The sequence below is a fragment of the Lactiplantibacillus sp. 7.2.4 genome, from assembly GCF_018991185.1.
In the GTDB taxonomy this organism is placed as follows: domain Bacteria; phylum Bacillota; class Bacilli; order Lactobacillales; family Lactobacillaceae; genus Lactiplantibacillus; species Lactiplantibacillus pentosus.
This window is the reverse complement of record NZ_JAGYGS010000016.1, coordinates 1-57,671: the sequence shown is the minus strand read 5'-3', so window position 1 is coordinate 57,671 and position 57,671 is coordinate 1. Positions and strand designations below refer to the sequence as shown.

43 protein-coding genes and 2 pseudogenes (1 of these 45 running past the window's edge) are annotated in these 57,671 nt (G+C 47.2%); 37 read left to right on the top strand and 8 right to left on the bottom strand.

Translation table 11 applies throughout. From position 1 onward, the window contains the following. On the top strand, positions 1-6 hold part of the coding region annotated (locus tag KGF70_RS07410; RefSeq protein WP_216768543.1) for a bacterial Ig-like domain-containing protein (this coding region is incomplete at its 5' end). Its footprint begins 2,887 nt before the window's first position; 6 of 2,893 annotated nt are visible. A 113-nt stretch (positions 7-119) separates the two neighbouring features. On the opposite strand, the gene KGF70_RS07405 is transcribed toward KGF70_RS07410, so the two are convergent. Beyond that, complete coding sequence (locus KGF70_RS07405) at positions 120-431, bottom strand: hypothetical protein (RefSeq protein WP_003638119.1); 312 nt, start codon at positions 429-431, stop codon at positions 120-122. A gap of 384 nt (positions 432-815) precedes the next feature. Here KGF70_RS07405 and KGF70_RS07400 point away from each other — a divergent pair, with 384 nt between their 5' ends. After that, positions 816-1,745, top strand: coding sequence for an L-lactate dehydrogenase (locus KGF70_RS07400; protein ID WP_101873867.1), 930 nt, complete (start codon positions 816-818; stop codon positions 1,743-1,745). A gap of 29 nt (positions 1,746-1,774) precedes the next feature. After that, positions 1,775-3,193, top strand: a pseudogene (locus KGF70_RS07395) (anion permease). 75 nt (positions 3,194-3,268) lie between these two features. Here KGF70_RS07395 and KGF70_RS07390 read toward each other — a convergent pair. After that, on the bottom strand, positions 3,269-4,231 hold the full coding sequence (locus KGF70_RS07390; RefSeq protein ID WP_216768544.1) for a sugar-binding transcriptional regulator: 963 nt from the start codon (positions 4,229-4,231) through the stop codon (positions 3,269-3,271). A gap of 160 nt (positions 4,232-4,391) precedes the next feature. Between KGF70_RS07390 and KGF70_RS07385 the strand changes: the two are divergent. The 10 genes and pseudogenes from KGF70_RS07385 (at position 4,392) to KGF70_RS07340 (ending at position 16,085) form a co-directional block, all read left to right on the top strand. After that, a pseudogene (locus KGF70_RS07385) lies at positions 4,392-5,554 on the top strand (NADP-dependent malic enzyme). A gap of 11 nt (positions 5,555-5,565) precedes the next feature. Further along, positions 5,566-6,621 (top strand): [citrate (pro-3S)-lyase] ligase, encoded by a 1,056-nt coding sequence (gene citC, locus KGF70_RS07380; protein ID WP_216768545.1) that lies wholly within the window; start codon positions 5,566-5,568, stop codon positions 6,619-6,621. Then, a complete protein-coding gene (gene citD / locus KGF70_RS07375; protein WP_050338939.1) occupies positions 6,611-6,901 on the top strand; it encodes a citrate lyase acyl carrier protein in 291 nt (96 codons plus the stop codon). The genes citC and citD overlap by 11 nt, the downstream gene beginning before the upstream one ends. Further along, complete coding sequence (gene citE / locus KGF70_RS07370; RefSeq protein WP_088769859.1) at positions 6,901-7,815, top strand: citrate (pro-3S)-lyase subunit beta; 915 nt, start codon at positions 6,901-6,903, stop codon at positions 7,813-7,815. Before citD ends, citE begins: the two co-directional genes overlap by 1 nt. Further along, positions 7,805-9,343 (top strand): citrate lyase subunit alpha, encoded by a 1,539-nt coding sequence (gene citF, locus KGF70_RS07365; protein WP_216768546.1) that lies wholly within the window; start codon positions 7,805-7,807, stop codon positions 9,341-9,343. Before citE ends, citF begins: the two co-directional genes overlap by 11 nt. Before the next feature lie 1,268 nt (positions 9,344-10,611). Continuing rightward, positions 10,612-10,848, top strand: coding sequence for a flagellar biosynthesis protein FlhB (locus KGF70_RS07360; RefSeq protein WP_105920523.1), 237 nt, complete (start codon positions 10,612-10,614; stop codon positions 10,846-10,848). Between the two features lie 448 nt (positions 10,849-11,296). Then, positions 11,297-12,679 (top strand): class II fumarate hydratase, encoded by a 1,383-nt coding sequence (locus KGF70_RS07355; RefSeq protein ID WP_216768547.1) that lies wholly within the window; start codon positions 11,297-11,299, stop codon positions 12,677-12,679. A gap of 202 nt (positions 12,680-12,881) precedes the next feature. Then, positions 12,882-14,270: a flavocytochrome c gene (locus KGF70_RS07350; protein ID WP_050338935.1), complete on the top strand. Its 1,389-nt coding sequence runs from the start codon at positions 12,882-12,884 to the stop codon at positions 14,268-14,270. Positions 14,271-14,670: 400 nt separating this feature from the next. Continuing rightward, positions 14,671-15,207 carry a citrate lyase holo-[acyl-carrier protein] synthase gene (citX, locus tag KGF70_RS07345; RefSeq protein ID WP_050338934.1) on the top strand — a complete coding sequence of 179 codons (537 nt, stop codon included), beginning with the start codon at positions 14,671-14,673 and terminating at the stop codon, positions 15,205-15,207. After that, positions 15,204-16,085: a LysR family transcriptional regulator gene (locus KGF70_RS07340; RefSeq protein WP_050338933.1), complete on the top strand. Its 882-nt coding sequence runs from the start codon at positions 15,204-15,206 to the stop codon at positions 16,083-16,085. Before citX ends, KGF70_RS07340 begins: the two co-directional genes overlap by 4 nt. A gap of 1,148 nt (positions 16,086-17,233) precedes the next feature. Here the strand turns inward: KGF70_RS07340 and KGF70_RS07335 are convergent. Continuing rightward, entirely contained in the window at positions 17,234-18,142 is a 909-nt protein-coding gene (locus KGF70_RS07335; RefSeq protein ID WP_056952205.1) for a LysR family transcriptional regulator, read from the bottom strand. Positions 18,143-18,454: 312 nt separating this feature from the next. On the opposite strand from KGF70_RS07335, the gene KGF70_RS07330 reads away from it, so the two are divergent. The 4 genes from KGF70_RS07330 (at position 18,455) to KGF70_RS07315 (ending at position 24,436) form a co-directional block, all read left to right on the top strand. Further along, complete coding sequence (locus KGF70_RS07330) at positions 18,455-20,098, top strand: malolactic enzyme (protein WP_216768548.1); 1,644 nt, start codon at positions 18,455-18,457, stop codon at positions 20,096-20,098. Positions 20,099-20,205: 107 nt separating this feature from the next. Next, positions 20,206-21,177, top strand: coding sequence for an AEC family transporter (locus KGF70_RS07325; RefSeq protein ID WP_101873860.1), 972 nt, complete (start codon positions 20,206-20,208; stop codon positions 21,175-21,177). A 1,123-nt stretch (positions 21,178-22,300) separates the two neighbouring features. Next, the gene (locus KGF70_RS07320) at positions 22,301-23,725 is read left to right on the top strand and encodes an amino acid permease (protein WP_088769854.1); all 1,425 of its coding nucleotides are present in this window, start codon (positions 22,301-22,303) and stop codon (positions 23,723-23,725) included. Between the two features lie 126 nt (positions 23,726-23,851). Next, positions 23,852-24,436 (top strand): ECF transporter S component, encoded by a 585-nt coding sequence (locus tag KGF70_RS07315; RefSeq protein ID WP_216768549.1) that lies wholly within the window; start codon positions 23,852-23,854, stop codon positions 24,434-24,436. Between the two features lie 80 nt (positions 24,437-24,516). Here the strand turns inward: KGF70_RS07315 and KGF70_RS07310 are convergent, their stop codons facing one another. Together KGF70_RS07310 and KGF70_RS07305 are read right to left on the bottom strand one after the other, a co-directional pair. Then, positions 24,517-24,693, bottom strand: coding sequence for a hypothetical protein (locus KGF70_RS07310; RefSeq protein WP_216768550.1), 177 nt, complete (start codon positions 24,691-24,693; stop codon positions 24,517-24,519). A 59-nt stretch (positions 24,694-24,752) separates the two neighbouring features. After that, entirely contained in the window at positions 24,753-27,668 is a 2,916-nt protein-coding gene (locus KGF70_RS07305; RefSeq protein ID WP_216768551.1) for an alpha/beta hydrolase, read from the bottom strand. A gap of 419 nt (positions 27,669-28,087) precedes the next feature. On the opposite strand from KGF70_RS07305, the gene KGF70_RS07300 reads away from it, so the two are divergent. The 4 genes from KGF70_RS07300 (at position 28,088) to cydC (ending at position 34,139) form a co-directional block, all read left to right on the top strand. Beyond that, positions 28,088-29,527: a cytochrome ubiquinol oxidase subunit I gene (locus KGF70_RS07300; protein WP_050338927.1), complete on the top strand. Its 1,440-nt coding sequence runs from the start codon at positions 28,088-28,090 to the stop codon at positions 29,525-29,527. Then, positions 29,520-30,515, top strand: coding sequence for a cytochrome d ubiquinol oxidase subunit II (gene cydB / locus KGF70_RS07295; RefSeq protein ID WP_050338926.1), 996 nt, complete (start codon positions 29,520-29,522; stop codon positions 30,513-30,515). The genes KGF70_RS07300 and cydB overlap by 8 nt, the downstream gene beginning before the upstream one ends. A 127-nt stretch (positions 30,516-30,642) precedes the next feature. Next, positions 30,643-32,379, top strand: a complete 1,737-nt coding sequence (gene cydD, locus KGF70_RS07290) for a thiol reductant ABC exporter subunit CydD (RefSeq protein ID WP_159256947.1) — start codon at positions 30,643-30,645, stop codon at positions 32,377-32,379. Beyond that, a complete protein-coding gene (cydC, locus tag KGF70_RS07285; RefSeq protein ID WP_216768552.1) occupies positions 32,379-34,139 on the top strand; it encodes a thiol reductant ABC exporter subunit CydC in 1,761 nt (586 codons plus the stop codon). The genes cydD and cydC overlap by 1 nt, the downstream gene beginning before the upstream one ends. A 202-nt stretch (positions 34,140-34,341) precedes the next feature. Here cydC and KGF70_RS07280 read toward each other — a convergent pair whose 3' ends face one another. After that, positions 34,342-35,256: a prenyltransferase gene (locus KGF70_RS07280; protein WP_050338923.1), complete on the bottom strand. Its 915-nt coding sequence runs from the start codon at positions 35,254-35,256 to the stop codon at positions 34,342-34,344. A gap of 142 nt (positions 35,257-35,398) precedes the next feature. Between KGF70_RS07280 and KGF70_RS07275 the strand changes: the two genes are divergently transcribed. Then, the gene (locus KGF70_RS07275; protein ID WP_050338922.1) at positions 35,399-36,376 is read left to right on the top strand and encodes a polyprenyl synthetase family protein; all 978 of its coding nucleotides are present in this window, start codon (positions 35,399-35,401) and stop codon (positions 36,374-36,376) included. 1,086 nt (positions 36,377-37,462) lie between these two features. Here the strand turns inward: KGF70_RS07275 and KGF70_RS07270 are convergent. After that, the gene (locus KGF70_RS07270; protein WP_216768553.1) at positions 37,463-38,437 is read right to left on the bottom strand and encodes a Gfo/Idh/MocA family protein; all 975 of its coding nucleotides are present in this window, start codon (positions 38,435-38,437) and stop codon (positions 37,463-37,465) included. Between the two features lie 140 nt (positions 38,438-38,577). Between KGF70_RS07270 and KGF70_RS07265 the strand changes: the two genes are divergently transcribed. From KGF70_RS07265 to rlmD, 12 genes are all read left to right on the top strand, one after another. Continuing rightward, positions 38,578-39,216 (top strand): glycoside hydrolase family 73 protein, encoded by a 639-nt coding sequence (locus tag KGF70_RS07265; protein WP_101873852.1) that lies wholly within the window; start codon positions 38,578-38,580, stop codon positions 39,214-39,216. An 88-nt stretch (positions 39,217-39,304) separates the two neighbouring features. Further along, positions 39,305-39,892: a xanthine phosphoribosyltransferase gene (locus KGF70_RS07260; protein ID WP_050338918.1), complete on the top strand. Its 588-nt coding sequence runs from the start codon at positions 39,305-39,307 to the stop codon at positions 39,890-39,892. A 30-nt stretch (positions 39,893-39,922) separates the two neighbouring features. Beyond that, positions 39,923-40,471 (top strand): DUF2179 domain-containing protein, encoded by a 549-nt coding sequence (locus KGF70_RS07255; RefSeq protein WP_003638149.1) that lies wholly within the window; start codon positions 39,923-39,925, stop codon positions 40,469-40,471. Positions 40,472-40,581: 110 nt separating this feature from the next. Next, entirely contained in the window at positions 40,582-41,760 is a 1,179-nt protein-coding gene (locus tag KGF70_RS07250) for an ATP-grasp domain-containing protein (RefSeq protein WP_216769221.1), read from the top strand. A gap of 739 nt (positions 41,761-42,499) precedes the next feature. Beyond that, complete coding sequence (gene pcrA / locus KGF70_RS07245; RefSeq protein WP_216769219.1) at positions 42,500-44,767, top strand: DNA helicase PcrA; 2,268 nt, start codon at positions 42,500-42,502, stop codon at positions 44,765-44,767. A gap of 16 nt (positions 44,768-44,783) precedes the next feature. Beyond that, on the top strand, positions 44,784-46,823 hold the full coding sequence (gene ligA, locus KGF70_RS07240) for an NAD-dependent DNA ligase LigA (protein ID WP_216769218.1): 2,040 nt from the start codon (positions 44,784-44,786) through the stop codon (positions 46,821-46,823). Continuing rightward, complete coding sequence (locus tag KGF70_RS07235; RefSeq protein WP_082230257.1) at positions 46,820-47,995, top strand: CamS family sex pheromone protein; 1,176 nt, start codon at positions 46,820-46,822, stop codon at positions 47,993-47,995. The genes ligA and KGF70_RS07235 overlap by 4 nt, the downstream gene beginning before the upstream one ends. A gap of 34 nt (positions 47,996-48,029) precedes the next feature. Next, positions 48,030-48,350 carry an Asp-tRNA(Asn)/Glu-tRNA(Gln) amidotransferase subunit GatC gene (gatC, locus tag KGF70_RS07230; protein WP_050338913.1) on the top strand — a complete coding sequence of 107 codons (321 nt, stop codon included), beginning with the start codon at positions 48,030-48,032 and terminating at the stop codon, positions 48,348-48,350. Next, the gene (gene gatA / locus KGF70_RS07225; protein ID WP_216769217.1) at positions 48,350-49,813 is read left to right on the top strand and encodes an Asp-tRNA(Asn)/Glu-tRNA(Gln) amidotransferase subunit GatA; all 1,464 of its coding nucleotides are present in this window, start codon (positions 48,350-48,352) and stop codon (positions 49,811-49,813) included. Before gatC ends, gatA begins: the two co-directional genes overlap by 1 nt. After that, on the top strand, positions 49,813-51,237 hold the full coding sequence (gene gatB, locus KGF70_RS07220) for an Asp-tRNA(Asn)/Glu-tRNA(Gln) amidotransferase subunit GatB (RefSeq protein ID WP_216769216.1): 1,425 nt from the start codon (positions 49,813-49,815) through the stop codon (positions 51,235-51,237). Before gatA ends, gatB begins: the two co-directional genes overlap by 1 nt. A gap of 131 nt (positions 51,238-51,368) precedes the next feature. Continuing rightward, entirely contained in the window at positions 51,369-52,391 is a 1,023-nt protein-coding gene (locus KGF70_RS07215; protein ID WP_003638157.1) for a diacylglycerol kinase, read from the top strand. A 749-nt stretch (positions 52,392-53,140) separates the two neighbouring features. Beyond that, the gene (gene rlmD / locus KGF70_RS07210; protein ID WP_105921476.1) at positions 53,141-54,517 is read left to right on the top strand and encodes a 23S rRNA (uracil(1939)-C(5))-methyltransferase RlmD; all 1,377 of its coding nucleotides are present in this window, start codon (positions 53,141-53,143) and stop codon (positions 54,515-54,517) included. Positions 54,518-54,609: 92 nt separating this feature from the next. On the opposite strand, the gene KGF70_RS07205 is transcribed toward rlmD, so the two are convergent. Next, positions 54,610-54,927: a type II toxin-antitoxin system RelB/DinJ family antitoxin gene (locus KGF70_RS07205; protein ID WP_181185387.1), complete on the bottom strand. Its 318-nt coding sequence runs from the start codon at positions 54,925-54,927 to the stop codon at positions 54,610-54,612. A gap of 463 nt (positions 54,928-55,390) precedes the next feature. Here KGF70_RS07205 and KGF70_RS07200 point away from each other — a divergent pair, with 463 nt between their 5' ends. From KGF70_RS07200 to KGF70_RS07190, 3 genes are all read left to right on the top strand, one after another. Continuing rightward, the gene (locus KGF70_RS07200; protein WP_216769215.1) at positions 55,391-55,717 is read left to right on the top strand and encodes a toxin-antitoxin system; all 327 of its coding nucleotides are present in this window, start codon (positions 55,391-55,393) and stop codon (positions 55,715-55,717) included. Positions 55,718-56,051: 334 nt separating this feature from the next. Continuing rightward, positions 56,052-56,468, top strand: coding sequence for a UPF0158 family protein (locus KGF70_RS07195; protein WP_216769214.1), 417 nt, complete (start codon positions 56,052-56,054; stop codon positions 56,466-56,468). 355 nt (positions 56,469-56,823) lie between these two features. Beyond that, positions 56,824-57,399 (top strand): TetR/AcrR family transcriptional regulator, encoded by a 576-nt coding sequence (locus KGF70_RS07190; RefSeq protein ID WP_056952189.1) that lies wholly within the window; start codon positions 56,824-56,826, stop codon positions 57,397-57,399. Positions 57,400-57,671 lie beyond the last annotated feature (272 nt).

The following is a 57,671-nucleotide window of genomic DNA, read 5'->3' as shown; positions in this document are numbered from 1 at the left end:
AATTAACAAAGGGTCTTTAAGCTTTTGAAAAGGACCGCGAGTTCTCAATCAAATGAGAATTCGCGGTCCTTTTTTGACTGACATTGTTATCAGCGCCTGATTAAACTAGTGTCGATAACTTAGTCTTCTGATTCAAATGACAATTCCGTCATCGACAGCTCCAAGTCGTCGAGCACGTCATTTTCACTCAAAAATTGTTCCCAGGCGGCTGGCGTTTGTTCGCGGGTGTGGGGGACGATCTTGTCATGAATGTTGGCGATGACCTCGTCCAACATTTTATCGGCTTGCCGGGCGATTTCAGCGTCATTATATTGTCGAGCGGGTGCGCGGTCGGCGTTTTGGCGATTGAGAAAATCGGTTGCCTTATCCATAAAAATGGTGATGACCTGGGAGTTATCAGCCAGGTATGTTTTTAGTGTTTCGTTATCCACAGTGTTGTTCCTTTCTTCGTTGAGTCGTACCTCTAATATACCACGCTGTTCTGAATTTAGCTGGCCTAAATCTCAGTAACCGGCTGAGCCAATCAGGTCCTGCTAGGAACTCGGTGGCAATCACACAAAACGTTCGGATTGTAAACGCTTACGAATATCTTTTCACAAAGCTGACACTTTGGAAATGGTTCACAAGCTAAAACATTTAAAACACCGGTATAATCCCGTTCATAGCGATAATTACGTTTAAATTTTTCAAAAAAGTAATTTATTTTTAAAAAATTAACAAAAATGTGAGCGGTTGCGTTATAATACTTGTGAGTTAAGTAACTAAGTGTTTCAGATATCTCACAACAAGAAGTTCAATGGAAGAAGGATATTGATATGGATAAGAAGCAACGCAAAATCGTTATCGTCGGTGATGGCTCAGTCGGTTCCTCATTTGCATTTTCGTTGGTCCAAAATTGTGCGCTCGATGAATTAGTGATCGTTGATTTGGTCAAGCAACATGCTGAGGGCGATGTTAAAGATTTGGAAGACGTTGCCGCGTTTACGAATGCGACGAATGTTCATACTGGTGAATACGCGGATGCCCATGATGCCGATATTGTGGTGATTACGGCCGGGGTGCCCCGCAAGCCTGGTGAAAGCCGACTTGATCTGGTCAATCGGAATACCAAAATCTTGGAATCGATTGTTAAACCAGTAGTGGCTAGCGGATTTAACGGCTGCTTCGTCATTTCAAGCAATCCCGTCGATATTTTGACTTCCATGACGCAACGGTTATCCGGTTTTCCACGTAACCGGGTAATCGGAACGGGGACTTCCCTTGATACGGCACGGCTCCGGGTCGCTTTGGCCCAGAAGTTGAACGTCTCGACGGATGCAGTTGATGCCGCTGTTTTAGGAGAACATGGCGACACGTCCATCGTGAACTTCGATGAGATCAAAATTGCTTATCAACCACTGAATACTGTCACGACCGTCGATGACCAGTTTAAGGCCGACATCGAACAAGCCGTTCGTGGCAAGGGTGGCAAGATCATTGAACAAAAGGGTGCGACCTTCTATGGGGTAGCCATTAGTTTAATGCAGATTTGCCGGGCAATTTTGAACGACGAAAGTACCGAATTGATTATCTCAGCACCATTAGCTGGGGAATACGGCATTCATGATTTATATCTGGGCTCACCAGCCATCATCAATCACAATGGGGTTGAAAAAGTGATCGAAGCCGAATTGTCTGACGACGAACGCGGCCGGATGCAGCATTTTGCCAGCAAGATGCTTGATATGATGAATGTCGCATCATAAGAATGAATTAGTGGGTAGGAGGAATTGAGATGACACTCAACAAAGTCAAATACCGGGATTTTCTAGCGCCGTTGATCGTCGGCCTGATTATCTGGTTCAGCAGTCCCATCAAGCCAGCGGACGTTTCAATGAACGCTTGGCACATTTTAGCCATTTTCGTGGCAACGATTATTGGTTGTATTACCCGGCCGTTACCAATTGCCGGTGTGGCCATCATTGGTTTGACCCTGACCGTTTTACTGGGCGTGGTGCCCATGGATACGGCGGTCGCAGGATTCGGGAGTAGTACCGTTTGGATGATCGCCATGGCCTACTTCATGTCCCGGGGCTTCATCAACACCGGTTTAGGCCGGCGGGTCGCGTTGGTGTTCGTGCGACTGTTTGGTAAACGAACCCTTGGATTGGCCTACGCGCTGATTGGGGTCGACTTGGTCACGGCACCCGCCACCCCAAGTAACACGGCCCGTGCCGGTGGGATCGTCTATCCAATTATTCAATCTCTGGCTGAAACGTTTGGTTCCGATCCGAAAGACGGGACGCAAAGTAAAATTGGGTCGTTTCTCGTGTTTGCCGAATTTCACGGCGATTTGATCACCAGTACGATGTTTATGACAGCGATGGCACCAAACTTGGTGGCTGTCACCTTAGCTAAGAGTCTTCACATTACCTTATCGTGGATGTAGTGGTTCCTAGCAGGGATCGTTCCCGGGATTATTTGTTTGTTGGTTGTGCCATATTTAATTTACAAAATGTATCCACCAGAAATCAAAGATACGCCCAATGCCAAGGAATGGGCTGACAATGAGTTAAGCAAAATGGGCAAGATGAGCTTACCTGAAAAAATCATGGGCGCTGTCTTCCTATTAGCCTTAGTTTTGTGGATGTTATCAAGCTTTATCGGTTTGGAAGCCTCATTAGTTGCCTTCATGGCCGTTTCATTGCTGTTAATTGCTGGGGTATTGTCCGTTGACGATGTCTTGCACGAAACTGGTGCTTGGAACACGTTGGTTTGGTTCTCGATTTTAATCTTCATGGCCAATGAGTTAAACAAACTCGGGTTTATTCCGTGGTTATCAGGTGCCATTGGTGGCGCGCTGAAAGGCTTCAGCTGGGGCATTGTCTTGGCAGCGTTAGTGCTGTTCTACTTCTACAGTCATTATTTGTTTGCCAGTGGGACGGCCCACGTGTCTGCCATGTAAGGCGCATTGCTTGGGGTGGCGGTTTCTGCCGGTGCTCCCGCGGCCTTTTCAGCTTTGATGCTCGGCTTTACCGGGTCAATCTTTGCTTCAACGACGCATTACGCGAATGGTCCGGCCAGTGTGCTCTTCGGTTCGGGTTATGTGACGCAAGGTAAGTGGTGGCAGTTAAACTTCGTACTCGGTCTCTTCTACTTAGTTGTTTGGGGTGGCGTTGGTGCGCTCTGGATGAAAGTAATTGGCATTTGGTAGACTGAACGACTGAAAAAACAGGTACCAAGCTGCCGCGAACCGGTCAGCGTTGGTACCTGTTTTAGTAAGCTACATTTATGATTGAAGTGGGGTGGCTTGGTCTTCTTGTAAGACGCGGTTGGCTACGGCTTCGTCAATAATGATGTCCGTGAGCAGGTGTCCCCGCAGCGCACCCAGCAAGGCCTTACTTTTAAACTTGCTTTTGATGACGCCAAAGCGCCGGGGCACCTTCAAAATGGCGGCCATCTTAGCGCCGAATAACTTGTCATGGTCGGTGTTCAAGATCCGGCCGTTGATATCGTAAGGCCGGCCGTAAAGCATGCCAGCGACGGCCTCAGGATCCGCGCCACTCAAGATGGCTTGTTGATGGGCTTTCCAAACTGGAATCGAGTCGATCGATGCCAAGGTCCCGATACCCGCGAACAACATGTCCATCCGGTCAAAATTACTGATGGCCGGGGTAATGGCGGGTTCCTGGGCAAGTGCCTGGTGAGCCCGGTCATTAAACAGATAGAGTGGTGCTGGAATCGTCACGTACTTCGCGCTGAACTTTGCAGCCGCTTTTTGTACGAGTGGGGTCGACCCATTGGCAGCGTTGGTTTTCAGGTTGTCACCCATGAACTGCGTAAACAGCAAGTCATCGCGGGTGCTAATCTGAAAGTTGTCGATGACGCTGAGAACGGTGCCGCCCCACGCCACGCCGATAATCTGACTTTGCAAGATTTGATGTTGAATCTCTTCTGCGGCGAATTGAATGACATGGCGTTCATCGTCACTGGTCGTATCGGCATCTTTAATGATGTAAATGTGATCAATCGGAAATTGTTTTTTGAATTTGGTTTCTAGTTCGCCATTGCGCTCGATGGGGGTGTTGATGCTGATTTTTACTAACCCGGTCGCCATTGCTTCGTCCAGATATTTGGAAATCAAGTAACGACTGACTTGATATTTTTTAGAAATTTCAGCAATGTTGATTTTCGATAAGTAGTAATCATGGGCAATCCCAATGAGCAGGCGGCGATGGTTCATATCGTCCATATCGATGACCTCTTCGTTTAAAGATAAGTTCATTATACCAGATAAACGGCATTTTAAAAATTTAAAAAATACAGATTAAATTTGATATTTTTTAAAAATGGTCGTACACTGAATTTAACAAAGATGAACGGTATTTTGACGAAAGAGAAGGCATGACAAAATGGTTGAACAAGATGAAATTTTAAAGCTGCACGCGGCGCATACCGGCGTGTTGGAAGTCAAATCGGATTTGGCAGTGACGGACAAGGCAGAACTCGGACAGGCTTACACTCCGGGAGTTGCGGTGATTTCGAAGCTGATTGCGGCCCATCCCGAATTAAAGGCGAAGTACACGATGAGTGGTAAATTGGTCGCCTTGATCACGGATGGTTCGGTGTCTTGGGACTCGGCAACATCGGCCCGGCTGGTGGTTTGCCGGTCGTAGAAGGTAAGGCTTTACTCTACAAAAACTTAGCTGGCATCAACGCGATCCCGTTAGCGCTCAATCAAGTCAGCGTTCCTGAAATGGTCAAGACCATCAAGAACCTGTCGCTTTCGTTTGCTGGGATTCATCTCGAAGATATTACGGCGCCCAAGTGTTTCGAGTTGGAAGCCGCGCTCAAAGCTGAGTTGAACATCCCGGTCTACCATGACGACCAAGAAGGGACGGCCATCGTGGTGTTGGCAGGACTGATCAATGCCGCCCACGTGGTTGGCAAATCCTTACAACAGCTGCGAGTCGTTGTGAATGGCGTTGGGGCCTCTGGGTTGGCCACTGCTCGTTTGCTGGCGGCAGTCGGCGTCAAACAACTGACACTGGTCGACGTATACGGCGTCGTGACTGCGGATGATTCGCGCTATAACCGCTATCAACGGGACTTAGCTAAGCAACTCGGCACACCGGCAACGTTGAAGGGCCAACCTTTGGCAAAGGTCATGGCGGACCAAGACGCGTTTATCGGTTTGTCAGATGCCAACGTCTTGTCCGCCGGCGCCGTGCACTTGATGAATCATGATCCAATCATTTTCGCGTTGGCGAACCCGGTCCCAGAAATCGACCCAGCCGTTGCTGAAAAGGCGGGTGCGGCAGTGATTGCGACCGGCTCAAGTCAGTATCCTAATCAGGTCAATAATATTTTGGCCTTCCCAGGATTATTCAAAGGATTACTCGAAAATGGAGTCAAACAAGTCGATGATGACCTGCAAGTAAAAATCGCCAAGGCGTTGGCGGCGACGGTCAAAAATCCGACCGCGCAAGCCATTGTCCCCAGCGTGTTTGATTCAGCCGTGGTGCCAAACGTGACGGCCGCGGTTGCCGCTTCAGCCGAGACTAGTCAAGCATAGGAGGGTTACAGATGACAGCGCAAGTCGTTGAGTTACAACTGAATAATTCACGCGAACGCACCCAGTGGCAACAATTCTTAAGCTCACTGGATATCACTAATTTCAGTGATCAGAAAGTGGATAAAATCGACTTGACCCTGGGCTTGATGGAAGACGACCAGTTAGTCGGGACCGGCTCATTAGCGGGAAACGTGCTGAAATACGTCGGCGTTTGTAATCGGGATAGTCAGCCGGGAGCACGGTTCAATCAAATCGTGAGTGCACTAGTCAGCCGTGCGTTTCAAGCCCAACAGTTTCATTTGATGGTCTTCACGAAAGCTAAGTATTCGCAGAGCTTTCAACACGTAGGCTTTAAAGAGCTGGCGCACTCGGATGAAGCGGCGGTGCTTGAAAACGGGACGCCGGATATTGCTGATTTTGTTCAACAGTTACCGACGATTCCGGATCAGGAAAATAAGCGCATTGGTGCGATCGTGATGAACGCCAACCCGTTTACTCAGGGCCATCGCGAATTGGTCGCTCAAGCGGCTGCGGCCTGTGACTTGGTGTACGTCTTCGTGGTCGCCACCGACGCTAGTTTATTCAAAACTGCCGAACGGCTTGAGTTAGTTCGACAGGGCACCGCAGACTTGGCGAATGTCCGGGTCGTCAGCGGGGGCGATTATCTGGTCAGTGCCGCCACATTTCCCGCTTATTTCTTAGACTCAGCGGAAAGTGCCATTAAGGCGCAAACCACCTTGGACGCACGGATCTTCCGCAATCAGTTAGCGCCACGACTGCACTTGACGACCCGCTTCGTTGGCACTGAGCCAACCTCGCGTACGACTGGCATTTACAACCAGGTGCTACAACGCGAGTTACCGCCAAAAGTGGTATTACAGGTAATTCCGCGTAAAACGGTCGGGACCGAGCCCATCTCAGCCCGCACCGTTCGCCAGGCGATTCAAACCGGCGAGTTAACTAAGTTAGATCAACTCGTACCGTCCACGACGGCACGTTTTATTAAAACTCATTTAGCAACATTACAGAAGCGTATTCAGGAAGGAATGAAAATTAATGGAAATTAAGACTACGGCTGTGGCCGGAACGTTGGAATCTTCCGATATTCAAATCATGTTGGCTGCGGGAGGCACTGGCATTCAGATTGACTTGGAATCAGATGTCATCAAGCAATTTGGGGCCCAAATCAAACAGGTCATCACGACGACGCTGCAACAACTCGGTATCGAAAATGCCAAGGTCAAGGCAGTGGATAAGGGTGCGTTAGATTGTGTCATCAAAGCACGGACGATTACCGCTGCTCAACGCGCATTGGAACAAACGACACCAGCATGGGAGGTCTTATAATGGCTGAAAAAGAAGAACGCTTACGGCGGACAATGATGTTTGTGCCGGGGAATAATCCGGCCATGGTCAAAGACGCGGGAATCTATGGCGCCGATTCAATCATGTTTGACCTGGAAGATGCCGTCTCAATGGCTGAAAAGGATGCGGCTCGGGTCTTGGTCTATGAAGCCCTTAAAACGCAAGATTACGGCAATGCTGAATTAGTCGTGCGGATCAATGGCTTGGATACGTCGTACTACGCCAATGACGTCAAAGCAATGGTCAAGGCGGGCATCGACGTGATTCGGTTGCCAAAGGTCGAATCCGCTGAAATGATCCAACAACTCGAAAAAGACGTGGCTGCAGCGGAAACTGAATTTGGCTTGCCAGTTGGCACGACTCATTTGATGGCCGCCATTGAAAGTGCCAAAGGGGTCTTGAATGCGCCAGCGATTGCCGCTGCTTCTGATCGGATGATTGGGGTCGCGTTATCCGCTGAAGATTACACCACTGACATGAAGACGCACCGTTATCCGGATGGTGCCGAACTTGAATTTGCCCGCAACATGGTCCTCCACGCCGCACGGGCCGCTGGAATTGCCGCCTTCGATACGGTCTTCACGAATATGGCCGACCCAGATGGGTTCTACCGTGAGACGCGGCACATCCATCAACTCGGATTTGATGGGAAGTCATTGGTCAACCCACGGCAGATTCCAATGGTCAACTCGGTCTATGAACCAACCAAGGATGAAGTCGTTAAGGCCCAAAAAGTGATTGCCGCCATCGAAGAAGCCCGTATCAAAGGTTCCGGAGTCATCTCGATGAATGGTCAAATGGTCGACCGGCCAGTCGTCTTGCGTGCACAGCGGGTCATGCAGTTAGCCAAGGTTTCCAACTTACTTGATGAGGAGGGCAATTACATTGAAAAATAGCGTAAACCGTGAATTACCAGATGAATTATTGTCGAAGTTAAACTACCAGGGCTTCGAATCCACTGAAATCGGCCATCCCGAAATTCAGCGGGTCGCCCCAAAAGTCCACGTTTCAACCGGTGATGATAAGGTCGTCGATTCGATCAAAGACGTGGTCAAGGCGACCGTCAAAGATGGCATGACGATTTCATTTCACCACCATTTTCGGAATGGGGATTTCGTCTTCAACCAAGTCATGCGGGCAATCATTGATGCCGGTATCCAAGACCTGACTTTGGCACCTTCCTCATTAACGGGTGTCATGAACGATATGGTGATCGAAGCCATCAAGGCGGGGACGATTACCAACATCACTAGTTCTGGGATGCGTGGCTCACTTGGCGACTTCGTTTCACACGGTGGCTTGAAGAACCCGGTCATCTTCCGTTCACACGGTAACCGGGCACGGGCCATCGAACACGGCGATATTAAGATCGACGTGACTTTCCTGGGGGTTCCAAATGCGGATCGGTTAGGTAATGCGAATGGGATGGCTGGTAAAGCAGTCTTCGGTTCATTGGGCTACGCGTTAATGGACGCGCAATACGCCGATCAAGTGGTCTTACTCACGGATAACCTAGTTGCTTATCCAAATACGCCAGCTTCAATCAAGCAAACGCAAGTTGATTACGTGGTCAAAGTCGACCAAGTCGGTGATCCAGACAAGATTGGTTCTGGTGCAACGCGCTTTACCAAGGATCCAAAGGAATTGAAGATTGCGCAGACGGTCAATGACGTCATCGTCAACTCACCATACTTCAAGGACGGCTTCTCATTCCAAACTGGTTCCGGTGGTGCCGCCCTGGCCGTAACCCGCTACTTACGCCAAGCCATGCTCGATAATCAAATCAAAGCATCGTTTGCACTCGGTGGGATTACCAAACCAACTACCGACTTGCTCGAAGAAGGGTTAGTCGACAAAGTCATGGACGTTCAAGATTTTGATAAGGGCGCCGCGGCTTCAATGCACGCCAACCCAAATCAACAAGAAATCGATGCTTCCTGGTACGCGGATACTGACAACAAGGGTGCGATGGTCGACCAATTAGATGTCGCCATTCTCAGTGCCTTGGAAGTCGACAACCATTTCAACGTCAACGTCATGTCTGGCTCTGACGGGGTCATTCGGGGTGCAATCGGTGGTCACCAAGACGCTGCGACGGCCAAGTTAACGATTATTTCTGCGCCACTCGTTCGGGGCCGGTTAGCCACGATCGTGCCGGATGTTACGACGGTCGTGACACCAGGCGATTCGATTGATGTCGTAGTCACTGAATATGGGATTGCCATCAACCCACGGCGGCAAGACTTGGTCAAGGCATTGAGCCACGTTCCAGGTGTGCCCGTTTACACGATTGAAGAACTTCAACAAATGGCCGAAAAGAAAGTCGGTCAACCACAACCACTTGAATTCACAGATCGGACTGTCGCATTGATTGAATATCGCGACGGCACGATTATTGATACGATCAAAGCGGTTAAGGACTAACCTAATACTGATTAATAATGACCTTGCTGGTAAATTGCCAGTTGGGTCATTTTTATTTAAGGTAAATCAATCTGAATTGAGCAGGGGCGTTCGATGGCAATTATGTCCAATGTGAGCCTAAAAGCGACGAAATATGTAGTACAATATAAATAGTTGCAAGTTGTGCTTGTTATCATTTAGTGTTAAAAATGATTAAATCATGCCAGTTTTTAAGTTCAAGAGCTACCAGCTGAGACCCGCTGGAAACAGTGCGAGTCAACGTAAACATGCAGCGATAGGCTCATCCTACTCCGGCTTCCAGGCATTCTGGGCAATGGCCGGAACGTGGTGGACACAGATTTAAGCCGAAGCCCACGTCTTAAATACTGGTCTTTCACGTTGCCCGCGATATGGATGAAACGTGTTCTGGTCAGACTGGGACTTCCGGTTAGCTACGCCAGAACGCCAAGCGGAAGTTCGCCGCTTAACGTTCTAGCTAGGCTAATCCTCAGTCCCAACCCGTCTGAACCTCACACTCTGGGAATCACTGGGCCTTGCCCCGAATACCTTCCAGCCGGGATGGTATTCGAAAGGCAGACATGTGCGGGCCCAACTTTTTGATGGATTGGTCATTGATTCTTAACATACGGTTATTTTGAGCATTCAAACTGTAAGGTGAGCTACTGATTTTCACTAAGTTATCCTAACTTGTATTTGAACATTATAAACCAATAGCATCACTGAGCATTGTTGTCTTTTCTAGTCGACCGAGATTACAAACCTTGAATCCAAGATGAAAGGCAATACGATCGGTAAATTTTAAAGCTAGTTACCAGTAATACTTATCAATAATCTTTAGACCGTCTTCACAGGATTTACGTGCCACAAATCAGCGTCATTGCTGATTAAGAGTTTATCTAAAGGACCTGTTTCCTAACATTCAGTGGTCAGTTGCACCCGGATAGGTGGCCGTTCATCCGCCATTCGAGCGGCTTCCCGACCGGAGGGGCTGGCTAACAATGCTCAAGGGCGAAGTTCTTCTTGTCCGGGTGGTCTTCCCGGGCTAGAAGAAGACTCGTATTTGAAATTGCGCAGTGGGCTTCTGCGTGAGTTCAAATCGATGTCCGCCCTGTTCCAGCGTTGTCAGCCAGCCCCGGAGGTCGGACTAAGACGCGCACCGGCTGACGAACAACAAACCAACTAACTGGCATGATTTAATCATCTATAATGCTGAATAATAACGAGCGCAACGCGTGTAGCGAATGATAAGGTGATGTGAGTGAATAATGATGGATCAATTTCCAAATTTTAAGCTATTTATCGATAAATACTTACCATGGCTGGCCGTGATTGGTTTTGTTGTGACGGTTGGTGCTAATGGTAATGTCTGGCTGTATTTTATGGCAGTGCTGATTGTATTCGTGGTGGTCGCAATTATTGACTTACTATTCAAATATTGGAACCACGCCAAAATTTTAGGCATCATGATTGTCCTTTTAGTGCTTGGATTATGGTTGAATCGCTAAGATTGGTGTTAGGTGGGCATATTCAGACTGTCTTTGTCAAAAACATCTCGGCTAATCGCAATTAGTAGGGGTGCTTTTTGTCTTGGTTCGCGATACCTTGTTTTTTGACATGGTTCGGTCATACAGCTAGGAGCGCTGTTGCTCAGCCGATGTGATTTCTTGTCGATTTTGGACTATGAAAAGGGCAAAAAAGTGCTGATTACGATTAAAATTAATCAGCAGAGATAAATCGTAACATGTGAAAAAATAAACATTTTTATCGTGAACGCAATTGAAGCAAGTTATGGGCCTGAAACAGCTGCTACATCAACCTCATAATTAAAACTTATAACTAAATTGGTGTTTGACTATAGTCTTCTAGAGGCGCTAAACTTAATTTATAAGTTGAATGTTATTTTTTCACACATTTAGTAAGCGCTTACCAACACATTAATTGGAGGTTATTAACATGACAGAATATCGTGTAGAATCAGATACTTTAGGCGAAGTTAAAATTCCAGCCACCGCGCTGTGGGGAGCCCAAACTGAACGGAGTCGCCATAATTTCCCAACTGGTACGAAGATGCCATTAGAAATTATCCGGGCACTCTTGCAAATCAAACGGGCCGCTGCCATTGCGAACAAGGAAGTTGAAGCAATGACCGCCGAAAAAGCTGATTTGATCGTAGCCGCCATTGATAAATTGTTGGCGTTAGACGATGAAGACTTGCGGAAGGACTTTCCGTTAGTTGTTTATCAAACTGGTTCAGGGACTCAAACCAACATGAACGTGAACGAAGTTGTGGCCCATATGGCCGGCAAACTCAACCCAGACGTTGAAATTTTGCCAAATGACGACGTTAACCATGGTCAAAGTTCGAACGACATTTTCCCAACGGCCATGAACATCACGGCTGCCGTGGCTGTCGATAAATTGATTGCAGCTGCCGAACACTTATTAGATGAATTAAAAGCTAAACAAAAGAAGTACTGGAGCGTTGTTAAGATTGGCCGGACCCATTTACAAGACGCGACGCCATTAACATTTGGCCAAGAAGTCAGTGGCTGGGCAAGTGATATCGAACATGACATTGCTTACTTGAAACAATTGAACCCAACCTTGGGCGAACTGGCCATGGGTGGTACGGCTGTCGGAACTGGGCTGAATGCGGCGCCACATTTTGCTGAAAACATTGCCGCTGCCATGAGCAAACTGTACGGCATTGAATTTACGGCAGACTCCAATAAGTTCTATGGCTTGGCCCATCATTCTGGTTTGAACGTGGTTCACGGTGCCATCAAGACGTTAGCGGCTGATTTGATGAAAATCGCCAACGACGTGCGGTTCCTCGCTAGTGGCCCACGGGCTGGATATGACGAATTGAACATTCCGGCTAACGAACCAGGTTCATCGATCATGCCTGGGAAGGTCAACCCAACTCAAGCTGAAGCCATCACCATGGCAGCGGTTCGGGTCATGGGGAATGACGTGGTCGTGGACTTAGCTTCTAGTCAAGGTAACTTTGAAATGAACGTCTACAAGACTGTGCTGATTGATGCCTTCTTGGAATCCGCCGAATTATTAGCCGGTACGATCACTGGTTTTGCAGACCGGATGATTGCTGGTTTGACGATCAACGAAGACCGGATGGCTGAATTAGTGGACCGTTCCTTGATGACTGTGACGGCGTTGTCACCACACATTGGTTACCATGACAGTGCGGTGATTGCCCAACAAGCTGAAAAAGCAGGCACGACCTTGCGTGAAGCGGCCATCAAGTCTGGTAAAGTTACAGCGGAACAATTCGACGAATGGATGGTTCCAATTGATATGACCAACATTGATAATTAAGGTAAACTAGTGATAGCGCTCCTGTAGCGAGTGGCGACTAGGCTGGAGACGGGTCATTGTTCCGCGAGTGGAATGGTGGCCCGTACCCGCTTATCGCTAGTTTACGGGGTGCGTAGATGAGTACCTTGAAAAATAAACTTAATGAAAATGGATCGATCCACATCGGTAACTCGGTGTGTGATGAATTGAGAGGAGTAATTTGATGGCTGACAAATTTACGTTTACGCCAACCGCTTTAGCGGATTTAAAAACAACCTATGACGTGGTCATTATTGGATCGGGTGGTGCTGGTTTGACCGCAGCGATTCAAGCCCACGAGCTTGGATTAAAACCGGTGATCTTAGAAAAAATGCCGAAAATCGGTGGCAACACGACGCGGGCTTCTTCGGGGATGAACGCCGCTGAAACCAACGTCCAATTGCATCACCACATCGTCGACAGTTTTGGCGACTTCTACGACGAAACGCTTAAAGGTGGCGGCAATCTGAATAACCAAGCACTGTTGAAGTTCTTCACGGAACACAGTGCATTAGCCATCGACTGGTTAGCCGACCACGGTATCGAATTAGACGACTTAACGATTACGGGTGGGATGAGTGTCATGCGGACTCACCGCCCAAGCTCGATGGCCCCAATCGGCGGCTTCTTGGTTACTGAGTTATTGAAACAAGTGGCGGCGGCTAAGTTACCATTGTTCACAGATATCAAAGTTGACCAACTGGTTCAGACGGATGGTAAAATTACCGGGGTCAAGGCAACCACCGCTAACGGTGCAGTAACCATCAATGCCGGTGCCGTCCTCTTAGCGACTGGTGGCTTCGGTGCCAACAAAGCCTTATTGGGTAAGTATCGCGATGACCTCAAAAATTATCAAACCACTAATCAACCGGGTGCGACCGGCGACGGTATCTTACTAGCCGAAGCCGTTGGGGCCAAGGTGGTTGATATGGACCAAGTTCAAGTACATCCGACTGTGCAACAAGATACGGACCATGCTTACTTGATTGGTGAAGCCGTGCGTGGTGAAGGGGCCATTTTAGTCGACCAGCAAGGTAAGCGGTTTGTCAACGAATTGGACACGCGTAAGAACGTGACCGCCGCCATCGACCAGCTCGGTGGTACCGGGGCTTATCTGATTTTTGACCGCGGCATTCGTGACCGGGTCAAGGCCGTTGAATTCTACGACCACATTGGTCTAGTCAAAACTGGTGCTGATTTGGCGGCATTAGCGACTGAAGCTGGTTTAGACGCTGATACGTTGACCCAGACGGTTGCGGACTGGAATCAAGCTGTTGCTAACCATGCGGATACTGCCTTCAAGCGGACAACTGGGATGGATCGTGACATTGCCAAAGGCCCATTCTATGCGATTCACATCGCACCGGCTGTCCATTACACCATGGGTGGCGTTGGCATCAACCCAGCGACCCAAGTTCTGGACAAACAGGACCAACCAATCAACGGCTTATTTGCAGCCGGTGAAGTCGTTGGCGGCTTGCACGGCAATAACCGGATTGGCGGTAACTCGATTGCCGAAACGGTCATCTTCGGTCGTCAAGCTGGACAACAGATGTTCAAATATTTACAGTAATTTCGTCAGCGGTCGTTGTGCGCTGAGCGGATAAATTAAGGTTGCTTTGAGAATTCAGTAATGGATTGTCAGGGCAACTTTTTTTGGTGTTGGAATTGATGACTGATCAAGCTCAAAATACAGCCCCAGATATCCTGTTAGTCATCCGGTAATCGCGCTAATCTGGACGCTAAAACCGGTTAACAAGGAAATATCGATTTGGATTCACCCAGCCACTAAGGCAAATTTACGCCAACTTGCACGGCTTCCTGCAATCCTGAGATGTCGGCTTTAGCGTCAGGATTTGAATAACAGGCAATATGACAAAATTCCCCAAATTCGGATAAAATCGGTTTCAAAATTCCGCATTTTCAGTTAAGCTGAGTGTATAAGTATTTATAATAGGAAGAAAGTGACAAGTATGGCGAGTATTTTTACGAGCGGAAAACCGCAGTCAATTACGGATATGTTGGCGGCAAGGGACCAGCGCGTGGCCTTTCAACAGGAACTGACGACTGCTCATCCGAAGTCGTCGATTGCGGCGATCAAGCTCAATATTCCGGGGCCAATCAAGAATAATGATGCGTTGCGGCGGCTGTTTTTAGCCGGTGTTCAGCGGTTTGAGGACCAGCTGGCGGATTATACGGTGGCGGCGGACTGGAATCATCCTGCGGGAAATGAACGCTTTTTGATTTTGCCACTAGATTTTGCGACGAGTAAGCGCGCGGCGGTAGCGTTTGAAGAGCAGGATTCGCTCGGACGATTGTACGATATTGATATTTTACAAACGGGTTCGCAACGTGCACTGTCGCGGACTGATTTGGGATTACCAAAACGGCGGTGCTTGTTGTGTGGGCGTGACGCCAAGGATTGCGCGCGGTCACGGCGCCATTCAGTGGCGGACTTGCAAGCAAAAATTACGGCGATGTATGACGCAGAATTCGGTGATCGCGTATGAATACACGGGATTTAGATTATTTTCGGGCACTGGTCGATTGTCAGAATTATACGATGGTTGCGCGCCAGTTCGCCGTTTCACAACCGGCAGTGACGCAGGCGATTCACCGGTTGGAGAAAGAATTTGCGGTCAAGTTGGTGATTCAAGACCGCCATCATCAACAGACGAATATCACGCGGGCGGGCCATCTACTGTATAAGAACGCCCAACAAATTCAAGCGAGTTTGCGCTTGGCCCATCAAGAAATTGATAGCGCTCAGCAAGCGGAGATTCGGTTTGGTCTACCGCCGATTATCGGGACGTTGTATTTCCCACAGATCGCTGAAAAATTGCTACAAAACGGGTTGTTACAGCAGTTGAAAATTACCGAGACGGGCTCGGACGAATTACTGCACAAACTGGTCAAAGGTGAAATCAATATTGCGTTATTGGGATCGTATCTGCCATTTGATTTGCCGACCGTACACGCGGTAAAGTTAGGGGCGCGACCTTTCAGCATCATTGTCAGTCCGCAAAACAGCTTGGCGACGCAGACAAGTATTGGTTTCAAAGATCTAGGACAAGCACAGTTTATCGGCCTGGATGGTAAATACGTTCATCCGCAAGCCTTTCAAGCCTACTGTGATTTTGCCGGGGTTCATCCGGAAGTCATTTATCGCACGCCTGATATTTCGTGGGTCAAAGCGCTGGTCAAAGCCAACCTCGGCATCAGCATGCTAGTCCGCGACGTCGTGAAACCAGATGATGGGGTGGTGTGCCTCGACATTGAGGACCAATTACCCGTCAGCTTCAACATTTCGGTCGTGACTCGCGCCGGCTACTTACCGACTGATGATGAACAACGTTTTATTGACCAACTGTTGAAAATGACCGTCTAATGGTTAGTTGTGATTGCGTCTGGCGCGACTATACGTGAGACAATCATTATGGATCAATGAAAATGACTGATTATTCGGATAACACCAAAAAACTCGCACGACCACAAATAAGTGGTGGTGCGAGTTTTTGTGCAGGTGTGCTTTAAATACACGTTGTGGTAGTTATTCTTTAACATTAAAAATGATCAAATCATGCTATTTTATGAATTCAAGTGCTACCAGCTGAGACCCACTGGAAACAGTGCGAGTTACCGTAAACTTTCTGTGGTGGCGACGTCCTACACCGGCTTCCAGGCATTCTGGGCAATGGCCGGAACGTGGTGGACACAGATTTAAGCCGATAAACCACGTCTTAAATACTGGTCTTTCACTAACCAAGCCAAAAACGCTTGCTAAGTGAAATTTCACCACTTGGCCTTGCCCAGAATGCCTTCCAGTCGGGATTGTATTCGAAAGGCAGACATGTGCGAACTCAACATTTTGTTTAATTAGTCATTGATTCATTGGTACACAGTTATTTTGACATTCAACTGTCAGTCTGATCTCTAATTATAGCTAAAGTTTCTTACTCATGCTGTCAGACAAGCGACTTCACTGCAGTTGTCAGAATTTTCTCTAGTTGCCCGAGACAACAAACTCCTGAATTATAGGCGAAAGAAATCTTGTCAACTAATTTCAAGACGAGTGGTGGTCACTGAAATTTGTGGCATTGAGATGAGTGAACAATATTCAGGTGATCTTCTCAGTGATTAAATGCCATCAGTCATCATCGATACCGATTAAGTATTTATCTGAAGGAGCCAGTCAATAAATATTCAATGATCAATTGTGCCAAGCTAGGTGGCCGTTCATCCGCCATTCGAGTGGCTTCCCGACTGTAGGGGCTGGCTGACAATGCTCAGTAGCCAAATTATTCTTAGTCGGAAGTGATTTTCTTCCGGCTTAGAATAAGACTCGTATTTGAAATTGCGCAGTGGGTTTCTGCGTGAGTTCAAATCGATGTCGGCTTACGTTCCAGCAATTGTCAGCCAGCCCCGGAAGTCGGACTAAGGCGCGCATCGACTGACGAACAGTAAGCCAACCACTGGCATGATTTAATCACAATTCATGATAAACTAATGCGCACAATGCGTTTCAAATACAACAACTTAGGATTCATTCGAATCGTCCTCATTGGGTGCCAACGTGTCGTGCATGATGGTCAATAATTGGTGCTGGACCGGCGTCAAAATGTGGGTCGTTCGGTAGACGATGCTGGTGATGAACTCTGGTGGTTCGGTATCCATCAAATCGAGGCGAACAACGTCTTTGCGGTAGTGATCGACGATTCGTGTGAAAAAGCCGACGCCGACGTTTTCGCCAATCAACTTCATCAACACGTGGGTGTCATTGGAACGAAAGACGATGTTGGGACGGAAATGATTCCGGCGCGTGAGTTTGTTGAACGCGGTGTTATGGATGAAATTACTATTAAAGAAGACAAAGTTCTCGCGGCGTAATTCATTGAAGTAGATTCGTTTGCGTTGGGCGAGTGGGTGGTCCTTAGAGACGTAAATACAGAAGGGCTGACGGTCAAATTCTTCCGCAATCAGGGTCTGATAAGCGAGTGGTTCGACTGAACCAAGTAAGGTCAAGTCCACTCGGCCGTCGCGCACGGCGTTTCGTAAGAAAATTGACCCGCCTTCCACCGTCTCCAGACTGGCAAGCAGTCCGGCTTCCGCCAATTTGGCACCGACTTTAGGAAAATAATGATTTTCAATAATCGGTGGTAATCCTAAAATAAGCCGATTTTGCGAAAGGTTATCAATCTCCTGATGAGCAATGCGCAGTTCGTGAAGCACGATTTTGGCGTGTTCCGCCAACTGTGCACCGCTCTCAGTGACGTGTAAGGTGTTCTGGATGCGATCTCGAATCACTAGGGGGGCACCGAACTCAGTTTCCAATCTTTTGATGGCAGTGGTAATGGTTGGTTGGCTCACATTGAAAGTTTTCGCAACTTTTGAAAAATTTTTTTGAGAAATTAATTCATCAAAATAAGCTAAGTCTTTTGTGTTCATTTTTTATCCTTTCTGAATCAGCGTTTATAGCGACCTTATTTAATTTATTTATATCATAACATAGTTTTGACTATAACATTTCCGGGGGTCTATAGTATGTTTTGTTAATTGATAGGAACAGTTTTCCTGCTCAGGCAAGTTTACTGACTGTTAACCAACTGTGTGGCAACCAAGCAATTTTGAGAGAGACATTCTCAAATGTTTGACGGACGACACGCTGGCTGTTATCTTATTGCATGTAAAATGATAAGAACAGTTTTTCCTGTTGATATAAGTTTATTGAAGCTCATTCAAAAATAGGAGGTCGCAGTAATGACAAAAACTGCAAGTACCATTTTAAATAACCCATTCTTAAATAAGGGGACTGCTTTTACTAAAGAAGAACGCCAAGCATTGGGCTTGACCGGGACGTTACCAAGTAAGGTTCAAACCATCGACGAACAAGCGACTCAAGCTTATGCGCAATTCAAGAGCAAGCCAAGTCGGTTGGAACAACGGATTTTCTTAATGAACCTGTTCAACGAAAACCGGACGTTGTTCTTCCACTTAATGGATGAACACGTGGTTGAATTCATGCCAATCGTTTATGATCCGGTCGTTGCTGATTCAATCGAACAATACAACGAATTATTCTTGGATCCACAAAATGCCGCCTTTGTTTCAGTTGATGCACCAGAAGATATTGAAGCTACTTTGAAGAACGCGGCTGATGGTCGCGACATTCGCTTAGTCGTTGTGACTGACGCTGAAGGAATCCTTGGTATGGGTGACTGGGGCGTTAACGGTGTTGATATCGCCATTGGTAAGTTGATGGTTTACACGGCCGCTGCTGGTATCGACCCATCTCAAGTCTTGCCTGTAAGCATTGATGCTGGGACCAACAACCAGAAATTATTGGATGATCCATTGTATCTAGGTAACCGTCACAAGCGGGTTTCTGGCGCACAATACTATGATGTGATCGACAAGTTCGTTGAAGCTGAACAAAAATTATTCCCAGATTCATTGTTACACTTTGAAGATTTCGGTCGTGACAACGCGCAAGTTATCTTGGACAAGTACAAGGATCAAATCGCAACCTTTAACGATGATATCCAAGGAACTGGGATGGTCGTTTTAGCGGGTATTTTAGGTGCTTTGAACATTTCTAAGGAAAGCATCAAGGACCAAAAGATTTTGTCATTCGGTGCGGGTACTGCCGGCATGGGGATTGCCAACCAAATCCTCGATGAATTAATGCAAGCTGGTTTGACCGAAGAAGAAGCTAAGCAACACTTCTACGCTGTTGATAAGCAAGGTTTACTTTTTGACGATACTGAAGGCTTAACCCCAGCCCAAAAGGCCTTCACTCGTAAGCGTAGCGAATTTAGTAACGCTGATGAACTAACTAACCTTGAAGCCGTTGTTAAGGCCGTTCACCCAACAGTTATGATTGGGACGTCAACTCAACCAGGGACGTTCACTGAAAGCATTGTTAAGGAAATGGCTGCACATACGGAACGGCCAATCATCTTCCCACTGTCTAACCCAACCAAGTTAGCAGAAGCCAAAGCAGAAGATTTGATCAAATGGACTGATGGTCGCGCCTTAGTTGCCACTGGGATTCCAGCTGACGATGTGGAATACAAGGGTGTTACTTACCAAATCGGTCAAGGGAACAACGCCTTGATGTACCCTGGTTTAGGATTTGGTTTGATTGCATCAACGGCCAAAGTCTTGAACAGTGAGACCTTATCAGCTGCATGCCATGCCTTGGGCGGTATCATGGATACGTCTAAGCCAGGTGCAGCGGTCTTACCACCAGTTTCAAAGATTACTGAATTTTCACAAACTTTAGCTGAAGTCGTTGCACAAAGTGTGATTGATCAGAAGTTAAACAAAGAACCAATTACGGATGCCAAACAAGCAGTTGCTGATATGAAGTGGGTTCCAGAATACAAAACCATCAGCAAATAGCGTCGGCAAATAAGAGATTGACAAGCCCATGCCGCGAGTTAGCTTGGCAGGTTAACGTCGCGAATGGCATCGGCAAATTAAGAGATTGTAAGAGGGTATAAGTGCACATGGCAGTTTTATGGAATTCGATTCAAAGCGTCCTAGTGGTCGTTTTGATCATGATATTAGGGTTTGTCTTACGGCGGACCGGTTGGTTTGATGACAAGTTTGCGGGGACGATTTCCAAGTTTATCAAAAACATCGCCCTGCCAGCGTCGATTTTCGTTTCAGTGTTGAGTCGGTTGACGCGTGGTCAGCTAGGGTCGTTTGCCGGCTACTTGGCCTACGCATTCTTAGCCGTCATCATTGGTTATGTGATTGCGTTTATCCTGGTCAAATTGATGCGGGTCAAGCCCGGTCGTAAAGGGATTTTCATTAATGCAATCGTCAACGCCAACACGATCTTCATTGGGTTACCTTTGAACATTGCGTTGTTTGGCGATAAGAGTATGACGTACTTCCTGGTTTACTATATTGTTAACACCGTTTCAACTTGGGCCTTCGGGGTATTCTTGATTTCTAACGATGATCCAACGAAGCCTAAGGAAAAGACGCACAACAAGATTGACTGGAAGAAAGTTATTCCAATGCCACTGGTTGGGTTCTTAGTCGCATTAGTTGTACTATTACTCAACATCCCAGTGATGAAGGTTGATTTCATCAGTTCGACCTTGACGTATGTTGGTAACTTGGTCACACCGCTTTCCTTGATTTACATCGGGATCGTGCTAGCGGATGCCGGGTTGAAGAGTATTCGTTTCGACCGTGATACGATCGTGGCGTTGATTGGTCGCTTCATCTTGTCACCAATCATCATGATCTTGGTCTTGATGGTTGCCGGCAACTTGGGCGCCAGCTTCCCAACCATGGCTTCACAAACGTTGATCGTTCAATCAGCAACGCCAATGTTAGCCGTATTGCCAATCTTGGCTAACGAAGCACATGGAGACGTCGAATACGCCACCAACATTGTCACAACCAGTACCGTCTTGTTCATCGTGGTTGTGCCAGTCTTGATGACCTTGATTCAATATATTTAATCCAAACTAGATTTACTGTTAAAAAGCGGCCTGTGATGGGCCGCTTTTTTTATGGCATACGCATTGTGCTGGTTAACTTGTCATGAATCATGATAAATCATGCTAGTTGGTGGATTCCTGTTCGTCAGCCGATGCACGCCTTAGTCCGACTTTCGGGGCCGGCTGACAATTGCTGGAACGCAGCCGACGTCGATTTGAACTCACGCAGAAACCCACTGCGCAATTTCAAATACGAGTCTTATTCTAAGCCGGAAGAAGACCACTTCCAGCTAAGAATAATTTGGCTACTGAGCATTGTCAGCCGGCCCCTACAGTCGGGAAGCCGCTCGAATGGCGAATGAACGGCCACCTATCTAGGTGCAATTGACCATTGAATATTTAGTGATTGGACCCTTTAGGCAAAAGTTTATTTGGTACGGATGAGGACTGATGGCATTAATTACTGAGAAGATCATCTGAATACTATTCACTCATCTCAATGCCACCAATTTCAAGGACAACTAGTCTTGATATTGGTCGATAAAGTTGCCCTCGTTTAGAATTCAAAATTTTGTTATCTTAGACGGTTAGAGAAGATTTTGACAAGCAAGTTCAGTGAAGTTGTCAGTAATCTTAAAACATGGCTAAGAAAGTTTAGTTGTTTCAAGAAGGTAGTCTGACTGTTGAATGTCGAAATCACATTTTGTTAAGAATCAACGACTAGCTCATCAAAAGATTGGGTCCGCACATGTCCGCCTTTCGAATACCATCCCAGAATGCCTGGAAGCCGGCCTAAGACGATCCTACCACTGCAAGTTTACGGTAACTCGCACTGTTCCCAGCGGGTCTCAGCTGGCAGCGCTTGAACTCATAAAACAGCACAATTTAATCATCTTTAATGCTAAATAATAATTAGCAACATATGTAGTAGTAGCTGAATTATTAAGCACAGCGTGAGATTGAAATTAGCAAATCTTATGAACAATTAATAAATTTGTTTAAAGTAACTAACCAAATAAAACGCTATCTTAAGGCGTTTTACGATAATTTGGTTGAATTTTCTAGATTAACTTGACTAATCGCACAAAAATTAATAGAATTAAGCACGTTGCATTATTAAGAATTTGATTAGGAGGAACCCCATATGAAAGAGTCACGCCGATTGTTGGTCAAAAAGCCAGTCAATCCAGCGAGTTTTAATCAGGGCGGCCTCGCAAAAACGTTAAATGCCTTTAGCCTGACGATGATGGGGGTGGGGGCAATTGTTGGTTCCGGGATTTTTATCACGCCCGGAATTATTGCGGCCAAATATGCCGGTCCCGCTGCAATGTTATCCTTTGTGATTGCGGCGGTGGTTTGTTCGTTAGCTGCACTATGTTACGCTGAATTTTCTTCGACGATTCCGTTAGCTGGGAGTGCCTACACGTACGTTTACACGGTCTTCGGTGAGTTTCTAGCTTGGATTTTGGGTTGGTCACTGATATCGGAGTATTTATTTGCCGTTTCTTCAGTCGCTGTCAGTTGGTCGTCGTATTTTCAAAATTTGATCAGTGGTTTCGGGCTCAAGCTACCGTCGTATTTGTCGGCGGCCGCGGGGACGGCTGGAACGAGTCACGCGGGCTTCAACTTGATTGCCTTTGTGGTCGTTTTAGCGGTATCGTTACTGTTGGTCGGTGGGTTGCAAGAATCGACCCGGGTCAATTCGATTATGGTGATTGTTAAAATTTTAGTGATTGTGCTCTTTATCGCAGTTGCTATTTTCTTTGTAAAACCAGCCAACTATCATCCGTTCATGCCTCATGGGGTGAGCGGGTTAGTCAAAGGGGCGTCACTTGCGTTTTATGCCTACATTGGGTTTGACGCGGTATCAACGGCATCCGAAGAGGTTAAAAATCCGAAGCGCAATATGCCAATTGGAATTGTCGGCTCGTTGGTGGTTGCGTCGATTCTCTACGTGGCAATGGCTGCCGTCCTGGTTGGGGTCGTCCACTATAGTCAATTAAACGTTGGGGATCCCGTGGCCTACGCGCTAGCTGTGATTCATCAGAATTGGGCCGCGGGCATTGTATCCCTCGGCGCAGTCGTTGGGATGACGACGGTGTTGATCGTTATGTTGTATGGTGGTACTCGGTTGCTCTTTGCCATCAGTCGGGATGGGCTCCTACCAAAAGCGTTTCGGACGGTCAGTCCACATACAAAAGTCCCCGTTAAGAGTACCTGGATTTTTGGTATCATCGCTAGCGTCTTTGCAGCGGTGATTCCGTTGGATAAGATTGCGGAGTTAGTCAACATCGGGACTTTATTTGCATTCGCTATGGTCTCGATTGGAGTCGTCTTCTTACGTCGTCATGAAACGCTACAGCAAATCAATAGTTCCTTCAAAGTGCCGTTCTATCCGGTGTTGCCGATTGTATCGTTTCTAGCTTGTATATATCTGATGATCAACTTGCAAGCCTTCACTTGGCACATGTTTGCCATTTGGCTCGTCATCGGGGTGGTCATCTACTTTAGCTACAGTTATCGTCACTCACGGATTCGTGCGGGCCTACGGAAAAAAGAATCAGAATAAAATTCGAAACTAGCTGCCAGCATTGGGGCTAGTTTTTTTGTCGCTATATCGTTTGCGATTTGGCACCTGTCATATGCTATAATTAAGCGCGTAATTGAATGGAAAAGAGAGTTGAGGTGACTGATGATGCAGAGACGTTCAAACGCCTATCATATCAGTGTGTTGGCGGTACTAATGGCGATTGTGATCATTCAAAATATCGTGCCGTTTTTTGGGTACATTCCGTTGCCGGGATTGAGCATTACGACGATCCACGTGACGGTCATTATTGCTGCGGTGGTTTTGGGACCACGAGATGGCGCAATTGTTGGGGGTATTTGGGGAATCATTGATTGGATACGCGCATTCGTCGCGCCCACCAGTGCGTTAGCGCCAATCGTGTTTACCAATCCATTAATTTCAGTGGTACCGCGAATTTTGATTGGAGTGGTCGCTGGCTGGATTTTTATTTGGTTTCAAAAACGACAGCACCGAACGCTGGGATTCATGCTAGCCGGTGTTGCGGGGGCTTTGACTAATACCATTTTGGTACTCGGTTTGATTGGCCTGCTATATAGTCATCAGGCAGCGGGATTTTATCAAATCAATTTAAGTAAGTTAATGCCTTATTTGTTAGCGGTCGTTGCTTCAAATGGGGTACCGGAAGCTATTTTAGCCGGGATTTTAACACCGCTGATTGGAACACCATTATTACGTTTTAAAAAAGCATAGATTGAGCTATCATTGCAAAATAAAATAAGCATCGCAGCAAATTACCCCGATTGAGGGTTTGCTGCGATGCTTATTTGACGTTATTTAACTGCCTGAACCTTCTTTTGACTGATAATGACTTTATTATGATACTTATCAATGATTTCAGGGTCAGCGCTGTTAAAGTTGATGAGATAAGAATTCGTGTAACTTTTGGCAATCGTACCAGTATAGGTTTGCCCCTCAAGTACGAACGAGACTGATGTTCCAATATCCATTATTATCATTCCTCACTGGTTATTGTTCATTCAGAATACCACAAAGTTGGGCCGCTGCGTTAAGCAAAACGCCGACGAATCCGTGTCCAAAGACCAGTGACAACAGCTAATAAACTGGCACCGAGCGCGGTCAACCATGATTGCGACGTTTCATCAGTTTGTGGCAAGGCTGGTGCTGATTTAGTCGTTGGTGAGCTGACCGGGGCAAGGTCTGAATCTGCCTCGGGTTTAGTCGTCGAAACGGCCGTTGGTATCATGGCAATCGTTGCGCCAGCCGTGCTCAAATCTTCGCGTAGACTGGCAGTTACCACGGAACCACTGTGGTCGTGATTAACGAGCCAGTCATTGTTCGTGACTGCAGCATCGGTGGCACTGGCTTCATCAGCATCCGTCTGGTCATTGGTCATATCAACGTCTGATGGAGTCGCATCTGCCAGCGATACGGTGCCGGTAGCGGATTCATCCGTCGTGGTGACAGGTGCTAAACGGCCATTTTTGACGGTTGCTGAAGTTGAACCATCTGCGTTAGCAAGATCATCATCCTGATCGTCGTCAGTAGTTGTGGCATCCGGATCAGTTTGCGATGAATCGTTGCCATTAGTCGTATCATCTGCTGATTCAGCCGAGCCGGTGGCAGTTGCTGAATTTCTAGCTGTGTGAGTCGTGTCGGTCGAACTGCCCGCACCGTTAGTCGTTTCAGTGGTATCAGTTAAACCATCCGTTTCATCAGTCGTATCTGTAGTACTGGTTTTGCCGTCTGTATCAACAGTCGCATCGGTCGTATGATCAGTCGCATCAGATGTTGCCGTCGAGTCAGCACTAGGGTCGACATCGACCGCTTCGTCTTCAGCTTCTGCGACTGATACCAATGGTGCGAGGAAGTCCTGCAGATGTTGTTGGTATTGAAGAATCGCGTTGTTTGCGGCCGCGTGACCACCAACTTGTCCGGGCAAAATCCAGACTTCCTGGTCGGCTGAATGATTAGCCGCGGCTAATTCGAGTGATTGCGTGTAAGGAATGAACGCGTCATCTTCGGTGTGAATCAACAGCAGGGGAATCGTCACTTTGCTGGCAGCATCGACGGCGGATAAGTCGTCAACACTGAAGCCCTGAGTTTTAATCAAACGAGCATTAATGGCAGCCACAATTTTGTCATACGATAAGAACGGCAAACTAGTAATCGCTGGTAACCCAACTGATTGAAGGGCGTTTGAGACGTAATTGATGGCCTTCGAGTACAGTGACGCCCCTAATTCTGGTAAGGTCGCGTAACCGGCATCAGCGACCACCGCCTTGACCGATTTTGATAACCCCGGAACTGATGCGGCTTCGAGGACGGTATCAGCACCTAATGATTGGCCGTAGAAGACGACTTCACTGTTGGCGCCGTTGCGTTCGTCGACCATCTTGACCCAGTTCAACCAGTCATACTTATCCTGGTATCCAAAGGTCAAATCATCGCCGTCACTCAGGAATTGACCACGTTGGCTTGGCATTAGGATGTTATAACCCATGTCATACCAGATTTTAGAGACGTAGCCGATCCAGTCGAGATGTTCAGTCCAACCCTGACCAATAATAACGGTTTTGGTGGCATCGCCGTTTTGAATGTAGTAGGCCCGAACGTTTTGAGTCGGGTCGTTATATTCTGGCAATGTCCAAGTTTCTTTGGTGACGTTGTTCCACCACGTGACTGCGGCGGGGTAGTATTCTTCTGCCGCCGCCCGGTCAGTTGCGTAAGCCACGGGGTCGAGGCCTTCCCAAGTATTGGAAATGTCGTAGCGATGTTCATTCATTTCAGTACGTAAATTCGACAGCGCTTCTGAGCCGCTTCCAGTGAAAACGATCGGGTAGATCAAGTTACCGACGATCGTGCTGGCAATCGTGGTTGGTAGTTCTTTGAGTTGGTCGACGATCGTGTTGAGCTTGGCCTTTGCCGCTGCTTGGTTAGTTAAATCTTTGATTTCATTGACGATTGCGACGATATCACTGGCGTCTAACGTGACGGTCGTGGTTTCGTCCTTATTTGAAGTCGTGACCTTTTTCCAAGTGACACTATAAGGACCAGTTTGCTCAATCGTGATCGTGCTCTTTTGATTGCCGGTTTGGTCATTGGTTTCATAAATCAAACCGTGGCCACTGTCAGTCGTTGTTAAACTAGTACTGGCAGTCGTCGCTGCAGTAGTGTCGGTTGCAGTGTCTTCGGCGGTCGCATCACTGTCAGTCGTAGCGTCTTCGCCTGTCGTGGTAGTACTAGTCGTAGCATCTTCGCCAGTCAGAGTAGTTGCAGCTGTCGTCGTACCGGTCGACGCATCGTCAGTTGTCGCATCATCAGTTGCACTTGACGTCGTGTTTGCTGCGGCATCCGTTGAAGCAGTCGTCGTATCAGCTTGATTGGCCATAGTGGTGGTTGTATCCACTGATGACGTTTCAGTTGAATTTAGCGCAGCACTAGTCTTGTCGCTAACGGCATCAGTTGTCGTTGTAGACTTCGTTGAATCCGCCGTGGCAGTGGCGTCAGTGCTGGTTTGATCTGTAACAGTATTATTAGTTGAGCCGCTGGTTACCGCAGTATCAGTCGCGCTAGTGTTATTAGCCGCGTCTGCATCAGCGTCAGTCGTCGTTGTGGCGAGACTGGTCCGGCTGGTGGCGGCTGCTGTTGTAGCAGTCGTGTCATCGCTGGTATTGGTCTCAGAACTAGCAGTGACCGGCGTACTGTTCGTATCAGTTACCGAACTCGAATCAGCCGCAGTTGCCCCGGCAGCCTGACTGAGTTGGTCACTAGTGGTGGCATTGGGTGCGGAAGCCGTGGTGGTGGCACTCACGGGTGTCGTCGTGTCGGCAAGCGCATTGGTGGTCAGCATCAGCGTACTACCAAGCCCCGCGATGGTAATGCCGGCATAGACCCAATGCTTGCCATCTTTGAACATTTTATAATGATCAATGGTGGCCGATGGTTGTGAATTCCTTTTCATATTATTTACTCCTCGTAACGTTTTAGTCTGTTGCACATAAAAAAATATAGCACGTCAGCGCGCGATTGTTCCCGTTTCCACGGTTTAAGTTGTGGAAACAGGGACTTTTTTAATAACGGCATCACTTGTTTATAGTGTGAAGTATACAGCTATATTGGTTAAAGTTGTCAAAAGCTTTGTAATGCCAATGGCCAAACTAAAGTCGCGCAAAACCGTGAATTATCACGTGATTAGCAACAGACAATGTCAACTAACTAACTAGTATTTGTACTAATAGTGGCCTTGAAAATTAGCGACTTTGACTATTTTGGGAATAAAAGTTGAGATTGATTGAAATTTCACTTATCACTTGCTATTATTAAAGGTGAATAAGGTGTTTCCGCTTTCGTAGGGAATAAATTTATAAAGGGGGGACCATTATGAATCTCGGATTAAGTATCTTATCCTTGGCGCGCTTTCAATTTGCGATGACCACGGTGTTTCATTTCTTCTTCGTGCCATTATCAATCGGCTTAGCCTTGATTGTTGCAATTATGGAAACGGTATATGTTGTCAAAAAAGACATCATGTACAAACACATGGCACAATTTTGGGGCCGAATTTTCTTACTTAGCTTTGCCGTTGGTGTCGTAACAGGGATTATACAAGAATTCCAATTTGGGATGAACTGGTCTGATTATTCACGTTTCATGGGTGACATTTTTGGTGCACCACTTGCGATTGAAGCGTTGGTGGCATTCTTTATGGAATCCACATTTATTGGTTTATGGATGTTTGGTTGGGACCGTTTCAATGCCAAAATCCACTGTGCGTTTATCTGGTTAACGTCGATTGGGACGATGATTTCCGCAATGTGGATATTAGCGGCGAATAGTTTCATGCAAAATCCGGTTGGCTTTATGATCAACACGAAGACTGGTCGGGCACAAATGACGAGCTTTGCCGCCGTCGTTAAGAACGAACAGTTATGGTATGAATTACCACACGTGTTGTTTGGCGCCTTTGTCACCGGTTCATTTGTGGTTGCAGGTATGGCGGCCTTCGCTTTGTTGAAGAAGAAGAATGTGACCTTCTTCCGCAAGTCGATTAAGGTCAGCTTGATCGTTGGTTTGGTTGCTTCTATCGGTGTGGTCGGCATGGGTGATTTACAAACACGCTACATTATTAAGGAACAACCGATGAAGTTTGCCGCAACTGAAGGGTTGTACAAGGACTCCGGTTCACCAGCTTCTTGGGCGGTGATCGAAGGTATGGATACCAAGAATCACAAGGCCAAATGGTCGGTTGAAATTCCATACGTCCTCGATATCCTCAGCTACCACAAGTTATCTGGTAACGTTAAGGGTCAAAATACGATCAACAAAGAGTTACACGCGAAGTATGATAAGAAGTTTGGTAAGGACATGAATTACTACGTGCCAACCAAGACCTTGTTCTGGAGCTTCCGGGTCATGACGGTCTCCGGTGGATTGTTCGCGCTGATTGCGATCATCGGGTTGTTCTTCGTTCGTGCGAAATCGACGTTGATCGAACGGCAACGCTGGTTCCTCTGGGTACTCGGTATTTGTACGTTCTTACCATTTGCCGCTAACACGGCTGGTTGGTTGATTACTGAACTTGGCCGTTATCCATGGGTCGTTTATGGCTTACTCACGATTGCCGATGCGGTATCGCCAAATGTCAGTGTTGCTTCGTTGTTGATTTCTAACATCGTCTACTTCTGCCTCTTCAGTGGTCTCGGAATTGTCATGATCGTCTTGTCACGGCGGGCCTTACATCAAGGACCAGATGATTTACTACAAGCTGCTGATGACGCATCATACGATCCTTATGGTAAGGAGGCGTTCAGTCATGAGTAACTTACAATTCTTATGGTTTATACTTGTCGGCGTGCTATTCAGTGGCTTCTTCTTCCTGGAAGGCTTTGACTTCGGGGTTGGGATGACCATCAAGAGCTTGGCACAGACCCGTGATGAACGGGACGTGGTGATTCACACGATTGGCCCACACTGGGATGCCAATGAAGTTTGGTTGATTACCGCTGGTGGGGCAATGTTCGCCTCGTTTCCAATGTGGTATGCTTCCTTATTCTCCGGCTTCTATCTGATTCTCTTGTTGATTTTAGTTGCCTTGATCATGCGGGGTGTCTCATTTGAATTCCGTAGCCGGATGGAAACTGAATCTGGTCGCAACTTCTGGGAATGGGCAGCCGCACTAGGTAGTTTCTTCGCTGCCTTCCTATTTGGGATGATGTTCACCGCGCTGGTCAAAGGGATGCCAATCAACGCCAATGGTGATATGACGGCGCACTTTACGGATTACGTCAACTTGTTCTCAATCGTCGGTGGGGTCGCAGTGACCTTGCTCTGCTACTTGCACGGTTTGAACTTCATTCGCCTGAAGACGACCGGGACGTTGCGTGAACGAGCATTGCAATGGGCCAAACCACTATACTGGGTGCTCTTTGCAGGTGAAGTGGTCTTTGCGATTCTACTCTTCTTCAATACAGATTTCTTCACGAAGAAGCCAATCTCAACAACGATTCTAGTGGTCGCATTGGTCTTATTGACCGTCTTAGCAACCTGGGGCGTTTATGGTAATCACGAATGGCTATCCTTCATTAGCAGTGGCTTATCACTGATTGACGTGGTCGTCTTACTGTTCAATGGCTTATTCCCACGGGTGATGGTCGCCAATAACTCGGCTTACAGCATTCTGATCAAAGACGCGTCGAACTCACCATACACGTTACATCTGATGACGGTGATTTCCTTAACGGTCTTACCGATCATGTTGATTTACTTTATTTGGAGTTACTGGGTATTTTACAAACGCTTGGCATCATAATTTAATTTGATGACAACAGTATCACGGGGTGCGGTGGTACAATGAATTTAACAGCACCAACGGGGTCGCGACCCTGGCCTAGTGCCAGGGGGCGGCCCCGTTCATTTTAAGCGGGGAGGGATCGGATGTGTTTGATCCAGCGTTATTTAAACTACCGGGAATGCGCCGAGCAGCGGGTATTTTAGGCCTGCTGGCGGTCATCGAAGGCATTTGTATTGTATTTCAGGCCTACTATTTGTCGGTCGCCATCGTTGGACTGTGGCACTTGCATGCCTTGTCCACGATTCTGCGGCCAATGCTGATATTTGCCTTGGCGTGGGTCGGTCGTCAGCTACTGGTCGTTATCAAAAATCGGGTGATGTACCCCTTGGTTGAGCGGACGAGTGGCGATATGCGTCGGCAAGTCATGCAAAAACTGTATCAATTAGGACCGGGCTACGTCGCTAAGACTGGGACCGGGAACGTGGTCACGACCGCCTTGGAAGGTATCGATAAGGTTCAAACGTACTTAATGTTAGTCGTCATCAAAGTGATCGACATGATGGTGATTCCGTGGATTATTTTAATTTATATTGCGGTATTGCGGTGGCGCGAAGCCCTCTTTCTATTTGCTATTTTTCCACTGATTATCCTCTTCATGATTATTTTGGGTTACGCCGCCCAAGCCAAGGCTGACGCGCAATACGTCGGTTACCAGCGGATGTCCAATCACTTTGTGGATACGCTACGGGGCCTACCAACGCTCAAACAATTAGGACTGTCGAAACGCTATGCGGATAACGTCTATCAAGTCAGTGAAGGCTACCGTAAGCAGACGTTAGCGGTCATCAAGATTGCGATGCTCTCGACGTTTGCACTCGACTTCTTCACGACGTTATCCATTGCGGTCGTTGCCGTCTTCCTAGGGTTCGGCCTGATTAACGGGACGATTAGCCTGTTGCCAGCACTCGTAATTTTGGTGTTGTCACCAGATTACTTCCTACCACTCCGGACGTTTGCGAATGACTATCACGCGACTCTGAATGGGAAAAACGCGTTTGCGGATGTGCAAAAGATGTTAGCGCTGCCGATTCCGACTGATCGTGAACAACTCGGAACGACGCCGATTCATTGGCAGGCAGATAGTACGTTAAGCTTACACGACGTCGATTTTAGCTATGACAATGATGATAAACTAGCGTTGAAGAAGATTGACCTCGAGGTGCACGGCTATCAACGGATTGGAATTATTGGTGCCTCGGGTTCAGGTAAATCGACCCTGATTAACTTGCTCGGTGGTTTCTTGACGCCAGTTGCGGACCAGGGTGAGCTTCAGGTCAATGGTCAAACCGTAACTCACCTGAGTCAACAGGCCTGGCAACAGAGCTTTTTCTACATTCCACAAAATCCCTATTTGTTCCATGCAACCTTAGCTGAGAATCTGGCCTTTTATCAGCCGCATGCGTCGCGTGAAGCGATTGAACAAGCGGCCGAAAAAGCCGGTTTAACGGCTTGGATCGCCACGTTGCCAGACGGACTCGACACCCAGATTGGTGAAGGATCGCGGGGTGTCAGTGGTGGACAAGCCCAACGAATCGCGCTCGCACGGGCCTTTCTGGATGATTCACGGCGAGTCTTACTATTTGATGAACCGACTGCCCATCTGGATATTGAGACGGAAGCGGCCTTGAAGGACACGATTTTGCCCGTATTAGATGACCATCTCGTCTTCTTTGCGACCCACCGGCTACACTGGATCAATCAGATGGATTACGTGTTAGTGATGGACCATGGCCAAATCGTCGAACAAGGCACGCCAGCAGAATTGGCGGCACATGACGGCGCTTATGTCCGCTTGCGTGATGAAATGGTAGGTGCGATCTAATGAAAGATTTTTTAGCAACATTTAAACACGATACGTGGGTCATGCCATACCTGCGTAAGTACAAAAAATTACTCGCGTTGACGCTGTTTCTAGGCTTGATGACCTTCTTTTGCGGCTCAGCGCTGATGTTTAACTCCGGTTATTTAATCAGTAAGGCGGCGCGGCATCCGTATAATATCCTAATGATTTACGTGCCAATCGTGCTCACGCGGGCGTTTGGGATCGGCCGTCCTGCCTTTCGCTACGCAGAACGGATCACGAGTCATAACTGGGTCTTGCGGATCGTGTCAGACTTTCGTAAGAAGTTATACCAAGCGGTCGCCAAGCACGCGGTCGCCATTCGGCAAAACTTCCAAACGGGGGATGTCCTGAGTATTTTGGCAGATGACATCGACCACATTGAGAATTTATATCTGCGGACGGTCTTTCCGACGGTGATCGCGTGGTTCATGACGCTGATTATTGTGATTGCGCTCGGCTATTTCAGCTGGTGGTTCGGATTACTGATGCTACTGATGTTAGGACTCGTTGTAGTTGTGATGCCACTCTGGTCAGTGTTATTAAACGGCGCGCGGGAATCGCAGAGTCGTCAGATTCAACAGGGCTTTTATACTCAACTGACAGATTCGGTCATGGGTCTCGGTGACTGGTTGATTGCGGGCCGGCAAGCCGATTTTTACCAACGGCAAACCAAGCCGATTGCGGCGATTGCTGCCCTTCGTAAAAAGGATCACCGGTTTCAATGGTGGCGTGACTTTTCCATTCAAATTATTTTTGGTGTGATTTGCCTCGCCTTGCTCGTCTGGAGTAGCTTTTACTGGACGACGAATGCCGCAAGTTCTAATTGGATTGCTGCGTTTGTCTTATCCGTTTTCCCATTGGTCGATGCGATGCAGTCGGTGAGTCAAGGGGTCAGCGAATGGCCGACGTATCAACGTTCGATCAAACGGGTCAATGCGCTGGATACCACGCCGGTTGACGAACAGGATCAAACCGTCTTAACGGAGCCGTTCCAAGTCTTACGGGTCGCTGATTTGGACTTCAAATATCCGGGTGGCGGTCGCGCAATTTTTGAACATCTTAACTTGACGTTGAAAGCCGGCGAAAAACTGGCACTATTAGGGCCTTCTGGAACTGGTAAGAGTACCTTACTCAAGCTGATTTTAGGTGATGTGACGCCGGATGCTGGGAGCATTCAACTCAATGATATTCCAATCGCACGCTTGCAAAAAGAACGGGCCGACTTGTTCGGCGTCTTGGACCAACAGCCGTATCTCTTTAACACCACGATCATGAACAACGTGCGGATGGGGAACTTACAAGCAACGGATGAACAGGTGAAAGCCGCGCTTAAAGCGGTTGAACTCGAACCTCTGATCACAAGCTTACCCGACGGCTACGAAACGGTCGTAGAAGAGGGTGGGGCGCGCTTCTCTGGCGGTGAGCGCCAACGGTTGGCATTAGCCCGCATCCTACTTCAAGATGCCCCAATCATTATTTTGGATGAACCTACCGTTAGTTTGGATCCAATTACGGAAGCCCACTTGTTGACGACGGTTTTCCGGGTCCTCAACGACAAGACCATTTTGTGGGTCACGCACCATTTAGCTGGTATCAACCACGTCGACCAAGTCCGGTTCTTGGAAGCTGGTAAGTTCGACATGGCCGGGACGCCGGATGAATTATATGCCACAGCCCCACGGTTCAAACGGCTCTATGATTTGGACCAAGGCCATGATAGCCGAGTGTCGGATAATTAAGTGGCTAGGTTGCAAACAGATATGGTTGAATCGTAAGCTAGCGACCGTTCAACCGGCTAATTTGTATTATTTTTAGCGCCTCAAAGTTAGCCGTTATTGAACTTAAGCAAAAAAACAATCGCGACAAGAATTCATTCTTGTCGCGATTGTTTTTTTGTGACCGGTAGTCATCATTTAAGTTACGTAAAGGTACAAGTCGAAACTAGTTGAAAATCAATCCTAAGCCCATGAATACGATAAAGGAGAGACAAATTAAGGTTGCGTTTTTGATTGAGATTGTGAAAGTTTCCCGTTTGACCTGCTTGTGCATGAAGATGCGGGTGTTTTTCCAAACTGGAATGATACTGATTAAGGTCAAGAGACTGAACTTCGGTAACACGCCCATGATGACCGCAATCACCAGGCAGGCATAGCCCGCAACGTAACTCCAGGCGAAGACTTGAAGCATGACGGGTTTGCCAAGGTAATACAGAATGGTGTGCCGTCCCAGTGCAATATCTTCATCCATATCACAAATGTTATTAGCTAACATAATATTTGAAATCGCGAAGATGGCTAATCCTGAGGCAATCAACACGCCTAACGTTGACGACCAGCTAAGTGGGGCGACGTCGTAAGTATTAATAAAGACGGCAATCCAGAAAATCATGAAGCCCATCGTAAAGCCGGAGAAGAATTCACCGAATGGGCCTTGTGAAATTGGCTTGGGACCGCCAGCATAGAAATAACCAACCGCGTAGGAATAAATCCCCATCCATAGCAGTGGCAGGCCCGTTTGCGTGACGAGCCATAAGCCGATAATCAGCGAGATACCAGCCAATCCAAACGTAATCAGGCGAGCCTGGCCAATTGAAATCTGGTTGACGCCGACCACGTTGGTTTCCTCAAGAAACGCCTGATTATCGTCGTTACGTGGCGCGTGCAGGAAATCTTGGTAGTTATCATTGGCATTAGTTGCCATATGAAAGAGGGACGACGCGATGAAAAATAGCAGTAGATAGCCGAGATGCAGCTGATGATAATTATAAAACGCGTACATACTCCCCAAAACGAACGGTAAAACGCTCGCGATTAAAGATTTTATTTCGACAAATTCAAGAAACACCTTTGGTTTCAATGATTTACACCATCCTTTTGTTTGACAACCTAACCAGTTATTTGTACCTTTAGTATAGATTGTATTTTAGAATGTGACTGGCTGCAAGTGTCGGCGTCTTCACGCCCCGGAGCCATCTCTATAAAAAACGGGGGATTTCATGATGATGCAAACCATTTGGCAACCTAATAGTGCCGTAGCAAATGAACTAAAAGCTTTAAAACCGTACCTGGCAGCAAACGTTAAGATTGATAACGCTGCGATCAATCAGCGCGTCCATCAATTATTAGCGGCGGGTGGGAAATTTTTACGGCCGGGCTTTTTTTATTTGTTCAGTCAATTTGGAACGGAGCATGATTCAGTTCGTTTACAGGCGGGCGCGGCGGCCATGGAGCTATTGCACGTGGCGACCCTGATTCACGATGACGTAATTGATGAATCGCCAGAACGCCGCCATGTCACCACCATTCATCAAGATTATGGGCAACGAAACGCGATTTACGCGGGGGACTTACTGTTTACCTGTTATTTTGATCAAGTCTTGATTGCGGCTAAGTCGGCGGATGATATTCGAATCAACACGGCCGCGATGCGCGCCATTTTGCAGGGGGAGCTCGACCAGATGTCCCATAACTACGACCCCACCACGACTGTAGACGACTACTTGGCAATTGCCAGAGGAAAGACAGCTCGGTTATTTAGCCTCAGTTGTGAACAGGGGGCGCACTTTGCGGCTGCTCCTGAAAACGTTGTCAAACTCGCGCAACAAATTGGCGAACGCTTAGGATTGGCCTATCAAATGCTCGACGATGTCCTCGATTTTGCAGGAGACGAAGCTTTGACCCAAAAACCAGTGCTCAACGACCTCAAAGACGGCGTGTACTCGTTACCGTTGATTTATGCGCTGACCGCTGACCCTAATCTGGCGACGATTTTGCCACAGCCAGGCGATAAAATCAGTAACGAGCACCTGCTAATGATTCGCGACCAGGTGATTGCCCTCGGCGGCGTCACCCAAGCCCAACAACTGGCGACACACTATACCAAAACGGCACTGAATTTAATCGACCAGCTACCCGCTGGCGAGACGCAACAGACCATCCGGCGATTAGTGACGGAACTGTTAGTACGTAATCACTAGGACGGGTTTGGCTATAAATATCAGTCCAATGACGTGTGCTAGTTAGTCTTTAGCATTAAAGATGATTAAATCATGTTATTTTCTAAGTTCAAGTGCTACCAGCTGAGACCCGCTGGAAACAGTGCGAGTTACCGTAAACTTTCTGTTGTAGCCGCGTCCTATGTCGGCTTCCAGGCATTTCTGACAACGCTGGAACGCGATGGACACAGATTTAAGCCGACAAATCACGTCTTAAATACTGGTCTTCCACTAACCAAGCCAAAAACGCTTGCCAAGTGGAATTTCATCGCTGAGCATTGTCAGAAACACCTTCCAGCCTGGATGGTATTCGAAAGGCGGACATGTGCGGGCCCAACCTTTTGTTGAATTAGTCGTTGGTTCCTTGATACATGGTCATTTTGATATTCAACTGTCAGACTAGTTTCTAATGATAGCTAAGCTTCCTAACCCATGTTTTAATTTTTCAAATCAGCAGTTTCACTGGATTTGTCAAAACTTTCCTTAGTCGTTTGAGATAGAAAGGTTTCAAATTATAAACGAAGGTAATTTTATCGACCAAATTCAAGACTAATGTCCGTTGAATCTTGCGGATAAAATTCAAATGATTTTTTCAGTGATTAAGTGTGATAAAGCATTATTGAGGCCAATTAAAAGTTTGCTTGAAGGACCAGTTACTTAATATTCAGTGGTCAGTTGCACCCAAATAGGTGGCCGTTCATCTGCCATTCGAGCGGGTTCCCGACTGTAGGGGCTGGCTGACAATGCTCAAGGGCGAAATTCTTCTTGTCCGGGTGGGGTTCCCGGGCTAGAAGAAGACTCGTATTTGAAATTGCGCAGTGGGTTTCTGCGTGAGTTCAAATCGATGTCCGCCCTGTTCCAGCGTTGTCAGCCGGCCCCGGAAGTCGGAATCGGACGCGCATCGACTGACGAACAGTAATCCGAACTAACTGGCATGATTTAATCATGATCCATGACAAGCAAACCAGCACAATGCGTGTGAATTCAAATTAAAAAACCAGCTCACAAGCACATGATCAGTGAATTCTGACTGTGTCCTTGTGAGCTGGTTTTTAAGCACGAGCAACGTTATTTTTCAAAAGGGTAGCGGAAGTCCCATTGGGTGCGGGCGGCGGTCATGATTGCCATGACGTCGGTCGTTTTCGCCAGACTGGTATTCCGTAATTCGCCGGCGACCATTTTCTGCATGTCAGCGATTTCGTAATTCATTGCGTTGGTACTATCGCCGGCAGTAATCGTCTCCGTGTGGCCTTCATTGTCGGTAAAGGTGGCGGTGTCGGCGCGTGGATAGGTGTCGACGGTGAAATAGCCGTTTTCGTACGCAACGATGCCACGTTTAGGCATCTTGGCCCGAAACGTCAACGCGACCGTTGCCAATTCATCGTTGGCGGTCCGCAACGTGATGGTCGAGGATTCGTCGACACCACTGCTGAAACGGTGCATCGTGGTTCCCGTTAAGTAAGGTGTGGCGGTCAAGAATTCTTCGACAAAAGCGAGGGCGTAGACGCCAATATCAAGCAGCGCACCACCCGCAAGGTCCGGATTGAAGAACCGATTCGTCGGGTCAGGTTCTTTGAAGCTCCCAAAACTAGCCTGGACCATTTTCAGATCACCAAGGTGCCGTTCGGCTGCGAAGTCGTGTAACCGTTCATAGAGCGGCATGTGGTAAAGCGTCATGGCTTCGGCCAAGATGAGGTGGTTGCTGACAGCGACTTCCTTAGCAATTGCGAGTTGGGTGCTCGACATCGTAATCGCTTTTTCACTCAGCACGTGTTTGTCAGCCCGTAATGCCGGCAAAATGGTGTCGATATGGTAGTTGTGTGGCGTTGCCACGTAGACGATGTCGACCTGGTCATCGGCAAGCAGGTCATCTAAATTCCCATAAGCCTTTGGAATGTCATGTTCGGCAGCAAAAGCACTCGCTTTGGCTTGTGAACGTGAGCAGACGGCGTAAATTTCGCCATCGGGTTGATCAAAATATTTAACAAAGCTATGGGCAATGTTACCCAGGCCAACGATGGCCCAACGATAAGTTTTCGACATTGAAAATTTCCTCCTAGGATTAATCGAATGTGAACACTTACATTTTAGCAAAAAAATAAGAAATTCGCGCTTGATAATCATGTAAAATTAAGCCAAAAGTCGGTAAAATGGGTGTAATTAGTCAGAAGGGAGCATTGGGGATGGCGAAAAAGCGACGCCGGCCACGTAAACGAGCGCGTTCACAACTATTCGTGAAAAAGGGCCGTCTTCAATGGCTCAATATTTTAGTCGTGCTTATGGCAATCGTCGGCATGGTCTGGTTCATTCAACACAATTGGACTTCAGCGACCTCGCATTCAACGACCGATACGCTCCCAGCGACGTCACATGCGGCCTTTATCAAGAAGCTCGCGCCCGCAGCGCAACAGCTGGACCAGAAGTATCACGTGCTTGCGAGTATCACGCTGAGTCAAGCGATTCTGGAATCGGATTGGGGCAAGAGCACGAACGCTACGGAAAATAATAACTTGTTTGGCGTCAAATCGGATTCGGGGCGGTTGATGACGACCCAGGAGTATTATGATGGTGCCTATCATACGGTCAAACGGCGCTTTGCGGTCTACGATAGTTGGCACGCCTCACTGGTCGACCATGCCAAAAAATTAGCGTTTGGTACGACTTGGGATTCTCAGCACTACGCCGCGGTCATTAAGGCTACGGATTACAAGGTCGCAGCCAAGGCATTACAGACCGCTGGCTACGCGACCGACCCAAGTTATGCACAAAAATTAATTAATATTATTCAAAAATACGACTTACAACGGTATGATAGAGAGTAAATAAATCAATAAACGCGTTGTCAAAATTCGTGACTAACATTAGTGGCGAACAATGTGTGGCTTGTTGATTTCACTCTAGGAGGTAACTATGCGAGAACTTGAAGAACGCATTTTGAAGGATGGCCGGGTACTTCCCGGTGAAGTGTTGAAGGTGGATGGCTTTTTGAATCACCAAGTCGATCCAGATTTGATGTTTGCGATGGGAACTGAATTTGCCCACCGTTTTCAAGATGCGGGCGTCACCAAGATTTTGACCGTTGAATCATCCGGTATCGCACCAGCTGTTATGGCTGGTTTAGCGATGCACGTGCCCGTCGTGTTTGCACGGAAACACAAATCCGTCACGCTGATCGATGATTTATACACGGCTGAAGTCTATTCATATACGAAGAAGACGTCCAACCATATCTCGATTGCCAAAAAGTTCTTACAGCCCGGTGAAAAAGTCCTCTTGATCGATGACTTCTTAGCGAATGGTCAAGCCGTTCAAGGCATGTTTGAAATTTGTGACCAAGCGCAAGTGACGATTGCCGGCGTGGGGATCGTCATTGAAAAAGTCTTCCAGACGGGTCACCAGATGATCGTCGACCGCGGTGTGCGGCTGGAATCATTGGCTCAGATTACGTCCTTTGACGGGGACCGCGTTCACTTTGCTTCAGAGGACGTGGATGCGTAAGTTTGAACTCAAAAAGTAGGGGGGACTATGATGCAAATTGACGTTGGGATGCTGGTCCTCATTTTTGTCATCAACTTCGTCTACATTACGTTAAACACGGTGCGTTTTTTGCTGGTGATGCGCGGCTATCGGTACTTCGCGGCCTTCGCCAGTGTCATTGAAATCACGATTTATGTCTTAGGGCTGTCACTAGTGCTTGACCGGTTGCATAATCCAATCAATCTGGTCGTTTACGCGCTCGGCTACGGCGTCGGTGTGTACGTCGGGATGGTGATTGAAGACCACTTGGCCCTGGGTTACACGATGATTTCAGTCATTTTGCCGGATCCCAAATCAAGTTTGCCTGGCATCCTGCGGGAAAATGGCTTTGGGGTCACCCAGCACGCGGCGTATGGTCTGGAAGGTGAACGGTTGGCGCTGGAGATTTTAGCCCCACGCAAGAATGAACGGCGCCTCTATGATTTGATCAAGGACGCGGCGCCCAGTGCATTCGTCATCGCTTACGAACCGCGCTATATCTCTGGTGGCTTTTGGCTCAAACGGGTCAAGCGACGCAATGCGCGGCGGAAAAAACAGTGATAAACTTGCAACCAGGTGCACCAGCAAGTATGATTGTTACAGGTTAATCAGCGTTAAGTATGAATCAATAATCAAATTATTATTTTAAGCATAGGAAAGTAGGGACTGAAGTGGACAACTCGATTTTAAACCCAGGTGGTACGCTTGGCATCATCGGAAGTAGTACTAATGGTGTTGGATTAGTAATTGCCGCGCGTAATGCTGGCATCAATGTCGGGGTATACGGCGATAACGAAAATACAGAGACCATGGAACTGGCAGATTTTCGCGTTGTCGGAGCCCTCAATGACCAACAACAGTTACAAAACTTTGCGGAACGTTGCGATATGGTGACTTATGAATCAGAAACCATTGACGCGTCCGTCATTAATTTCTTGGCGGCCCATACCCGGGTTCCTCAGGGTGCGGATGCGCTTGAAATCACGCAGGATCGCTCTTTGGAACGGGCGTTCTTTAGTCAACTTAACTTGAACGTGGCGCCGTCCGCCACCATCGTCAGCCTGGACGATGTCTATCAATCGATCGGTTCGATTGGCTACCCAAGTATTTTGAAGCCGATTCAAAAGGGACTCGGTCAGAATCGCCAGCTGGTCATCAAGACGCAGACGGATATCGTTAAGGCCGCCGACTTGCTAGACTGGGGGACTTACCTGTTAGAATCCTTGATTCCCTATGATAAGGAACTCTCAGTCTTTGGCGCTAAGAGCGGTGACACGACCGCCTTTTTCCCAACGGTCGAGAATCGTTATCAAAATCATGAATTAGTCGCTTCAATCGTGCCGGCTCAGATCGATTCAGCCGTTAACGATGAAATGTTGCGGATTACTAAAGAAATCAGTGACAACTTGAACTACACTGGTGTCTTTGAAGTGGCTTTCTTCTTGACGAAGAGCGGCAATTTATATGTCAAACGGATCGTCCCAGCGATGCACCAAGCGGGCTACGTTTTCGAACGGGCCACGAACATCAGTATGGCCGAACAACACTTACGGGCGATTGCTGGCTTACCATTGATGCCGGTCAAGCAACTAATGCCGGTGGTCGCAGCGTACTTCACGCCGGCCCAAGAAAGTGGCATTCGGACACAGTGGCAGATCAAGACTAACTGGTTCTTCAATTTCTATCACCGGACACTGCTACAAGCGCACCGCGCACCAGTTGCTGGTCACGTGCTCGTTGAAGCACCGAGTGTCAAAGAAGCTCTCGAACAGATCGAGGACACCAGTATCTGGCGCTTCGGTCAATCCGCGCCAGCTGAGACTGAAACTGATACCGAAGACGATGCTTAATTGCAGTCATCAATAATCAATAATTTCAAACTAGTTGTCGACAGTGCCGGCTAACTAGATCATACATAGTCGTTTCAAGATGCAATCTTCTTGGGGCGGCTATTTTTGTGACGCATTCAGGTCAAGACCGCCAGCTGAGGACTGCTGGGAAATAGGGTGAGTCAGCGTAAGCCTGCAGTGTTTGACGCGTCCCAGTCTGGCCTCCAGCAATTCTGGGCAATGGCCGGGATGATATTCGAAAGGCAGACATGTGCGGACCCAACTTTAAGACTGATTTTTGATAATTTCTCAGCTATCTCACTCATGGTTGAATGCTATGAATCATTAGTTGCACTGAACATCACCAGAGTTTTCCCTAGTTAATTGGTACTCTGAAGTCTTGGATTGAATTCAATTGATCCTAATTAGGTGGTCGTTCATCTGCCATTCAATTGTCAGCCGGCCCCGGAAGTCGGACCAGGACGCCACTACCACTGTAGGTCTACGCCAACTTGCCTTACTTTCCAGCGGGCCATAGCTGGCGGTTTTGACTTTCGCATCTACTACAGTCAAAAACAATTCAATTTGAAAGTTAATAAAAGCTTATGTAAGCACGAGGATGGGGTAAAATTAGGGTGTGTCGGTTGCCAGGGTCGTGGGTGGTATTTTTGTCCGCGATGACGGCTTTAAAGTTCAGCAATCATGCCCAAAATTTGCTATAATGTTTGGTGACTGATTTTTAGAAAGGGTGGCGAACAGCGTGTCGAAAGAAAGCCTATTGGCAGGAATGAATGACAAGCAACAGGAAGCCGTATTAGACACAGAAGGACCGCTACTAATTATGGCCGGTGCTGGCTCGGGGAAGACGCGAGTACTGACACACCGGGTAGCTTATTTAATTGAAGAACGAGGGGCCAACCCTTGGAACGTCTTAGCGATTACTTTTACCAACAAGGCCGCACGTGAAATGCGTGAACGGGTCGGAAAGTTGCTAGGGGAATCGGCACAGGAAGTCTGGGTCTCAACGTTCCATGCATTGTGTGTCCGGATTTTACGTCGGGATATCGAGCAGATTGGCTACAACCGGGCGTTTACGATTGCGGGGACTAGTGAACAACGGACACTGGTCAAACGGATTTTGACGGAACAAAATATTGATTCTAAGAAGTTTGACCCGCGCTCGATTTTGTCCGCGATTTCGAATGCCAAAAACGATTTGCAGACGCCTGAAATGTATAAGGAATCCGCTGCAAGTCCTTTTGAAAGTGTTGTTGCGGATGTTTATTTACAATATCAACGCGAACTGGCTGCGGACCAAGCAGTCGATTTTGATGACTTGATCATGCTGACGATTCGGTTATTTAAACAAAATCCGGAAACGTTGGCTTGGTACCAAAATAAATTCCATTATATTCACGTGGATGAATATCAAGATACGAACAACGCCCAGTACACATTGGTCAACTTGTTAGCAGACAAGTATAAGAATCTCTGTGTCGTTGGGGATGCCGACCAATCCATCTATGGTTGGCGGGGTGCCAACATGGAAAATATCCTGGATTTTGAAAAGGATTATCCACAAGCCGACACCGTGATGTTGGAACAAAACTACCGGTCAACGAAGACGATTTTGTCGGCTGCTAACGCGGTCATCAATAACAATTCAACGCGTCGGCCGAAGAAGTTATGGACGGAAAATGAATCGGGCGACAAGATTTCTTACTATCGTGGTCAAAGCGAAAGTGACGAAACGCATTTTGTGATTGCCAAGATTCAGGAGAGCATGCAAGCCGACAATCTTAATTACGGTGATTTTGCCATTCTGTATCGAACCAACGCACAGTCCCGGGTCATGGAAGAATCGTTGGTCAAGGCCAACATTCCTTACACGATGGTTGGGGGTAACAAGTTCTACGACCGCAAAGAAATTCGCGATGTTTTGTCCTATTTGACACTCGTCGTCAATGATCAGGATTCAATGAATTTTGAACGGGTCGTTAATGAACCCAAACGTGGTATCGGGCAGACTAGTGTTGAAAAGCTTCGGTTGTTTGCGGATGAAGCGGGCTATTCAATGCTCGAAGCCGCTAGCAACGTTGATATGGCCAACGGTATTTCAGCGCGTGCCAAAGGGGCATTAGCTAAGTTTGCGGCAACGATGAATGAATTACGCGCGATGCGTGAATACTTGTCAGTTACTGATTTGACGCAAGAAATCCTGAACCGGACTGGTTATATGAAGGCCTTGAAGGATGCCAAAGCAACCAAATCACTAGAAGCTCAGGCACGGATCGAAAACATCGAAGAATTCTTATCCGTTACCAAACAATTTGATGACAGTTATCAACCTGAAGATGAAGACAGCGACAAGTTTGTTGATTTCTTAGCTGACTTAGCCTTAGTCTCGGATGTCGATAACGTGGAAGAAGAACCGCAAGCTGTGACGTTAATGACGCTGCATGCGGCTAAGGGGCTGGAATTCCCAGTCGTCTTCCTGATTGGTTTGGAAGAGGGCATCTTCCCATTGTCCCGTGCGATGATGGATGAAGATGAATTGGAAGAAGAACGGCGCTTAGCCTACGTTGGGATTACCCGGGCTGAAAAGAAGCTGTATTTGACCAATGCCTACTCACGGATGTTGTATGGTCGGCGGCAAAACAACCCGGCATCACGGTTCGTGGAAGAAATTGAACCGGACTTAATTAAAAATGAAAATACGTTGGATGGCGCCAGCAGCACTGGGCCAAAAGTACCGTTTGGTAACGATCGTGAACGGCGGGCCTTTACACCATCCTACAAGAAGAACCCAGTCGGAACGCGTGCCACGGTCAAAAAGGCCGCTGGAACGGGTGCTGACAAGAATAGTTGGTCAATCGGTGATAAAGTCAAGCATCGCAAGTGGGGCACTGGAACGGTTGTGAAGGTGACTGGCGCTGGCGAGGATGCTGAATTAGACATTGCCTTCAAATCTGAAGGAATCAAACGTTTATTAGCGGCGTTTGCACCGATTCAAAAAGTACAAGATTAGTTAGGAGGACTAGCTGATGGCAGACGAACCCAACACAATGACCGTCACACAGGCGGCTGAAGAGGCGGCGACTTTACGGCAAACGTTAAATGAATGGCGGCGGCAGTACTATGATGAAGACGCACCGAATGTTGAAGATAGTGTTTATGACCAAAAGTATGAACGCTTAGTCGAACTTGAACAACAATTTCCACAATTGGTCACGCCCGATTCGCCAACGCAATTAGTTGGTGGGACGGTCAAATCTGGTTTTGACAAAGTCACTCATGAGATTCCAATGTTGTCATTAGGCGACGTCTTCTCACAAGCCGAATTGCAGGAATTCGCGGACCGGTTGGAACAAAATGTCGGTCATGCGGTGGATTATAACTGTGAGTTGAAAATCGATGGGCTTGCGCTTTCCTTGCGTTATGAAGACGGGGTGCTCGTTCAAGGGTCTACTCGTGGTAATGGGACGGTCGGTGAAGACATCACGGCCAATATCAAGACGATCAAGTCGATTCCACAACGGTTGACCAAGCCATTGACGATTGACGTTCGGGGCGAATGTTATATGCCGAAAGCGGCGTTTGCAGCGTTGAACGAACGGCGAGAAGCAGCCGGTGAGCCGGTCTTCACTAATCCGCGGAATGCGGCAGCTGGGACGTTGCGGCAGTTAGATTCACGCGTGGTCGCCGAACGTCAGCTGAGTACCTTCATGTACAACATCGCCGACTACGAACCGCTTAAAGCCCGGACGCAGAGTGATATGTTGACGGAGTTTGCTGACTTGGGGTTTGCGATTAATCCTGACTTTAAGGTCGCCCATTCGATGAGCGAAGTCTTTGACTATATCGATCAGTATCAAAATGAACGACCAGAGTTGGCGTATGGTATCGATGGGATCGTCATCAAAGCCAATCCGTTACCACTACAACGGTCATTAGGTGCTACAGTCAAAGTGCCACGGTGGGCGATTGCGTACAAGTTCCCGCCCGATGAACAACCAACGACCCTGTTAGATGTTGAATGGACGGTTGGTCGGACGGGCGTCGTCACGCCAACTGCAGTGATGGAACCCGTTCAATTGGCGGGGACAACGGTCGCTCGTGCCTCTTTGCACAATCCGGATTACGTTGCGGCTAAGGACGTCCGCATCGGCGACACCGTCTTGTTGCACAAGGCTGGCGATATCATTCCCGAAATTTCATCGGTCGATTTAAAACAACGGCCAAAAGACGCGCAGCCGCTCGAGATTCCAACGGATTGTCCATCATGTGGCGCGCCACTTGTTCATTTGGAAGATGAAGTGGCGTTACGGTGCATTAATCCAAAGTGTCCGGCGCAAGTCCAAGAAGGGCTCGTCCATTTTGCCTCCCGTAATGCGATGAACATCGATGGCTTAGGGCCACGGATTATTGCCCAATTGTATACCAATCATCTGGTGGCGGATGTCGCTGATTTATATCGATTGACGAAGGACCAACTGTTAACTTTAGATAAAATAAAAGATAAATCTGCTGAAAAGCTCTTGACAGCAATTGACCGTAGCCGTGATAATTCACTTGAACGGTTATTGTTCGGCCTTGGTATTCGGCACGTTGGCGCGAAGGTGGCTCGCCTGATTGCGCAACATTTCGGCACCATTGAAGCGTTGATGGCGGCGAGTCAGGAAGAAATTGCGGCCATTGATTCGATGGGTGACGTGATTGCAAACGCCGTCGTTCAATATTTTGAGAGTGACGAAGTGCATACGTTGATCAGCGAATTGCAAGCCGTTAAGGTGAATACCACTTATCAAGGCCCTAGTGCCACCGTGGCAGAAGATAGTAATAGCTGGTTTGCAGGTAAACGGGTCGTTTTAACGGGTAAGCTGGAAAGCTTCACCCGTCCTGAAGCGACGCAATGGCTGCAAGCCCATGGTGCCACGGTAACGGGGAGCGTCTCGAAAAAGACCGACCTCGTCATTGCAGGTAGCGATGCCGGAAGTAAGTTGCAAAAAGCACAGCAGCTGGACATTACCGTATGGGATGAAGCCCGGTTCAGCGAAACAATGAGGGAGGATACACAAGCGTGAATGTCAAACGCATACGCACGATTGGTCTAGTAGCAATGGCTGCCATTGTTCTAGCCGCCTGCGGTAATTTAAAAAATTCATCATTTGGCTCGAGTAGTAGCAGTACCACGACGACTGGGACGAAAACGACCACGACGACTGGGACGACCGACAGCGAATTTTATCAAGGTGTGATCAAGAATGGTCGGTACCGCACGAGTAAGTCTCGTGGAATCGCCGCATCGCAAAATGATAACGTCATGAATTTGAAGAGCTTTGAAAGTGGCCTCTTGGACGTTTCTAAGAAGGTCTTTCCAACTAGCAAGTACGTCTTCCAAGAAGGCCAGTATTTGAGCTCGTCAACGGTCGAAAATTGGTTAGGCCGTAAATCAAGCAGTAATTCTGAAGGCTTGAACCCGAAGAGTAATGGTAAGACTGGGGAAACGACCCGGAATCCGATTTACTTACAACAGCTTGAAGAACAGGACTACATGGTCCAAAATGGGAGTAAGCTGTCCCTTGGCGGGGTCACGATCGGACTTGGAATGAACTCTGTCGATTACTATACCAAGGTTGAATATGGGGCGACCTATGAGACGAACATTTCAACGACTGAATTAACGGCACAAGGGAAGAAGATGGCTAACACTGTCTTACAACGTTTGCGTCAACGTTCAGCTTTGAAGAGTGTCCCAATCGTGTTAGCCCTCTATAAGCAATCATCCAACGATAGCTTAGTGGGCGGTGACATGATTGCCTACGCCGTGTCTAAGAATGGGTCGACATCGATTTCCAATTGGACCTCATTGAACTGGAAGAATTACGTCTTCCCAGCAACCTCAGAGTCTAAGAACTCGGGCGCTAATAGTAACGATGAATCAGACTTTAGTCAATTTAAGTCACATGTTCAGAACTTCTTCCCGAACTTGTCTGGTGTGACTGCCAATGCCCACTATAAAGACAAGTCGTTGAGCAAGTTAAGTGTCAACATTACCACTAAGTTCTACAGTGAGACTGAAATCATTAGCTTTACGCAGTACTTAGCGACCGCTGCAAAACGGTACTTGCCATCTGGGATTCCAGTGGAAATCACGGTCAAGAGTGCCAATGGCGATATCCAAAGTTTCTTAGCGCGGACTGCGAAGGGCAGCTCGTATTACACCCACGTCTTTAGTGACCAGGGCGACGATTAAATAATTAAGTAGATTTGAGAAAGAAGGAAATCTGATGGCTGAAGAACGGATTAATGCCGAACAAGTCCAACACGTTGCCAGTTTGGCAAAATTGGAATTTACACCAGACCAACTGGCGATGTTTACACCCCAATTGGAAAAAATCATCGGCATGTTCGAAGAATTGAGCAAGGTTGATACGACTGGCGTTCCCGTGACGTCACGGATGAGTGACCATACCAATACGTTACGTGAGGACGTGGCGGTCAAGAGTGATGAAGAACTACGGGAAGCGTTATTGAAGAACGCGCCAGAAACGGCCAATGGCTTGATCAAAGTGCCAGCAATTATTGATGAAAGTGGGGACGGTGAATAATGACTTATTTCGACCAAGATCTGACTAGTTTACATGCTGATTTAGTCGCCAAGAAAATCAGTGCGACCGAACTAGCCAAGGCCACTTTTGCCACGATGAATCAGGTTGACCCACAATTAGGGGCCTTCTTGAATTTAAATGAAGAACAGGCATTGCAACAAGCCGCAGCCTTAGACCAAAAAGGTATCGATGAAAACAATGTGTTTGCCGGAATTCCGATGGCGGTCAAGGATAACATTGTGACCAAGGACTTAACGACCACGGCAGCATCTAAGATGTTGGAAAACTTTGTGCCGGTCTATAACGCGACCGTTGTTGACAAATTATTAGCCAGCAACGCCTTAATCGTCGGTAAGACCAACATGGATGAATTTGCGATGGGTGGTTCGACGGAAACGTCAGCCTTCCACGTGACCCGTAATCCATGGGACATCAGTCGCGTTCCTGGTGGTTCATCGGGTGGTTCAGCCGTTGCGGTTGCTTCTGGACAAGTGCCAGTTGCACTCGGTTCTGATACTGGTGGTTCAATTCGTCAACCATCTTCATTCAACGGCATCGTTGGGATGAAACCAACGTACGGTCGGGTCTCACGCTGGGGGCTGATCGCGTTTGGCTCATCACTCGACCAAATCGGTCCAATGACGCGGACGGTCAAGGATAACGCGGCGGCCTTAAACATGATTGCCGGTAACGATGTTCATGATACGACCTCGTCACAACAAGCCGTACCAGATTTCACCGCTGGTTTGACTGGTGATATCAAGGGTATGAAGATTGGGTTGCCTAAGGAATACATGGGCGACGGTATTGATCCGAAGGTCCGCGAAGTCATCGAACAAGCCGTTAAACAATTCGAAGACTTAGGCGCGACCGTTGAAGAAGTCTCATTGCCAAATAGTCGCTATGGTGTGGCTGCATACTACATCATCGCGTCATCAGAAGCTTCATCTAACTTACAACGGTTTGATGGGATTCGTTACGGTTTCCGGGCGGAGGATGTCAAGAACTTGGAAGACGTCTATGTTCGTAGCCGTTCTGAAGGCTTCGGTGATGAAGTTAAGCGTCGGATCATGCTTGGAACGTTCTCGCTTTCAGCAGGGTACTACGATGCCTACTTCCACAAGGCCGGCCAAGTTCGGACGATGATTATTAATGATTTCAATAAGGTCTTTGAAGATTACGACCTCATCATGGGCCCAGTTGCACCAACGCCAGCGTTCAAGTTAGGCGATGAACTCTCAGACCCAATCACGATGTATATGAACGATGTCTTGACGATTCCGGTCAACTTGGCGGGATTGCCAGGGATGTCAGTGCCAGCTGGGTTTGCAGACGGGTTACCAGTTGGACTGCAATTAATCGGTAAGGCGTTTGATGAAGGTACGCTCTACAAGGCGGGTTATGCCTTTGAACAGGCGACCCAAGTCTACAAGCAAACCCCGAAAGTCGGAGGTGCTAACTAATGAATTTTGTAACCACGATTGGTTTGGAAGTCCACGTTGAATTAAAAACGAATTCCAAAATCTTTAGTCCTTCACCCGTGCAATTTGGTTCCGAACCAAATGCCAACACCAATGTGATCGATTGGGGATATCCTGGGGTACTGCCAACACCGAACAAGGGCGTTGTCGAAGCCGGAATCAAGGCCGCAACTGCCTTACACGCACAGATCGAGCACCATACGTACTTTGACCGTAAAAACTACTTCTATCCAGATAACCCTAAGGCCTACCAAATCACGCAGCATGAAAAGCCAATTGCGCATGATGGTTGGATCGAAATCGAAGTTGATGGTCAGAAGAAAAAAATCGGTATCGAAGAAATGCATATTGAAGAAGATGCCGGGAAGAACACCCACGAAAATGACTATTCCTATGTCGATTTGAACCGGCAAGGGACGCCATTGATCGAAATTGTTTCGAAGCCTGATATTGCGTCACCAGAGGAAGCTTATGCCTACTGTGAAGCATTGCGGCAACGGATTCAATTTACCGGTGTTTCGGATGTTAAGATGGAAGAAGGATCCATGCGGGTCGACGTTAACATTTCGATTCGGCCAGCCGGTTCGGATAAGTACGGTGTGAAGACCGAAATGAAGAACTTGAACTCCTTCAACTATGTCCGTAAATCGTTGGAATACGAGGAAAAGCGGCAACAACAAGTCTTAATGTCTGGCGGCAAGATTCAACAAGAGACACGTCGGTTTGACGAAACAACTGGTGAAACGATTTTAATGCGGGTCAAGGAAGGTAGCGATGATTACCGTTACTTCCCAGAACCTGATATTCCAGCCGTCAACATTGACGATGATTGGATTGCAGCGGTCAAAGCCACGATTCCAGAAATGCCTGGTTCACGGCGCGAACGTTACGTCAACGAATTTGGTTTGACGGCCTATGACGCGGGTGTTTTGACGCAGACTAAGGAAATGTCTGACTTCTTTGATGACACGGTCGCACAGGGTGCCGATCCTAAGTTGGCTTCGAACTACTTGCAAGGGGACGTCAACGCCTACTTGAACGAGCACAAGGTCGACTTGTCAGCGACTGAGTTAACGCCAGAACATTTGGCGGGCATGATTAAAATGATTACTGACGAGACGATTTCAAGTAAAATCGCCAAGAAGGTCTTCAAAGCAATTATGGCTGGTTCAGAACCCGTTCAATGGGTCAATGACAAGGGCTTAGTTCAATTGTCAGATCCAGCTAAGTTACAACCAATCGTTGATGACGTATTGGACAACAACCAACAATCAATCGACGACTTTAAGAATGGGAAAGACCGGGCTGTCGGCTTCCTCGTGGGTCAAATCATGAAGAAGACGCGTGGTCAGGCCAACCCGAAAGTGGTCAACCAATTATTAATGACGTCATTAAAAGCACGATAATTGCATCAAAAGGCACGGTAGCGTGTTGGGGTAGGTCGGTTAGGTCTTGGACCTGAATCACGATTCTATGACCAGTAGTTGGCACGACTAAGCACAGAACACTCGACCGTGCGAGCGGAGGAATAGGAAACATGCGTAAACGGGCACGACTTATTTACAACCCGACTTCTGGACGTGAGGCACTCGCCCACGATCTAGTTGAAATTCTTGGTATCTTTGAACAAGCTGGCTATGAGACCAGTGCGTTTGCGACGACGCCAGCCCCTAATTCAGCGGCTGACGAGGCGCGCCGGTGTGCCAAGGATGGGTTCGAACTGATTGTAGCAGCTGGTGGTGATGGGACCATCAATCAAGTAGTAAACGGGCTAGCTGGCTTAAAACGGCGGCCTAAGATGGCCATTATTCCGGCGGGTACGACCAATGATTATGCCCGGGCACTGCGGATTCCGCGAAATGATCCGGTCGCCGCGGCCAAGGTCGTTTTAAAGAACCAGACGGTCAAAATGGACATCGGTCAAGCCGGTGACCAATACTTCATCAACATTGCGGCTGGGGGCATGTTGACGGAATTGACTTACGACGTGCCATCACAATTGAAATCGATTTTCGGTTACGCCGCATACTTGGCCAAAGGGGCTGAGTTATTGCCACGCGTGAAACCGATTGAGATGGATCTGAAATATGATGGTGGCCATTATCAAGGCAAGGCGTCCATGTTCTTCTTAGCGCTGACGAATTCGGTGGGTGGCTTCGAACAGTTGGTGCCGGATGCCTCGCTCGACGACGGTAAGTTTACGATGATTATCGTTAAGACCAGTAATTTGGCCAAAATGCTCCACCTGATGACCTTAGTGCTCAATGGTGGGAAGCACATCAATGATCCAAGCATTATCTATGTCAAGACGAGCAAGGTCGTTGCTAAGCCAGCTGATAAGGACCGGTTGATGATTAATTTAGACGGGGAATACGGTGGTGATGCACCGATGACGTTCCGTAACTTGAAGCAACACATTGAAATGTTTGCCGATACGGACCGCATCCCTGATGAAGCAATCACCGACACTGATCCAGAATTAGAAGATGCAGAACGGCACTTCGTTTCGGCCGTCGACCAGTTGCCAGCCGCAACTGAGGACGACGAAAAAACAGAATAACTTGCTTAAATTACCGTTTACCGATACAATGGTGGACGGTAATTTTTTTAAGAGTGTTCATCAGGACGGTTTGCCGGTGAGCATTGCCTAGCTAGTTGATTATTGCGGTTTTTGCAATGGTCAACTAGCGTAGCAAGCGGAGGCGGCAATCCTGATGAACACGTTTCGACAGTAAGGCTAGGACGAGACTGAGCTAGTTGATTATTGCGGTTTTTGCAATGGTCAACTGGCGTAGCAAGCGGAGTGCACAGCTGAAGGTTGCACGTTTCGACAGTAAGGCTAGGACGAGACCGAGTGAGTTGATGGTTGCGGTTTTTGCAAGTATCAACTAGCGTAGCAAGCGGAGGCGGCAGTCCTGATGAACACGTTTCGACAGTAAGGCTAGGACGAGACCGAGTGAGTTGATGGTTGCGGTTTTTGCAAGTATCAACTAGCGTAGCAAGCGGAGGCGGCAATCCTGATGAACACGTTTCGACAATAAGACTAGGACGAGACCGAGCGAGTTGATTATTGCGGTTTTGGCAATGGTCAACTGGCGTAGCAAGCGGAGGCGGCAGTCCTGATGAACACTTTTCGACAGCAAGGCTAGGACGGGGCGTGTGAAGTGAAATGATGCAGTTTCGACCCCAAAACGAGTGCACGTGCAGCTTAGCAATATGACCTGCAACCCGTTTGAACGCCTGGTAGTACAGTTATATCCAGCCAAACAGACAATCAAAAGAACCCACAAAGAAAGCAAGAGGAAACCAATGAAAGTTAATTTACCAGTGCATAAGGGTGACGTGTTAGATGTCACCATCATGGACTTAACGTATCAAGGCATGGGAGTTGCTAAAGTTGATAACTACCCGATTTTTATTGAAAATGCCTTACCGGAAGAAAAAATCACGGTCAAAGTGACGAAGACGACAAAGAATTTTGCCTTCGGGGAAGTTGAAAAGATCAACCAAGTTAGCCCACACCGGGTCAATCCAAAGGGCCGCGTTTATCGGCAGACTGGGATTGCGCCATTGCAACACCTAGAATACAGTGAACAGCTGAAATTCAAACAACATCAGGTCGCTGAATTATTCGCTAAAGTGCACATGGATGATGTTGAAGTCTTGCCAACGATTGGGATGGACAATCCGACCCAGTATCGGAATAAGGCGCAAGTACCTGTTCGCCAGGTTCAGGGGCAATTGACGACTGGTTTTTACAAGAAGAACAGTCATCAATTAATGCCAATTGAAGATTATTACATTCAGGATCCTGAAATTGATAAGGCAATCGTGGTCGTACGTGACATTTTGCGGAAGTATCACGAAGCAGCCTATGACGAATTCCATCACAGTGGTACGATTCGGACGATTATGGTTCGTCGGGGCTACTACAGCCACGAAATGATGGTCGTTATCGTCACTCGGACGAAGCATCTACCAATGGCTGACGTGGTCACACAAGAGATTCAAGCCGCCTTACCAGAAGTGGTCAGTGTGATTCAAAACGTTAACTCAAAGAAGACTAACGTGATTTTAGGGCCAGTTAACAACGTGTTAGCAGGAAAGTCGACAATTGATGACCAATTATTAGGATTGACGTTTGCTATTTCGGCACAATCATTCTACCAGGTCAATCCACAACAGACTGAAAAACTGTATCAATTGGCGATTGACCGCGCTGGATTGACGGGTAATGAAACGGTGATTGACGCTTATTCCGGTATCGGAACCATTTCACTGACGATGGCGCAACATGCTAAGCAGGTGTATGGGGTCGAAATTGTTCCCGCTGCGATTGATAATGCTCGCCAGAACGCGGATAAGAATGGTATCACGAATGCCAAGTTTGTGCTGGATAGCGCTGAAAAAGCGATGGCTAAGTGGCAAGCGGATGGTATCAAGCCAGACGTGATCGTCGTTGATCCACCACGCAAGGGTCTGGACGCTGACTTCATCAAGAGCGCCGGCGAAATGGCACCAAAACGGGTCGTTTACATTAGTTGTAACCCATCGACCTTAGTTCGCGACGTTCAACGGTTTGCGGAATACGGGTACCAGATCAGTGCACCAGTTCAACCTGTAGACCAGTTCCCACAGACGCCGCATATTGAATCGGTGACGGTGCTGGAACGTAAAGAAAAATAGTTTTTTGAATGCCGGTATAAAGGTATTCATGATAGCTGAAAAGTGTGCCAGTTCCGTTTTTGTTGACGGAAATTGGTACACTTTTTTTGTTGTCACGATTGACGATGCTTTTCTTGTAATTGTTGGTGTACTTGTTCGGCTGTGTAGGTCTTACCATGCTTAAAGTCATCGAAGCCTTTTTGAATTTTTTGATCAAATTGTTCTGTCGTTAAAGTCGAGGCATCTAATGGGTGATGATGAAGCTTGACTTCAAAAGGGATGCCTTGTTGTTCCACCACTTGTTGTAGAAACATACTGAGTGCTGTTGACATCGGAATTTGAAGTTTGTCTAATACATCTTCAGCCTGGTTCTTCAGTTCTGGGCTGACTCTAGTGAAAACGCTGGCTGTTTTCTTGATTGGCTTTGCCATATTAATTACCTCCACATTCAAGTTGTTGATGTGACATTATCTTTTTTGCAATCTAATAGCAAGCATTTGCAATCATTTCGTCAGTGAACTCGTCCAGTGTAAATAGTGTGAGTACTATCTTCATTTATGGTGCAAGCTAACCACATAATTATGATTCAAAAGGTGGTATTACAGACGGTACGGGCGTATAGTCTTGAGGAGGAGCTAGTGCAGCATGTTGGGAAGTAGCCTTTAATTTTTTTCGTTGACTATTCTCCAGTACGTAACGGTTAGGTATCGGCATGAGAATAGCCGCGATTCGTTTTTTCTCAGATTGTACCTGAAGTTCTAGTTTCAAGACAGCTCTATATAGGGCCTTTTGCTGGTCTATTTGTATGGAATAGTTTGTTTAAAAGGCGAGTATCAAGTTATAATCATAAGCAATTATTACAAATGATGAGTAATTCACGAAGAGGTGATAGTCATGAAAACGACAAAAACTAGACGGCAGGGTAATGCGATTACGCTAACGGTTCCTGAATCATTCAAGATTGGTGTTGGTGTAACGGTTAGGCCACATCTAACCGATTATGGTATCTTTTATGAATTTGCTCAGGACGATGACTGCTTAGACTTTAGTGAAAACATTCTTCAGGATTTGGTTCATCAAGGGTACGAAGGCCAAGAATTAATCACCCAGTTCAAAAAGATGAAAAAGCAGTTGCCTAAAGCGATGGATCGTCTAATTGAAGATTCGGACGATGGCGTAACAATGACTAAAGAGGAAGCTGCTAAGGCAATTGGCCTGTAAATTCATCCCTGAAAATGAGTAATGATGAAGCCAATAAAACCAGTCTTTTTGGACAATATTTACGATGATATTGCCAGCGCCCCCTGATGTTGGATCACGCAACAAGGACAGTTTAAGAATATTATTGTGCCAACTTGGTCTAGCAATTAAAGCTAGACTTTTTAATTACAATTACTATGAACTAAGCATCCTAGTGACGCTAGTAGCAGCGCCTTGTTGCCCTCAGTAATTGAAACTGACCACAATCACATAAATTGTTTGGCCCTAGCAGAAATAGTCCGTGAAAAGGGCTACAATGGACCTATACTATAGTGAACGTGAAAGGATGTTTCCTTTGAAATTAGATGATCTGATTGACCCGTTTGTTAATGCTGAAGATGGTATGATCTACTACTACCGTCGTTCAACGGATGAGATTGTGGTACTAGTAAATGATCATTTTGCGGATGACGACAGCAATGATAAATTAGCAGAAGCCATTGATGACAATCGTGATGACTATGTGAGTTTTCCAACTGAGATCGACATTCACGATTATCAGATTATGAGGGATTATGTTGATCAAGTGGCCGATGATCGTCAAAGAGAGCGGCTAGAACAAGCAATCAGTGGCCGAGGCGCCTTTCGTAGATTTCGGTCAACAATTGAACAACTTGGTTTATTAGAGCAATGGTATGATTTTGAAGCGCAAGCCTATCACGATATGGCCGTTGAGTGGTGCCACGAAAATGACGTGCCATATGAAGAATAGGGGAGTCTTTGTAAGCGTGAATGTTTGCGATGATTTTAGGCAGTTGGTGTTGATTTAGCCACTTACAAATTGGTTATCACCCTTAGCCAGTTAGCGACAACTAATACACTAAAAACAAAAATGCTTATGTGACAATTCATCAAGATTACGCTTGGTTGAATTTTTTCGGTGTGGGTCAGTTGGCTATTTGAATTTCAATAAGTACCCCCGTAAATAATTGTATTTATTGGTCAATTATTAAACGCAAACGCCATCGAATATCTTAAAATAAATAAAAAATAAGCGTTTTATCCCGGTTTTTGCGCAGTATGGGTTATAATGAAACACGAAATAAACCAAAAAACGGGGGAGCATAATGGTAAAGAGAAGAACACTAACACAAGCAAAAGTATTAGCGACAGCTAATCAGTTAATTGAGAGTAAGGGTATTAACGGATTAACGATTCGTGACTTAGCGTTAGTTTTGGATGTCCGGCCACAATCCATTTATAATTATGTTGATAGCCTGAGTGATCTATTGGATCAGGTCGGCCTCCAATTTGTTCAAAATGTGGCTGATAGGTTGACTGAAAAAATTGCCAATGTTGATGGCGATGAAGCCTTGATGGCCTTTGCACAGGAATTTCGGGCGGCCTGTGTTCAACATCAACGTTTGGCACCGCTATTACTGGATTTGAATGACAACTTGAAGATTCCACGCTCACGTAAAGCAATCGTGCAGTTGTATCAAATGATGTTTAAACCTTTACAATTGGACGACTCAGCGCGGGTTGAAAATACGTTGTACCGGTCGACTTTATTCGGCTTCATCATTCAGGAAATCGGTGGCTTTTTCAAAATGAGCGGGACAGAACTTGATGAACGTTTTACAAAGGTCATGCAGCTGGCAATTGACCAGACGCATTTACCAGCGGATGAAACTAACGATTAATGATAATCACGGCTATCCATATCGGGTGGCCGTTTTTTTATTCGGTCAAAATGCAAAACGCCTGCCAACTTTGTGGGACACGTCACGGATGGCGAGTGCCGTAATAACACAAAAATGGGCAGGCAGTCACAGAAGCGTGTTGGCGCTGTCAGCCTTGGTTGTGAAGCACGTGCGCAGCTTCTAGCCCCATGGCAATCAGTTTGATAGTATCGTAATCATAATGAAAAGATTAATTTTACAATGGAAAGCATAAATTCGGGCGTTTTTTTCGC

Excerpts from the sequence above, each read along its gene's own strand:
- gatC (WP_050338913.1), top strand. The coding sequence starts at position 48,030 with ATGGCTGAAGAACGGATTAATGCCGAACAAGTCCAACACGTTGCCAGT.
- KGF70_RS07270 (WP_216768553.1), bottom strand. The coding sequence starts at position 38,437 with ATGTCGAAAACTTATCGTTGGGCCATCGTTGGCCTGGGTAACATTGCC.
- KGF70_RS07390 (WP_216768544.1), bottom strand. The coding sequence starts at position 4,231 with ATGGACGATATGAACCATCGCCGCCTGCTCATTGGGATTGCCCATGAT.
- KGF70_RS07200 (WP_216769215.1), top strand. The coding sequence starts at position 55,391 with ATGAAAACGACAAAAACTAGACGGCAGGGTAATGCGATTACGCTAACG.
- gatA (WP_216769217.1), top strand. The coding sequence starts at position 48,350 with ATGACTTATTTCGACCAAGATCTGACTAGTTTACATGCTGATTTAGTC.
- KGF70_RS07190 (WP_056952189.1), top strand. The coding sequence starts at position 56,824 with ATGGTAAAGAGAAGAACACTAACACAAGCAAAAGTATTAGCGACAGCT.
- KGF70_RS07310 (WP_216768550.1), bottom strand. The coding sequence starts at position 24,693 with ATGGATATTGGAACATCAGTCTCGTTCGTACTTGAGGGGCAAACCTAT.
- citE (WP_088769859.1), top strand. The coding sequence starts at position 6,901 with ATGGCTGAAAAAGAAGAACGCTTACGGCGGACAATGATGTTTGTGCCG.
- KGF70_RS07335 (WP_056952205.1), bottom strand. The coding sequence starts at position 18,142 with ATGAACACAAAAGACTTAGCTTATTTTGATGAATTAATTTCTCAAAAA.
- KGF70_RS07305 (WP_216768551.1), bottom strand. The coding sequence starts at position 27,668 with ATGAAAAGGAATTCACAACCATCGGCCACCATTGATCATTATAAAATG.
- KGF70_RS07275 (WP_050338922.1), top strand. The coding sequence starts at position 35,399 with ATGATGCAAACCATTTGGCAACCTAATAGTGCCGTAGCAAATGAACTA.
- KGF70_RS07330 (WP_216768548.1), top strand. The coding sequence starts at position 18,455 with ATGACAAAAACTGCAAGTACCATTTTAAATAACCCATTCTTAAATAAG.
- KGF70_RS07325 (WP_101873860.1), top strand. The coding sequence starts at position 20,206 with ATGGCAGTTTTATGGAATTCGATTCAAAGCGTCCTAGTGGTCGTTTTG.
- KGF70_RS07315 (WP_216768549.1), top strand. The coding sequence starts at position 23,852 with ATGCAGAGACGTTCAAACGCCTATCATATCAGTGTGTTGGCGGTACTA.
- ligA (WP_216769218.1), top strand. The coding sequence starts at position 44,784 with ATGGCAGACGAACCCAACACAATGACCGTCACACAGGCGGCTGAAGAG.
- citD (WP_050338939.1), top strand. The coding sequence starts at position 6,611 with ATGGAAATTAAGACTACGGCTGTGGCCGGAACGTTGGAATCTTCCGAT.
- KGF70_RS07255 (WP_003638149.1), top strand. The coding sequence starts at position 39,923 with ATGCAAATTGACGTTGGGATGCTGGTCCTCATTTTTGTCATCAACTTC.
- rlmD (WP_105921476.1), top strand. The coding sequence starts at position 53,141 with ATGAAAGTTAATTTACCAGTGCATAAGGGTGACGTGTTAGATGTCACC.
- KGF70_RS07300 (WP_050338927.1), top strand. The coding sequence starts at position 28,088 with ATGAATCTCGGATTAAGTATCTTATCCTTGGCGCGCTTTCAATTTGCG.
- KGF70_RS07320 (WP_088769854.1), top strand. The coding sequence starts at position 22,301 with ATGAAAGAGTCACGCCGATTGTTGGTCAAAAAGCCAGTCAATCCAGCG.
- KGF70_RS07400 (WP_101873867.1), top strand. The coding sequence starts at position 816 with ATGGATAAGAAGCAACGCAAAATCGTTATCGTCGGTGATGGCTCAGTC.
- cydC (WP_216768552.1), top strand. The coding sequence starts at position 32,379 with ATGAAAGATTTTTTAGCAACATTTAAACACGATACGTGGGTCATGCCA.
- KGF70_RS07360 (WP_105920523.1), top strand. The coding sequence starts at position 10,612 with ATGGATCAATTTCCAAATTTTAAGCTATTTATCGATAAATACTTACCA.
- cydB (WP_050338926.1), top strand. The coding sequence starts at position 29,520 with ATGAGTAACTTACAATTCTTATGGTTTATACTTGTCGGCGTGCTATTC.
- citC (WP_216768545.1), top strand. The coding sequence starts at position 5,566 with ATGACAGCGCAAGTCGTTGAGTTACAACTGAATAATTCACGCGAACGC.
- KGF70_RS07265 (WP_101873852.1), top strand. The coding sequence starts at position 38,578 with ATGGCGAAAAAGCGACGCCGGCCACGTAAACGAGCGCGTTCACAACTA.
- citX (WP_050338934.1), top strand. The coding sequence starts at position 14,671 with ATGGCGAGTATTTTTACGAGCGGAAAACCGCAGTCAATTACGGATATG.
- KGF70_RS07215 (WP_003638157.1), top strand. The coding sequence starts at position 51,369 with ATGCGTAAACGGGCACGACTTATTTACAACCCGACTTCTGGACGTGAG.
- KGF70_RS07355 (WP_216768547.1), top strand. The coding sequence starts at position 11,297 with ATGACAGAATATCGTGTAGAATCAGATACTTTAGGCGAAGTTAAAATT.
- gatB (WP_216769216.1), top strand. The coding sequence starts at position 49,813 with ATGAATTTTGTAACCACGATTGGTTTGGAAGTCCACGTTGAATTAAAA.
- KGF70_RS07350 (WP_050338935.1), top strand. The coding sequence starts at position 12,882 with ATGGCTGACAAATTTACGTTTACGCCAACCGCTTTAGCGGATTTAAAA.
- KGF70_RS07205 (WP_181185387.1), bottom strand. The coding sequence starts at position 54,927 with ATGGCAAAGCCAATCAAGAAAACAGCCAGCGTTTTCACTAGAGTCAGC.
- KGF70_RS07260 (WP_050338918.1), top strand. The coding sequence starts at position 39,305 with ATGCGAGAACTTGAAGAACGCATTTTGAAGGATGGCCGGGTACTTCCC.
- KGF70_RS07340 (WP_050338933.1), top strand. The coding sequence starts at position 15,204 with ATGAATACACGGGATTTAGATTATTTTCGGGCACTGGTCGATTGTCAG.